Annotated in this window: 59 protein-coding genes and 1 pseudogene; 9 read left to right on the forward strand and 51 right to left on the reverse strand. The window is 42.4% G+C overall.

The window, feature by feature from the left end; translation table 11 throughout:
• Positions 1 to 563 precede the first annotated feature (563 nt).
• The 3 genes and pseudogenes from KFO40_RS25620 to KFO40_RS05810 form a co-directional block, all read right to left on the reverse strand.
• Positions 564 to 848: pseudogene (locus KFO40_RS25620) on the reverse strand (transposase); the annotation flags it as partial.
• A 296-nt stretch (positions 849 to 1,144) separates the two neighbouring features.
• Positions 1,145 to 2,344, reverse strand: coding sequence for a hypothetical protein (locus tag KFO40_RS05805; RefSeq protein ID WP_211146181.1), 1,200 nt, complete (start codon positions 2,342 to 2,344; stop codon positions 1,145 to 1,147).
• A 243-nt stretch (positions 2,345 to 2,587) separates the two neighbouring features.
• Positions 2,588 to 3,592 (reverse strand): aldo/keto reductase, encoded by a 1,005-nt coding sequence (locus tag KFO40_RS05810; RefSeq protein WP_211146182.1) that lies wholly within the window; start codon positions 3,590 to 3,592, stop codon positions 2,588 to 2,590.
• A 222-nt stretch (positions 3,593 to 3,814) separates the two neighbouring features.
• On the opposite strand from KFO40_RS05810, the gene KFO40_RS05815 reads away from it, so the two are divergent.
• The 8 genes from KFO40_RS05815 (at position 3,815) to KFO40_RS05850 (ending at position 17,492) form a co-directional block, all read left to right on the forward strand.
• A complete protein-coding gene (locus KFO40_RS05815) occupies positions 3,815 to 4,993 on the forward strand; it encodes a tyrosine-type recombinase/integrase (protein ID WP_004315331.1) in 1,179 nt (392 codons plus the stop codon).
• A gap of 438 nt (positions 4,994 to 5,431) precedes the next feature.
• The gene (locus tag KFO40_RS05820; protein ID WP_004313482.1) at positions 5,432 to 6,019 is read left to right on the forward strand and encodes a DUF3575 domain-containing protein; all 588 of its coding nucleotides are present in this window, start codon (positions 5,432 to 5,434) and stop codon (positions 6,017 to 6,019) included.
• 10 nt (positions 6,020 to 6,029) lie between these two features.
• On the forward strand, positions 6,030 to 7,577 hold the full coding sequence (locus KFO40_RS05825; RefSeq protein ID WP_211146183.1) for a DUF3868 domain-containing protein: 1,548 nt from the start codon (positions 6,030 to 6,032) through the stop codon (positions 7,575 to 7,577).
• 194 nt (positions 7,578 to 7,771) lie between these two features.
• Positions 7,772 to 9,115, forward strand: coding sequence for a membrane lipoprotein lipid attachment site-containing protein (locus KFO40_RS05830; protein WP_211146184.1), 1,344 nt, complete (start codon positions 7,772 to 7,774; stop codon positions 9,113 to 9,115).
• 167 nt (positions 9,116 to 9,282) lie between these two features.
• Positions 9,283 to 10,671, forward strand: a complete 1,389-nt coding sequence (locus tag KFO40_RS05835; RefSeq protein ID WP_211146185.1) for a hypothetical protein — start codon at positions 9,283 to 9,285, stop codon at positions 10,669 to 10,671.
• Positions 10,672 to 10,692: 21 nt separating this feature from the next.
• Positions 10,693 to 11,835, forward strand: coding sequence for a FimB/Mfa2 family fimbrial subunit (locus KFO40_RS05840; protein WP_211146186.1), 1,143 nt, complete (start codon positions 10,693 to 10,695; stop codon positions 11,833 to 11,835).
• A 9-nt stretch (positions 11,836 to 11,844) separates the two neighbouring features.
• Complete coding sequence (locus KFO40_RS05845; RefSeq protein ID WP_248005559.1) at positions 11,845 to 14,307, forward strand: DUF4906 domain-containing protein; 2,463 nt, start codon at positions 11,845 to 11,847, stop codon at positions 14,305 to 14,307.
• 5 nt (positions 14,308 to 14,312) lie between these two features.
• A complete protein-coding gene (locus KFO40_RS05850; RefSeq protein WP_120144851.1) occupies positions 14,313 to 17,492 on the forward strand; it encodes a DUF4906 domain-containing protein in 3,180 nt (1,059 codons plus the stop codon).
• Between the two features lie 233 nt (positions 17,493 to 17,725).
• On the opposite strand, the gene KFO40_RS05855 is transcribed toward KFO40_RS05850, so the two are convergent.
• The 14 genes from KFO40_RS05855 to KFO40_RS05920 all read right to left on the reverse strand — a co-directional run bounded on the left by KFO40_RS05855 (position 17,726) and on the right by KFO40_RS05920 (position 36,627).
• Positions 17,726 to 19,213 carry an MBOAT family O-acyltransferase gene (locus tag KFO40_RS05855; protein ID WP_117809747.1) on the reverse strand — a complete coding sequence of 496 codons (1,488 nt, stop codon included), beginning with the start codon at positions 19,211 to 19,213 and terminating at the stop codon, positions 17,726 to 17,728.
• Positions 19,200 to 20,150 carry an SGNH/GDSL hydrolase family protein gene (locus KFO40_RS05860; RefSeq protein WP_192918806.1) on the reverse strand — a complete coding sequence of 317 codons (951 nt, stop codon included), beginning with the start codon at positions 20,148 to 20,150 and terminating at the stop codon, positions 19,200 to 19,202. Before KFO40_RS05860 ends, KFO40_RS05855 begins: the two co-directional genes overlap by 14 nt.
• Positions 20,104 to 21,495 (reverse strand): SGNH/GDSL hydrolase family protein, encoded by a 1,392-nt coding sequence (locus KFO40_RS05865; protein WP_211146188.1) that lies wholly within the window; start codon positions 21,493 to 21,495, stop codon positions 20,104 to 20,106. The genes KFO40_RS05860 and KFO40_RS05865 overlap by 47 nt, the downstream gene beginning before the upstream one ends.
• 223 nt (positions 21,496 to 21,718) lie before the next feature.
• Complete coding sequence (locus KFO40_RS05870; RefSeq protein WP_008023018.1) at positions 21,719 to 22,012, reverse strand: PG0541 family transporter-associated protein; 294 nt, start codon at positions 22,010 to 22,012, stop codon at positions 21,719 to 21,721.
• A gap of 14 nt (positions 22,013 to 22,026) precedes the next feature.
• Positions 22,027 to 25,185: an efflux RND transporter permease subunit gene (locus tag KFO40_RS05875; RefSeq protein ID WP_015531715.1), complete on the reverse strand. Its 3,159-nt coding sequence runs from the start codon at positions 25,183 to 25,185 to the stop codon at positions 22,027 to 22,029.
• Between the two features lie 114 nt (positions 25,186 to 25,299).
• A complete protein-coding gene (locus KFO40_RS05880) occupies positions 25,300 to 26,337 on the reverse strand; it encodes an efflux RND transporter periplasmic adaptor subunit (protein WP_008645763.1) in 1,038 nt (345 codons plus the stop codon).
• A gap of 33 nt (positions 26,338 to 26,370) precedes the next feature.
• Complete coding sequence (locus KFO40_RS05885) at positions 26,371 to 27,717, reverse strand: TolC family protein (RefSeq protein WP_004313469.1); 1,347 nt, start codon at positions 27,715 to 27,717, stop codon at positions 26,371 to 26,373.
• Positions 27,718 to 27,772: 55 nt separating this feature from the next.
• Positions 27,773 to 28,423 (reverse strand): TetR/AcrR family transcriptional regulator, encoded by a 651-nt coding sequence (locus KFO40_RS05890; protein ID WP_008023025.1) that lies wholly within the window; start codon positions 28,421 to 28,423, stop codon positions 27,773 to 27,775.
• A gap of 347 nt (positions 28,424 to 28,770) precedes the next feature.
• Positions 28,771 to 30,270 carry a histidine ammonia-lyase gene (gene hutH / locus KFO40_RS05895; protein WP_004313467.1) on the reverse strand — a complete coding sequence of 500 codons (1,500 nt, stop codon included), beginning with the start codon at positions 30,268 to 30,270 and terminating at the stop codon, positions 28,771 to 28,773.
• Positions 30,267 to 30,896 (reverse strand): cyclodeaminase/cyclohydrolase family protein, encoded by a 630-nt coding sequence (locus tag KFO40_RS05900; RefSeq protein ID WP_009040606.1) that lies wholly within the window; start codon positions 30,894 to 30,896, stop codon positions 30,267 to 30,269. Before KFO40_RS05900 ends, hutH begins: the two co-directional genes overlap by 4 nt.
• A 42-nt stretch (positions 30,897 to 30,938) precedes the next feature.
• Positions 30,939 to 32,192: an imidazolonepropionase gene (gene hutI, locus KFO40_RS05905; protein ID WP_211146189.1), complete on the reverse strand. Its 1,254-nt coding sequence runs from the start codon at positions 32,190 to 32,192 to the stop codon at positions 30,939 to 30,941.
• 139 nt (positions 32,193 to 32,331) lie between these two features.
• Positions 32,332 to 33,234 carry a glutamate formimidoyltransferase gene (ftcD, locus tag KFO40_RS05910; protein ID WP_211146190.1) on the reverse strand — a complete coding sequence of 301 codons (903 nt, stop codon included), beginning with the start codon at positions 33,232 to 33,234 and terminating at the stop codon, positions 32,332 to 32,334.
• A 227-nt stretch (positions 33,235 to 33,461) separates the two neighbouring features.
• Positions 33,462 to 35,459 (reverse strand): urocanate hydratase, encoded by a 1,998-nt coding sequence (locus KFO40_RS05915; RefSeq protein WP_015531719.1) that lies wholly within the window; start codon positions 35,457 to 35,459, stop codon positions 33,462 to 33,464.
• Between the two features lie 523 nt (positions 35,460 to 35,982).
• Positions 35,983 to 36,627 carry a DUF6563 family protein gene (locus KFO40_RS05920; RefSeq protein WP_004313462.1) on the reverse strand — a complete coding sequence of 215 codons (645 nt, stop codon included), beginning with the start codon at positions 36,625 to 36,627 and terminating at the stop codon, positions 35,983 to 35,985.
• A gap of 254 nt (positions 36,628 to 36,881) precedes the next feature.
• On the opposite strand from KFO40_RS05920, the gene KFO40_RS05925 reads away from it, so the two are divergent.
• Positions 36,882 to 38,696, forward strand: coding sequence for a MutS family DNA mismatch repair protein (locus KFO40_RS05925; RefSeq protein ID WP_120069627.1), 1,815 nt, complete (start codon positions 36,882 to 36,884; stop codon positions 38,694 to 38,696).
• A gap of 152 nt (positions 38,697 to 38,848) precedes the next feature.
• Here the strand turns inward: KFO40_RS05925 and KFO40_RS05930 are convergent, their stop codons facing one another.
• The 34 genes from KFO40_RS05930 to rpsG form a co-directional block, all read right to left on the reverse strand.
• Positions 38,849 to 39,391 carry a hypothetical protein gene (locus tag KFO40_RS05930; protein WP_004313460.1) on the reverse strand — a complete coding sequence of 181 codons (543 nt, stop codon included), beginning with the start codon at positions 39,389 to 39,391 and terminating at the stop codon, positions 38,849 to 38,851.
• Positions 39,392 to 39,503: 112 nt separating this feature from the next.
• On the reverse strand, positions 39,504 to 39,899 hold the full coding sequence (locus KFO40_RS05935) for a hypothetical protein (RefSeq protein ID WP_004313459.1): 396 nt from the start codon (positions 39,897 to 39,899) through the stop codon (positions 39,504 to 39,506).
• Between the two features lie 147 nt (positions 39,900 to 40,046).
• On the reverse strand, positions 40,047 to 40,550 hold the full coding sequence (gene rplQ, locus KFO40_RS05940; protein ID WP_004313458.1) for a 50S ribosomal protein L17: 504 nt from the start codon (positions 40,548 to 40,550) through the stop codon (positions 40,047 to 40,049).
• Between the two features lie 3 nt (positions 40,551 to 40,553).
• Entirely contained in the window at positions 40,554 to 41,546 is a 993-nt protein-coding gene (locus KFO40_RS05945; protein ID WP_004296325.1) for a DNA-directed RNA polymerase subunit alpha, read from the reverse strand.
• An 11-nt stretch (positions 41,547 to 41,557) separates the two neighbouring features.
• Entirely contained in the window at positions 41,558 to 42,163 is a 606-nt protein-coding gene (rpsD, locus tag KFO40_RS05950; RefSeq protein WP_004296326.1) for a 30S ribosomal protein S4, read from the reverse strand.
• Between the two features lie 117 nt (positions 42,164 to 42,280).
• Entirely contained in the window at positions 42,281 to 42,670 is a 390-nt protein-coding gene (gene rpsK / locus KFO40_RS05955; protein WP_004296327.1) for a 30S ribosomal protein S11, read from the reverse strand.
• 11 nt (positions 42,671 to 42,681) lie between these two features.
• Complete coding sequence (gene rpsM, locus KFO40_RS05960) at positions 42,682 to 43,062, reverse strand: 30S ribosomal protein S13 (RefSeq protein WP_004296328.1); 381 nt, start codon at positions 43,060 to 43,062, stop codon at positions 42,682 to 42,684.
• 33 nt (positions 43,063 to 43,095) lie between these two features.
• Complete coding sequence (ykgO, locus tag KFO40_RS05965; RefSeq protein WP_002558051.1) at positions 43,096 to 43,212, reverse strand: type B 50S ribosomal protein L36; 117 nt, start codon at positions 43,210 to 43,212, stop codon at positions 43,096 to 43,098.
• An 8-nt stretch (positions 43,213 to 43,220) separates the two neighbouring features.
• Positions 43,221 to 43,439 (reverse strand): translation initiation factor IF-1, encoded by a 219-nt coding sequence (gene infA / locus KFO40_RS05970; RefSeq protein ID WP_002558052.1) that lies wholly within the window; start codon positions 43,437 to 43,439, stop codon positions 43,221 to 43,223.
• Between the two features lies 1 nt (position 43,440).
• Positions 43,441 to 44,238 (reverse strand): type I methionyl aminopeptidase, encoded by a 798-nt coding sequence (gene map, locus KFO40_RS05975; RefSeq protein ID WP_008023041.1) that lies wholly within the window; start codon positions 44,236 to 44,238, stop codon positions 43,441 to 43,443.
• Positions 44,239 to 44,253: 15 nt separating this feature from the next.
• The gene (gene secY, locus KFO40_RS05980; RefSeq protein WP_004310881.1) at positions 44,254 to 45,594 is read right to left on the reverse strand and encodes a preprotein translocase subunit SecY; all 1,341 of its coding nucleotides are present in this window, start codon (positions 45,592 to 45,594) and stop codon (positions 44,254 to 44,256) included.
• Positions 45,595 to 45,598: 4 nt separating this feature from the next.
• On the reverse strand, positions 45,599 to 46,045 hold the full coding sequence (gene rplO / locus KFO40_RS05985; RefSeq protein WP_008023042.1) for a 50S ribosomal protein L15: 447 nt from the start codon (positions 46,043 to 46,045) through the stop codon (positions 45,599 to 45,601).
• A 32-nt stretch (positions 46,046 to 46,077) separates the two neighbouring features.
• Entirely contained in the window at positions 46,078 to 46,254 is a 177-nt protein-coding gene (gene rpmD / locus KFO40_RS05990; RefSeq protein ID WP_004296332.1) for a 50S ribosomal protein L30, read from the reverse strand.
• 9 nt (positions 46,255 to 46,263) lie between these two features.
• Positions 46,264 to 46,782: a 30S ribosomal protein S5 gene (gene rpsE, locus KFO40_RS05995; protein WP_004296333.1), complete on the reverse strand. Its 519-nt coding sequence runs from the start codon at positions 46,780 to 46,782 to the stop codon at positions 46,264 to 46,266.
• A gap of 5 nt (positions 46,783 to 46,787) precedes the next feature.
• Positions 46,788 to 47,132 (reverse strand): 50S ribosomal protein L18, encoded by a 345-nt coding sequence (gene rplR / locus KFO40_RS06000; protein ID WP_004310883.1) that lies wholly within the window; start codon positions 47,130 to 47,132, stop codon positions 46,788 to 46,790.
• A gap of 21 nt (positions 47,133 to 47,153) precedes the next feature.
• The gene (gene rplF, locus KFO40_RS06005) at positions 47,154 to 47,723 is read right to left on the reverse strand and encodes a 50S ribosomal protein L6 (RefSeq protein WP_004310884.1); all 570 of its coding nucleotides are present in this window, start codon (positions 47,721 to 47,723) and stop codon (positions 47,154 to 47,156) included.
• 15 nt (positions 47,724 to 47,738) lie between these two features.
• The gene (rpsH, locus tag KFO40_RS06010) at positions 47,739 to 48,134 is read right to left on the reverse strand and encodes a 30S ribosomal protein S8 (RefSeq protein WP_004296336.1); all 396 of its coding nucleotides are present in this window, start codon (positions 48,132 to 48,134) and stop codon (positions 47,739 to 47,741) included.
• A gap of 52 nt (positions 48,135 to 48,186) precedes the next feature.
• The gene (rpsN, locus tag KFO40_RS06015) at positions 48,187 to 48,486 is read right to left on the reverse strand and encodes a 30S ribosomal protein S14 (protein ID WP_004310885.1); all 300 of its coding nucleotides are present in this window, start codon (positions 48,484 to 48,486) and stop codon (positions 48,187 to 48,189) included.
• Between the two features lie 5 nt (positions 48,487 to 48,491).
• Positions 48,492 to 49,049 (reverse strand): 50S ribosomal protein L5, encoded by a 558-nt coding sequence (rplE, locus tag KFO40_RS06020; protein ID WP_004310886.1) that lies wholly within the window; start codon positions 49,047 to 49,049, stop codon positions 48,492 to 48,494.
• Entirely contained in the window at positions 49,049 to 49,369 is a 321-nt protein-coding gene (rplX, locus tag KFO40_RS06025; protein ID WP_004296339.1) for a 50S ribosomal protein L24, read from the reverse strand. The genes rplE and rplX overlap by 1 nt, the downstream gene beginning before the upstream one ends.
• A gap of 19 nt (positions 49,370 to 49,388) precedes the next feature.
• Positions 49,389 to 49,754, reverse strand: coding sequence for a 50S ribosomal protein L14 (gene rplN, locus KFO40_RS06030; protein ID WP_004296340.1), 366 nt, complete (start codon positions 49,752 to 49,754; stop codon positions 49,389 to 49,391).
• A 2-nt stretch (positions 49,755 to 49,756) separates the two neighbouring features.
• Positions 49,757 to 50,026, reverse strand: coding sequence for a 30S ribosomal protein S17 (gene rpsQ, locus KFO40_RS06035; RefSeq protein WP_004296341.1), 270 nt, complete (start codon positions 50,024 to 50,026; stop codon positions 49,757 to 49,759).
• A complete protein-coding gene (gene rpmC / locus KFO40_RS06040; protein WP_004296342.1) occupies positions 50,023 to 50,220 on the reverse strand; it encodes a 50S ribosomal protein L29 in 198 nt (65 codons plus the stop codon). Before rpmC ends, rpsQ begins: the two co-directional genes overlap by 4 nt.
• A gap of 5 nt (positions 50,221 to 50,225) precedes the next feature.
• A complete protein-coding gene (gene rplP, locus KFO40_RS06045) occupies positions 50,226 to 50,660 on the reverse strand; it encodes a 50S ribosomal protein L16 (RefSeq protein WP_004291234.1) in 435 nt (144 codons plus the stop codon).
• A gap of 23 nt (positions 50,661 to 50,683) precedes the next feature.
• Entirely contained in the window at positions 50,684 to 51,415 is a 732-nt protein-coding gene (gene rpsC / locus KFO40_RS06050) for a 30S ribosomal protein S3 (RefSeq protein ID WP_004296343.1), read from the reverse strand.
• Between the two features lie 5 nt (positions 51,416 to 51,420).
• Entirely contained in the window at positions 51,421 to 51,831 is a 411-nt protein-coding gene (gene rplV, locus KFO40_RS06055) for a 50S ribosomal protein L22 (RefSeq protein ID WP_004296344.1), read from the reverse strand.
• 36 nt (positions 51,832 to 51,867) lie between these two features.
• The gene (gene rpsS, locus KFO40_RS06060) at positions 51,868 to 52,137 is read right to left on the reverse strand and encodes a 30S ribosomal protein S19 (protein WP_004296345.1); all 270 of its coding nucleotides are present in this window, start codon (positions 52,135 to 52,137) and stop codon (positions 51,868 to 51,870) included.
• Between the two features lie 20 nt (positions 52,138 to 52,157).
• Positions 52,158 to 52,982 (reverse strand): 50S ribosomal protein L2, encoded by an 825-nt coding sequence (gene rplB / locus KFO40_RS06065; protein ID WP_004296346.1) that lies wholly within the window; start codon positions 52,980 to 52,982, stop codon positions 52,158 to 52,160.
• A 5-nt stretch (positions 52,983 to 52,987) separates the two neighbouring features.
• Positions 52,988 to 53,278: a 50S ribosomal protein L23 gene (gene rplW, locus KFO40_RS06070; RefSeq protein WP_004296347.1), complete on the reverse strand. Its 291-nt coding sequence runs from the start codon at positions 53,276 to 53,278 to the stop codon at positions 52,988 to 52,990.
• 16 nt (positions 53,279 to 53,294) lie between these two features.
• Positions 53,295 to 53,921: a 50S ribosomal protein L4 gene (gene rplD, locus KFO40_RS06075; RefSeq protein ID WP_004313456.1), complete on the reverse strand. Its 627-nt coding sequence runs from the start codon at positions 53,919 to 53,921 to the stop codon at positions 53,295 to 53,297.
• Positions 53,921 to 54,538 carry a 50S ribosomal protein L3 gene (rplC, locus tag KFO40_RS06080; protein WP_004313455.1) on the reverse strand — a complete coding sequence of 206 codons (618 nt, stop codon included), beginning with the start codon at positions 54,536 to 54,538 and terminating at the stop codon, positions 53,921 to 53,923. The genes rplD and rplC overlap by 1 nt, the downstream gene beginning before the upstream one ends.
• An 18-nt stretch (positions 54,539 to 54,556) precedes the next feature.
• Positions 54,557 to 54,862 carry a 30S ribosomal protein S10 gene (gene rpsJ / locus KFO40_RS06085; protein WP_002558075.1) on the reverse strand — a complete coding sequence of 102 codons (306 nt, stop codon included), beginning with the start codon at positions 54,860 to 54,862 and terminating at the stop codon, positions 54,557 to 54,559.
• An 80-nt stretch (positions 54,863 to 54,942) separates the two neighbouring features.
• The gene (gene fusA, locus KFO40_RS06090) at positions 54,943 to 57,060 is read right to left on the reverse strand and encodes an elongation factor G (RefSeq protein WP_004310890.1); all 2,118 of its coding nucleotides are present in this window, start codon (positions 57,058 to 57,060) and stop codon (positions 54,943 to 54,945) included.
• Positions 57,061 to 57,105: 45 nt separating this feature from the next.
• On the reverse strand, positions 57,106 to 57,582 hold the full coding sequence (gene rpsG / locus KFO40_RS06095) for a 30S ribosomal protein S7 (RefSeq protein WP_004296352.1): 477 nt from the start codon (positions 57,580 to 57,582) through the stop codon (positions 57,106 to 57,108).
• Between the last annotated feature and the right edge of the window lie 89 nt (positions 57,583 to 57,671).

Raw genomic sequence — 57,671 nt, forward strand, 5'->3', positions numbered from 1 at the left:
CTAGAGTAGAAAGAACCGTCTACTCGAGTGCAACGATCTGTTCACTGGAGTGCAACGATACAGATAGTAGTAGGAAAAAATGGCAATGATTAAGGAAAAGCATAAGGATATAAGGTGCATGATACACAGGAAAGCAGTAAACAATAGGAAGTTGCTTAATAAACGACATAAGAAAAAGGAATAATCGTAAAGTTCGACGAGAGTCTGGGAAAAGATACAGCCATAATGCATGAGAAAGGAGTAAAATAGATAAAAGGAGTATGAGAATAAGATGAGAAACGATTTAAAACCTATGAGAAATGCATCATTTTTAAGGATAAATGATAGAAATAGTATGAGAAATACCATTTTATATTTTATTTCTCATACTATTATATTATTGATTTACATATAATTACCGTATTATTTATGAGAATATGAGAAATGAAAATGAAAAATCGTTTGCAGAAGAAAAGAACAAGAGGAATCATTCACCAGGCAGGGAGATGTGTAAATTAAACTATGTATGCTTTATTCTCATTCAATCTCATCGGTCGGTGAACGACCAGCGCCAAGGAGCAGGACTACCCGTCCCAACGGACGTAAAATTGCAACATTTTAAACCTATCTACAAATTTTATCGCCAGTTGTCGTGCACTAGCTCCCCAGTTAGCCAGTATGACATGGTCCATTTCTTACATATATTGCGATAAGCGAGGTAAAACAGTTTTTTAAGGGCGGTGTTGTTAGGGAACACGCCCTTGTTTTTTTGTCACTTTCCGTATCTGATGATGACAGTCCTCAACTGTATTTATGGTATAAATCATACGATGCATATCCGATGTGAACTGAAAGTATTCAGTAAGTTTTCCCTACGTTCATAATCCTCACATATGACATTCAGTTCTTTCAAAAGCAGAGAAATATTATTCATATCTTCTTTACCTCAAAAATCCATTTTTCGATTAAGACTACAAATAAGTTTTTCACAGTAAAATCAAACGAGAAACACTCCAGCAAAAGATCCTAAAAACAGACTTATCTCTATTATTATTGATATCCCATTTCTTGAATATTTATATTCAAATATCGGCCCAATTTGAGCCGATATTCTTAATTTAAAGGTATACGCAATATCCAACAACCTATCATCCCCAAGATAACTTTAATTGGAATTATATTCTAACCACTTCTTTATAGTTTTTTTGGTTGTTTGTTGTAATCCTTCAAGTTGGTGTGGATCATCGTTCGCATATCGTATTATCAGATTAGGATTATCTTGTAGATCTTCATACAATCTTATTGCAAAGAAATTATCCTCTTCTGTTACCATCTTCTCAATCAATAATGGAATGATTTCTTTTCCCATAGCCTTTAAATCGGCATATTGAGGTAAATTTCTTGTAGTAGCAGTGTTATTACTAAGCGAGTAATGCCATGCTTCCTTCCATTCATTAAACAGAGATTCAAACCTTGAACTATCTCTACATGTTTTTACTTTTCTAGCAATCATCATCAACTCATCCGGTGAGAAGATTATATTTTCGTGAATATCCTCACTTATTTCTTTCATTGCATTAGCATCTATTTCACTTAGACTACGGGTAGGAGAAACTGCCCCATAGGTTTCCACAGGAACTCCATACATTCCATTAGAAAACACACTTACAAGGTGCCACAATAGCCACATACGCCCCATCTTAGAATAAGGTGCCTCGCAATGGGGACTACCTCCAAGAGATGCATGCAGAGGGGTATTTCCCCAACCCCAAACTACAGGATAGTATCTTGATATTGAGGTTGCCCCTTTCATGTAATCATAAGCGGCATGATACACGGAACTCGCATTTTCATATCCATATCTTACTTGATCCCAAGTACTAAACTCTATCCACTTATTATTAAACCCCAACGAATAGGCAAAACAATTATATCCAGATGACGGATAATTCATAACAACTGTATTGGAATATTCAACTAAAGGAAACGATTTCTTTAAAGCATTCCTTTCAGCAGAAAAGAGAGGTCGTGGGAAAGAGTTCCTGATCAATTCGCGCTGTTCATCTGTTAATTGAGAATCCCAATTATCAGGAAGAATATACCCTCCCCCTGGTAGATTTGATCGTGTCTTAGCCATCGGTCCAATAATGCTATAAATATAATCCATAATTTCAAGGCTATCAAGCAAATTAACAGTTTGTATAGCCACTTCATTAGCCGGCTTTACAGATTCCTCAACGGTACTTACAATATCTTCGCTACTACAAGCAAAAATACACAACAGAGCGAATACTACAGTTAATTGCTTCATATCACAAGTATTTAAGGTGAATATTATACGAATGTATATATTTTTTTCGAGCATTCCTAACACTTTTCTGTTTTTTTACTCAATAATATTCCATTCTTTTGTTATTAAATGATATAGATGCTAGTGACTTTAAAAACCTTTTGAATATTTTAAAATAGCAGCAGCCAGAGGAGATGCAATCGCATGGTTAAATCTTGGAAATATGTATATGACTGGACAGGAGCATCCTTAAAATAGATGACTTCACCTTATCATTTTCAATAATAAGGTGAAATCAGCATACGATTCAGGCTGAAATTATTCAGGTAAAATCTGTTCGATCTCTTTCAACTCATCTGCCATGAATTCCAAATGTTCCAGTGCTTTCAAATTGTCGGCCAACTGGTTGACAGAGCTTGCGCCCACAATCACCGAAGTCATCCGTTCGTCTTTCAATACCCATGCCAGTGCCATTTCAGCAAGTGTTTGTCCACGTCGGAGGGCTATTTCATTCAACTGGCGGGCGGCTTCTACCTTTTCAGGCGTCACTTGCGAAAGCTGGAGAAAACCCGAAGAACGTGCGGCACGAGAACCTTCCGGAATACCATTCAAGTATTTATCTGTCAACAGTCCTTGCGCCAAAGGAGAAAAGGCGATGAAACCGGAACCATATTCTGCTGCCAGCGGAAGTGTTTCCGCCTCCACCTCACGGTCGAACATACTATACCGATACTGGCTGATGAGACAGGGAACACCGGCTTTTGCCATCATTTCATAGGCTATGCGTGCTTGTTCGGGGGGATATTTGGAGATTCCGATATACAGCGCTTTCCCTTGTTTCACGATATCAATCAATGTCTGAATGGTTTCTTCGACCGGAGTAACTCCATCATAACGATGGCTATAAAAGATGTCGAAATACTCCAACCCTGTCCGACGGAGACTTTGGTCAATGCTCGCCATCAGATTTTTACGGGAGCTATTTCCGCCATAAGGACCAGCCCACATGTCATGACCGGCTTTGGAAGAGATGATCATTTCATCCCGATAACCCTGAAAGTTCTCTCGCAAAATTCGTCCGAAATTAATTTCGGCACTTCCGGGAAGAGGGCCGTAATTGTTCGCCAGGTCGAAATGAGTGACACCATGATCGAATGCATACTTAATCATGTCGGTTGCCACATCGAAATTGTCCACACTACCGAAGTTGTGCCACAACCCCAAAGAGATTAAAGGTAACTGCAAGCCGCTCTTGCCACAATATTTATAGGGCATCCGTTCGTAGCGTCCGGCTGCCGGCTGATAACTGAAAGAGTTTTCCATAAAACAGAATGTTTATATTTTCCTTTCACAAAGAAAGGAAAATATATTTTAATAATACTTTTGAACCAGCCTAAATTTTACGGCAGCATTATTTAAATAAAATTTCCATAACAACCCTGACAGTCTCTTTACTTGAGACAATTAAACAAAAATATAAAACCGTTCTACCCCTTACAAAAAACAATAGCCGGTAGTCCACGTTACCTAAAAAAATAGAAAAATATGATAACTATCAAGGTTAAATTTAGAGAATCAACAATTAAGAAAAAGAAAGGAACCATCTATTATCTGTTGACAAGGAATAAAGAATACAGAGAGATAACAACTCCGTATAAGATTCATTCACACGAGTGGAATGACAAGCGTTCGCTAATTGCGATATCAAATGCCGAATACCAGCGCAGATATGAACTGCAGCTCATTGAAAACTCCATCATCCGGGATATTCGACACCTTCAGCACATTCTGACAAGTGAAAACAACATTGATACCATCATCAAACTTTTCAAAAAAATTCAAGGTGAAAGCCTATTATCCGTATTCAGCAAGAGTGTCACAAATGATTTGTATATCAAGAACCAACCCCGAACCGCAAAATCATATATAGCTTCAGTAAAAAGTTTCCTCCGGTTCAGAAACGGAGTTGACATTTCTTTCGAAGAACTGACTCCTAAACTTATTTCAGACTACGAAAGATATCTGAAAGAGCAGCAGATATGTAATAATACTATTTCATTCTATATGCGAAACCTAAGAGCCATTTATAATAGAGCTGTCGAAGAAAGCTATACAGAACAAAAGCATCCGTTTAAAAAAGTATTCGTAGGCAATGATAAAACCATCAAACGGGCAATAGACGAAGATGTCATATCAAGATTAAAAACATTGGATTTATCGTCAAAACCACGATTGGCTTTTTCACGCGATATGTTTATGTTCAGCTTTTATGCACGAGGGATGGCTTTTATTGATCTGGCGTACCTAACCAAAGAGAATATTCAAGGAGAATATATTATTTACCGACGCCATAAGACCGGACAAGAACTTAGCATAAAACTAGAAATATGCTTAAAAACTATTATTGATAGATACTCTCATTACAGTAACGGAACTTTCTTATTTCCTGTTTTATCAGAAAGTACACAGAATTATGATAGTGCCTTGAGACTTCATAATATTCATTTAAAGAAAATCTCCGGCTTCATGGGACTTCCCAAACCTTTGACTTCATACGTGGCGCGCCATAGTTGGGCTACACTAGCCAAGAAAAAAGGTATATCTACACAAATCATCAGTGAAAGTATGGGACATAATAGCGAAAAGACAACCCGAATATATCTCTCATCTCTTGACAGGTCCGTGATTGATGATGCTAATGCCAAACTGATTTCCGGTATATAAGAATATATGCAGGACTGCAAGATGGAATTAAAGTCTATGCATAATCAATTGATTTACAAATTATTGTTCACTGCAATTCTTTCTCTTCAAAAGAGACGGAATAAAATATTTATTTGCAAAATAAACAATTTAAATCTTTACTCGCAAGTATTTCTCAAACAATATTTAAGCTATATTCAAAATAATCAGATCACTATGAATTCAAGCTACCGCAAATATATTTACCCATATTTCACAAATAAAAGGAACTTTCCGTCAGCCAAGCGCACAACTACACATCTAATTATAAGACGATTACGCACATAATACAAGTTTTATTCCGTCTCTTTTGAAGAGAAAGAACAGATAGATATTACATTTTTTTCAATTAACGAAACAAACTGGCAAATAGTACAAACTTAAAAACACACATACAAAAATAATCAACAAGTAAATATAATGAAAATAAGAAGTATTTTCACCCTCCTCATCCTAACCCTCCTCGTTTCATACTCGAGAGCGCAGGATATAGCCATAAAAACAAATTTACTTTACGGAGGTTATACCTATACCCCGAATCTTAGTCTTGAAATAGGTTTGGGTAAAAGAAGCACACTCGATTTAGGCGGCGGCTATAATCCCTGGAATCTTGACGGAACGGCTGAAAACAACAAAAAACTAGTCCACTGGCTAGGCGAAATAGAATATCGTTACTGGCTATGCCAACGCTTCTCCGGACACTTTCTCGGAGTGCACGTTCTCGGTAGCCAATATAATATTGCGCAACAGGATTTGCCACTCATATTCGGGAAAGGTTCTAAAGAATACCGCTTCGAAGGCTATGGCTACGGAGGGGGAATTTCATACGGCTACAACTTCTTTCTAGGCATACGATGGAGTATTGAAGCCAATCTAGGAATCGGATATGCACGCTTGCACTATGACAAGTACAAATGCCAAAAGTGCGGCGAAAAAATCGGAACAGAAAGCAGAAATTATTTCGGTCCTACGAAAGCGGGAATATCACTGATATATTACCTTAAATAGACAAACAAACATGAAAAGACAATATATGCTATTCGTCATCGTGTTGTTGTTCTGCACGAACACATCAGCACAGCAAAAAGAGTATTCCGGGAAAATACACGTCACGGCGCTGTCCCTGCAACAGGAAGGGGATTCAGTGTACGTGAAACTCTCTTTCGACATTTCCGGGGTAAACGTAGATTCACGCCGTTCGATCAGCCTGATTCCCGCTCTGGTAGCGGCAGGCGACAGGCTGGACCTGCCCGAAGTAGTCGTCAAAGGACGTGAAAACTATAACGTGTACCGACGGGAAACCGCCTTGATGAGCAACCGGGAAAAAGCGACGTATGCCGCAGAAGCTCCGTATGCAGTCGTCCCCGGATTCAAATCGGGGAACGCAAAAACAATTGCATACAGCGTAGCAGTGAAATACAACCCGTGGATGGCGGACGCAAAGCTGGATATGTATGAAGACCTTTGCGGCTGCGGCAATCCTGCGCGGAGAATAGGCATCACCATGCTTGCCAACCGGATAACGCTAGAGAAAATAATAGAGCCGTACGAAATAACTCCCAGCATGGCATACGTGCAACCTGTCGTCGAACCGGTAAAGAGACGCGAAATCATCAGCGAGGCTTTTCTGGATTTCGTTGTAAACAAGACCGACATCCGCCCCGATTACATGAATAATCCGCAGGAACTGAAGAAAGTCACCGACCTCGTTGCCGGGATAAAAGACGACCCGGACGTCACAGTCCGCGCGATTAACGTAATCGGCTACGCTTCACCGGAAGGCTTGCTGTCCAACAACCAACGGTTGTCCGAAGGCCGGGCCAAAGCACTGACCGATTATTTGGCTTCACGATTCGATTATCCGCGGAGTTTATACCAAGTCGCTTTCGGAGGTGAGAACTGGGACGGACTCAAAGAATGTGTAGAGGCGTCCCAAATGCCGTATCGTAAAGAAGTATTGGAGTTCATCGGGTCTTTCCCGGCCGAATGTGGCTACGCTGACCAAGTGAGGCGCAAAAAAACATTGATGAATCTGAAAGGCGGCGAGCCATACAGATACATCATCCGGGAGTTCTGCCCCTTGCTTCGCAAAGCGATTTGTAAGATTGACTTTGACGTCAGAAATTTCAGCATCGAACAGGCTAAAGAGGTATTCAAAAGCCGTCCGCAAAACCTTAGCTTGAATGAGATGTTCCTTGTTGCCAACACCTACGAAAAGGGATCACAAGAATTTATCGACCTGTTCGAAACTGCCGTAAAACTATATCCCGACGACGTGACCGCCAATCTGAATGCAGCAGCAGCCGCGTTGTCACGCAAAGATACGGTCTACGCCAAGCGATATTTGAGCAAAATAGAAAAATCACTCGATATCCCCGAATACCACAACACAATGGGAGTACTGGAAACGCTTTGCGGCAACTATGACAAAGCAGCATCACACCTGAACAAAGCAACGGAAGCCGGACTGCCGGAAGCCAAACAAAATCTGGCAGAAATGACAAAGAAACAGGAGAATGCCATTCTTATCAGGCAACAACAGTCAAAGAAAAAACAGCAGAGATGAACAACAAAGATTAATAACAGAGATAAATAACTGATTTATAAACACTTTTAAAAAACAGGAAAGCATAACAAAAAACAACCTCCTACAGGTAAGCATTCACCTATAGTTTGTTTAGGGACCAAACTATCAAACGGGCAAAACAAAAGCTAAAGCAAAAGCTGACGCAATTATTAAACATTTTATTTATAAAAACAATGAAGAAAATTATTTTCATGGCTTTATTCGCCGCCACTCTCTCCGCTTGCTCCAATGAGAACAACGAGGTGACCCAAGAAACAACGAACCTGAAATCACTCGATTTTTCTTTTGATGTCGCTACTCCTAAAACGAGAATGAGCGATGACGAAGTGACCACAGCAATAACAGCGGTCAGAAGCAATATTCAAAACATTACCATCGAGTATTTCAACGCATCCGATGCTTCGCTTGGCACGTATGACTTTACACCCGAGCAGGTAGCTACGGCAAAAGGTGACGACCAGACTGCCGCTGCTGCAGGCCGCAAACCCGTTAATATTAGCAACATTCCCAGCGCTACGACTAAAGTGAACGTTTATATGAACGTTGATAAGAGCGCTGCCGACATCAATGACTTGCAGATAGGATACACGAAGATGGAATATCGTGGTACACCTGAAGATATCACATTGAAAACACCAGGAGGGGAAAGAACAGACGGCAGCACGAACGACCTTTACAGTGTCGAAGTTTCCGTGGCGCCTGTATTGTCACGTTTCGAGTTTCACGGCAAGGCATCAGACATTAAGGTGAATAGTTCAGCAAGCGGTACACTACCAAGCGGAGTTGAAAACGGAACAAAAGATCAGGCTAAAGACCATGTAAGCGATGCTACAATTACAGCGGCAGAAAAGGCCGCTCAAGAAGCGTGGAGAAAAGCAAATCCGGGCTCTCCCGATCCGACATGGAGCTTCACATACACTGTCACGTATGAATACGATGCTGCATACACGATTACAGGTATTGACGGATATTATATGAATAATATTCCTCTCACCAAAGGTGGAAATCTGGTCATAAATGCCAACAACGGTACAGGTGACTGGAACGATGCAGCTAAGGATAAATATAAAATAGATGGTGATATGGAAAAAATGTTCGATACCACTGTAGAAGCAGACAAAGTTATCGCATACAATTTATTCCCTCAAACAGCGACAAACGGCACAGGTGCCAGCACTACCGATGTAAAAACAAGTATGCCGCACTTCGTCCTGAAACTTGCCACTAACGCAAGCGGTACAGCCTCCACCCGATGGCTGACAATCCGTGCATTGAAAGCTGCGGATGCATTGGTTACCTCTTTCGATGCCGGCAAAGTATATGTACTGAATGCCACCGATATTAATATCAATCAATATTCCGCCAAGCTGAAAGTTACCGCTAACGGTACAGTTGGTCCTGAAATACCGGAACCCATAGACCCGACAGACCCGAATCCGGAACCGGTAGGCAAAGACCTCGACGTTCTTGTCAAGATCACCGAGTGGACCATTGTCAACGTGAAACCCGAGTGGTAATTACGACCATTACCGGACGTTAAACGACGCATAAAAAAAGGGGGGACGTGGCTGATTACCACTTCCCTTCACGAAGCCGTCTCCCTTCCCCCGGAAAGAATGACGGCAACGGGTGATAACTGCACCCTGTAACGGTTAGTATAAGATTCATTTTTTGATGCAGAATTATGAGAAAAGTCTTTTTCGTAGGGTTGATTGCCATGCTGACAGGTTGTAGCCAGGAGAGCCGCGTTGCTTCGCCGGAAGACTCCGGCATCGAGCTACAAATTAATTTATCGTTAGGCAGCATCTCCACCAGAGCCGTAGACGACCCCATCACCGGCAACGATGGCAAAGGATATGTATTGCCTTTCACAGAAGTAAAAACGCTGAAAGTCGATTTATATAAATCTCTTGAAGCCGCTCCTATATTCACCTATACAGCCACCGATGCAGAGATTGCAGGCATCAGGAATACCGCCATCGGAGAATTGGCAAGACTCTCCATACCCAAGATTCCGGTAACAACCCAATACGTGAAAGTGACGATAAACCGGTTTAAAGAGGAGAATCCGCTTATCAACCAGTTACAGGTGAGCAGCCAGGACGACCCGCCCGCCCCTACCATGAACCGGACAGAGATTCCTTACGAAGGAGTTACCAAAGAAATTATCGTCATCCCCGAGGAATCGGACCCTTTCTCCGTCAAGGTGAAAGCCATCGTGGAAGTGGCTCCCGTATTGAGCCGGTTTGAAATCATACCGGGCGAAATCGTGGTCACCAACCCTGCAACCACAGGCGCTTCATTCGACTGGACGGACGGAACCGCAGGCAGAGACAAAATCAAGAACTTCACCGAAGCCGATATCACCGTAGCCGAAGCAGGCGCGCGGGAGAATTTCAGGAAGAAATACGGAACGAACGCTACCGCTGCCGCTATCTATTCCTATCGTGTCCGGCTCATCCGGTCGCCCTTCCCCGACGGCTTCGATATCAACAGCACGCCAACCGGATTCTATTTTTATATGAATTATTTCAAGCCGAGCCTCAACGCCGCCACTATCATAAAGAATACAAACGATGGTATCTCCGACTGGAACATGACCACAGGTTTTGCTGAATACAAGAAAGGAGGACAGCAGTCCAATATGTATGACGCAAGAACATCAGAGACTACAAAGGTGAACGCTTTTCATCTTTTTCCCCAATCGGTGGCGGCAGACGCTACTTTGCAACAAATCAAAGACGGAATGCCTCATCTGATTATGGGCTTTAGTACCGATAAGATAAAACGCTGGCTGACGGTCAGGGCATTCAGCGACAAAAGTAATAATGAAATTATCAACGCATTCAAGCCGGGGTATTGCTATTCCCTCGATCTTGATGATGTCGTTATCACCCCATGGTCATTGGGTTTGGAGGTTCGCATTACCGATGGCGATAAAGTGACGGAGTCAGATCCCATCATCAAAGATTTCGATCAGACGTCTCACGTGCCCGAACCTGAAGGCGCAGATCTAGCACTCGGACTTCGTGTCTCCAAGTGGAGAGACAAAGACTTGGAAGTAGAACTTTAACCGGAGAAAATAAAAGAAAGAATGAATAGAACATATTTCATAGGAATACTCCTGATTACTGCATCTCTTTTCGCAGGATGCACCAAAGAGAACACGGAAGATTGCTTTTCGGGACTCAGACTCGATTTCTACTTCACCCATCATACCGGCAACGGCAATCTCTTCGGCGAAAAGGTGCGGCGGATTCACGTGTACCTGTTTGACACGGAGGGCATACTTCAACTCCACGCGACAGACAACGGAGACAAACTGGAATATAGTTACCTGCAAAACGGACAGGTACAGACGGTGTCAAAACCGAACCCGTGGGGAAAGCTCTCTGACGAGTATGTGATGAATCTGGATAAAGTGCCGCCGGGAAAATACAGAATTATATCATGGGCGGATAACGGGCAGAAAGACAACACTACTTATTTTCATGGAGAAATGAAAAATCCGGCAAGCCATAATTTAAGGAAAGACGTCACGCTGGGAGCGACAATGGCGGACGACCTCTATATGTTCTTAAAATGCCGGACGGCATCCGGACTGCCCGAAGAACTTGTTCCGGAAGCAGAGGAGATAAACGACCTGTGGTATGGCGCGGCAGGCTCCCGCCATACCCAAAGCGATATGTATACCTATGAAACCGTGGAAGTTAAAAACAGCGTGGTCACCGCACGCCGCATCGAACTGATCCGCAACACCAACCTACTGAAAGTCACTTTAAGCGGACTGGAACATCTCACGCCGGAAGTCCGGGACACGCCCGCCGCGAACCGGGATACGGACTTCAAACTGTGGGCGGTTGCTACCGACGAGAGGTATAAGTCCGACAACACATTTGACGGGTACACCCGCTCCGTCCGCTACTCTCCATTCAAGACATTGATGGACGCGAACACGCTCTCTGCCGACATCAAGGTATTGCGGCTGACAATGGACCGCCCGGTGCTTTTATATATCGAGACACCCGGCGGACGCAGGATTCCGGAACAGCCGATTGACATCGTCAGTATGCTGTTCAAAGCACGCAACCCCGACACGGGAGCGTATATCTACCAATCGCAGAGTGATTTCGACCGGATATACGAACATCCGGTGGAAGTACGCATCGGCGCTAACCTGAACATCAGAATCTTTATCGGAGAATGGGAAATTGTGAACGTGAAACCTGCTGAATAGGATATGAAAATGAGAATAAGATATAGAATACTGGCATTGGCCGCGGCCGCGCTCCTGTCGGGCTGCGCCAAAGAGTCCGCTGTGATGAACCTGCCTGAAACGGAGAAAGTGACCGTACAGATAAAGACCAAAGCCCTTACCGGCAGCGTGGTGGAGGGAGTGACCATAGAGAAAGTGCGTTTCATGCTCTTTCAGAATGAGACATTATTAAATAATTATACCACTTCCAACGGGACGCTGAACATTGACGACAGCGGGTTGTTCAATCTTGCTGTCAGCCCGGGAGTATATTATTTCGCCGCCATCATCAACGAGACGCCCGAACTGACGGAGAAACTGAATGCCGTGACGAAGCGTACGGATATCGACGGCGCCGGATTCGACTGGCAAAGCAGCGCGCTGACCTCCGGCAATATGCCGTTGGCCAATCTGGGAGAGATAAAGATTCAACCGGGAACGACGTCCGGACAAGGAATGGCGCAACTGCGCCCCGTATACAATTCGGAAGGCGGCAGATACAAAGGTGATTTCACGACAGCATCCACAACCGCAAGCATCGATATGCCCCGCGTGATGTCGCAAGTATCCGTGTTTTTGCGACAGGACGATGCGGTGACGGAAGAAATAAAAATCAGCAACGTGCAGGTTAGCAATATACCGCGTTACAGTTATCTGATAGACCAACAGGATACCGACAATACCAATCTGAATCTTTTCAACGGTCCCGAATTTACAATTTCCGCATCCGGGGGAGGCAAAGAGTACAACGGCAAACAGTACCACCCCTTTCCTACCGCCATTATTGCGGAAAAATCGTTCTATAAGGATGGAGCAGACGACGAGACAAAAGCCGCCGACCCAGATTATGCCGCTTATATATTTATCAACGCAACCTACGGGGGCATACCCACTACGTACAAGATACTGCTTCGTGAAGGAGATGCTAATTTCAGGCTCCTTCGTAATACCAATTACAATGTGTATGCTACAATTAAGCAAATAGGCAGCAAAGGCATCTATGTGGTGATTGAACCTGTCAAACTGTACAATATCGCGGTTAATTGGGCTCCGGTGGAAGGACTGGTCATCGTGAGTGACCGGGAGGCGGACTTCAACAAGAATGTCAATGTGTGGAGTGACTACACGGCTTATTCCGGCATACTTAAAGTATATAAAGGCGACGCCTACCACGATGCCCTGTTCAAATACGGCAGCCTGATAGCTACCGGTAATGATGCTACGGCTACTACAGAGCAGGAGTTCACTGCCCCGACGGCTGTTGAAACGACCAACGATGTAATTTGGTATCCCGGAAATTTCAATGTGACGGGTATCGGTAGCTGGAATGATGTCCCTTATATCACGGATGCGAGCAATATCCCGTCAGGGAATACGCTCGAACTGGTAGCACAGGGTAAGGGAGATCCCTGTCGTCTGGCAGCATTATCCCCTCATCAGATAGGTGTGGAAGGGAAGGTAGACAACCAACAGTGGCACATGGCCAATTCTACCGAATATGCCATATTGATGAAGGCAGCCAACGGGGCAGAAAGTAAAAATGATAATGGATACCGTTCTTTTCATGAACTGCTGATACCCAACGTCAAGTACCGCAATGAAAGCGGAGTGCTGGTTTCCTCCCATAATTACAGGGGAAACTATTGGAGCACGGAAAGCAACAAGGCATTCTCCTTCGACAGCCGGAATCCGACAGCAGCAGCACTCGACGCAGCCGCTCCCGGACAAGGATATACCGTTCGTTGCGTAAGAAACAGCATTCCTGAAGCTCGTATAACAATCAATCCTCCTACTTCCGTAGACTATAAGGGGGCAGCCGTCAACGGACTTCCTTTCTATATAGACAGCAACGTGCCATACTGGAAAATGGAACTTATCAAGAGCGGAGACCACGTAGGAACCTCCATCGATTTCGATGACTTCTCATTCAAGCCTTTAGCCATAGGAGTGACGCACGAAATCGAAGGTTCTTATACCCAGACTCCCAAAGCGTACATTGCGCGCAGAGAATCAAGAAACGAAGACCGTACTTTTGGAGTAAAATTCACTTCCATGCACTTCACTGGTGAAGAGAATACTTATTATTTCACTATAAAACAGAATGGATATAGCATCAGCGGAAAACTAAGTATCAATAATCTGGAAGATAATAATAGAATTAAAAAAGAGGGAGGCAAGTATACCATACATATTAAACTCACTCCTGATGACGTACCTATGCCTGTAGGGGCTGAACTTAAAGTTCGATATACCTATCTTGGTGCTTCCCGTGGTGAAGAAAGCACAATCGCCACCACTATAAATGACAACCAACGTGAATATGACGTGGAACTGAACATCCTCCCTAATAATACGCCGGATGTTATCGGACTGGTATTTCATGTATACATGAACGAAAAAGGCAGTTTGGGATATCGCGAGATAACATCAGATTCTTATTACCAAAATAATTAGTGACAATGAAAAACAGAATAACAAACATAATCATAGTAATGGCAATAATGGCTCTGACCTCATGTGTCAGAGAAGAACTTTTGTCATCCTCCCGCAATGGAGAAGAAGGCGAAAGCGTAAAAGTAGAACTTAGCTTTAAGATACCTCCGGCTTCGAGTCCGCAGGAACTACAATCGAGAAGTATGTCCACTGATAATGCTTTCTCTGTAGAATTCTTCAAAGAGGCGTCTCTGACAAAAACGCGGTCGGGTGAGGTGGCAGAGCTATATAATCTGTGGTTATTTCAGTTTCATAGTGACGGCTCCATACATGGTTCGCCCCAGCAAGTATCCGACCAGGTGACGATGGTAAACGAAATGGCTCTATTAAACGTCACGCTACGTGTAGGTACTGACCAGACACTCTACATTGTAGCACTTGGCAAAAAAGTAACCGTAGCGAGCAATCTGATGGAAGTACGGACTATCAAGGAACTTGAAAACCTGCAACTGGACTATGTCGACAACAGAAACGGACTCTATTATTCGCGGATAACCAATGAGAGCGAAATCCCATACGCCGGAGCCGCGAAAGGTATCAGCGTAAATAAAACAGGAAATAGCGACAACGGTGAGATTGTTTACGGCACACCTGATGGTTTCTCCGGTGGCATAGAAGTCAAACGTCTGGTATCACGCATCACACTGAAGCACAAATTCGATGTCACGGAAAACACGCTTGAAGGCATGAGACTGCTCAAAGTACCAACCAAACTGTGTATCAATCCCGCATCAGCAGATAAAGACGTAATAGACAATATCCCGATGGCAGACCTGGAAAGCGACAATGCTTTCGGGGATGCGGACAAGGACACGGATGGTTTCTTCACATCGCAATGGTATGTTGCGCAAAATAAACAAGGAACCATATCAGATATAGTATCAGAAAGAGACAGATATCGGAAAGTGACTGACGGATCGGGAAAAGCACCCGAAGCCGGCACAAATATCGAAGCGTGGTCATATTCTAAAAGTGACCGAAAGCTCTATACAGTTCACCAGATATACGTTGGAAATAACAACACAAACAATTTCGATGTGGAAATAAACAGCTACTATGATCTTCGAACAATCATCAATTCTGTAGATCTTAATGACGGACGTATCCGCTCCTACACAGCCGTCCAGAAAGTTTATCTTTCATCCTCTTCCTATCCCACAAGCAGCGGAAGCGGAACTGGAACAATAACCGGAAAAACCAATGTATATTTTGACGCTCACTACGGATGGCGGCCTGTTATCATCTATGCACAAGGGCGTAAGGTGACTGTCGGCATTTATAAGGATGCACAATGTACGCAATTAGCCAACATGAACTCTGCAACGGAAAACTGGCTTCAACTGTCAGCATACCCCAATTATACGGAGGTGGTACGTAATGGTGGCGCAAATGTGCTCACAAACCAGATAGAAACTAATATTTTCGTACCGACACGGTTCAAACTATACCTATATGCAGACGAGTATATCACTGACGAGAATGGAGTGATTACAGACCCCGAATTCGATAGAAACAAGGTTTATAATGCTGCTACAAACTACCTGCCGACCAATTTCGTATCTGAACGAACTCTCTATGTAAAAGTAACGACCGAAGATATTACCGCTGAAGGAACCTCCCAAAAACGAGAAGGGAAGTATACCATTAAGCAAAAACAAGGACATTATGTCGGTCTATTTGGCGGTGAAATAGAGAATGGACAATACACAGAGGGACTCATCATTGATGCATTTAATGAGAATAATTTCCAAATTGACGATGAAATAGCAACAGCATTCTACATGTACTCCGGATATTATAATGTCATGACCAATTATGTATGGAAGGAAGGAGAAGATCCCGAGACAAACTACCGCAGTTTTATGAACGGCAAGCAAGCAACATTCAATTTAGCAACAAACCCTAAGAACTATGTTGTTAATAATGGGCAAGAAAGCATCATTCCACCTATGCGGAAAATCAATGGTAATATAGATTTATATCAATATAATTACTATAATAGTTTCCAGGCAAGATTCTGTCATGATTTAAACAGAGATAAAAACGGAAACGGTGTGATAGATTATCTACCGGATGATCCTGAAAAGAATGAATTTGAATGGTATTTGCCATCCACATATCAGGCATTCGGGATACTGACCTCCGCAGGAACTATTATTTATGATGCCCCGAACGCATTAGCATTGGAACGTAATGCAACCCTAGCTACCGGTTGGATGATGGAGGGGGGAGGCTGGTATTCCAGCAACACAGGTAAAAACAGTTGGAAATGGGTTCGTTGTGTCAGAGACATACCTGTTCCTCCAGAAAGAAAAACAGGAACCAAAGTAACCACATATATAGACAATGGAGACACCTATGCCCTGATAGATTTATCAACTCTGCCTTACGGAATCACAGATAGAACCACTGCAGAAGGGAAAACCGAGCTATATGAGGAACTGGACCTATACAGTTATTCTACAAAAGGTACGGAATATGACCCGGAGAACCCTCAAAAAGATGCTTCCCAACCATTAGGTAAAAAAGTTTTCCGCGGAAGAAAAAATTATCCGCCGAGTAAGACTACTACTACCGTCACACTCCAAACTTTAGTGTCCTCTTTTTCTTCACCAAGATTTATCGTATCACCTACAGACGTATATAATGATGGCGACACGAAAAGTAACTCTGCAAGCAGTATACTTCAAGACACTGAAGGTACTCCACAATCCAATAGTATCACAATGACTTGGGCTGAAGCGAACGGAAGACTCAATACTGCCAATAGTCAAGGCTGGAATATCCCATCAAAAGCAATGAATACCGGATGTTATGCCTATAAAGGTAAGAGCGGGAAAGACGAGCCCGGAAGTTGGCGCGTGCCAAATAGTCGAGAATTATCCATGATTTTAGTATTCGCTCACGAATTAGAACGGTTTTCTTCAGAAACAGGTTTTCAGAAGTTATACGAGGCAAAAGCGGCGAATTATCTCAGTAATGGATATTGGAGTTCCACAGAACAAAGTTCTACTTTATACTCTCTAGACAAAGCCACGAGTGGTCTTATTGATGTAAATTATGGTCTTACTATATACGAAGGTGCTAATAAAACCTCTACAGATAAAAATCGGCTACGTTGCATCAAAGACATTCCGTTGAATTAGCAACAGCAAAGCCAATCGATATTCTATAATTTCTCTAATAAGTCTACCTTTGCCATACAACAGTGCAGGGGTAGATTTATTAGAGAAACTTATTGGAAACTTCATTTCCGCATTTTAACCAACAATTTGTTCCTCACCGAGAAACTGTAGTTTCCTCGGTGTGGAAACACTTGTTTCTCGGTGAGAAACGGATTCTTGGTTTTAAACCAATGTACAAAAGTAAATTCAACTAATTAGAATTGGAAATATATGAACGGCTGAATCTCCGAACTCTTCATCTGAATAACCAGATAAATCAAAGCTACCATCAAAACAGCTTTTCCTACGAAAGGCAAACGGATCACTCCTCGACAAACTGCATTTTCCCAACTATCGGGAGCAAAATGAAGCAGGAAGCCAAGCAACATCAACGCAAACACTTTCCAATATCCTTCTAGTAATTGCGGGAACAGTTGCGGACGGAAAGTGGTGAATATCTGTCCCAGCATATCCATTGAATTCTGGAAATCGGCATTGCGAAAGAATATCCAGCAGAAGCAGACAAAATGGAAAGTGATAATTACTCCAAACACACGGCGCCAACCGTGACTCTCCTCTCCTTTCTTACGTCCGGTGATTGTCATCCACATTTTATGCAATGCTAAAGCAACACCGTGGAAGGTTCCCCACAGTACGAAATTCCAAGATGCACCATGCCACAGACCGCCCAAGAACATGGTAATTATCAAGTTGAGATATTGCCGGAATTTACCTTTTCGGTTTCCTCCCAGAGAAATGTATAAATAATCTTTTAGCCAACTGGATAAAGAGATGTGCCAACGACGCCAAAATTCCGTAATAGAGGCAGACTTATAAGGTGAATTAAAGTTGAGATTGAAATGGAAGCCTAATAATAAGGCGATACCGATAGCCATGTCGCTATATCCGGAAAAGTCACAGTAAATTTGCAAAGCATAACCATAGACTCCCATCAGATTCTCAACACCGGAATAGAGAGTAGGATTGTCAAAAATACGTTCCACAAAGTTGATACTGATATAATCGGATATGATGGCTTTTTTGAAAAGACCGGAAACGATCAGAAAAATTCCGCGTCCGAACATTTCCTGCGAGACGAATAGGGGTTTCCGGATTTGCGGGATAAAGTCGCGGGCACGCACGATAGGTCCTGCCACCAATTGGGGGAAGAAAGATACGTAGAAGGCATAGTCCAAAAGATTGGTCAATGGCTTTATTTCCTTTCGGTAAACGTCGATGGTGTAGCTCAATGACTGGAAAGTGAAAAAGGAGATGCCGACCGGCAGGAATATATCGAGAGCGGTAAATTCTCCTCCCATCAATGACGCAATCACTCCACCCAGAAAATTGGTATATTTGAAATAGACAAGAAGTCCTAAATTAACTCCCAAACTCAAAGCGACCAATCCTTTACGTTTCCAATAACCCTCTGCACGATCCATAAGTTGCGCAAGGAAAAAGTCGGCAACGGTGACTATGGCAAGCAGGAAAAAATAGGTGCCGCTACTCTTATAGTAAAAATAATAGGAGAAGAGAGTAACAAACATGATACGGGCGGTGTATTTGCGTTGTAACAACACATACACCACCATGAAAGCAGCGAACAACCAAAGGAAAATACCGCTGCTGAATATCATTGGCGCTTGCGGATCGTAGGTAAGTACCTCTTTCAGTCTACTGAAATCTATATCAATGGGAAACATAGTCATTATATGCTTTGATAAGTGCTTGGTATAATAAATTTCCTTGCAGGATGTATCCTTCGGGTAAATAATGTACATGATCGGGGCGCATCAGTTTTGCGTCTGTCCAGTTCGTGCAGGCACGGCGCTTCCCTCCGACTACATCGTACATATCCCACACGAGCAGACGATGGTCTTTTGCATAACGACGAATGGTTTCCGCTGCTGTCGCTGTACGTGGATTGATGGCATACGTGCGTCTACGCCTTCGCTGCCGGAAACTTTCATAAGAACCGGGAGGGGTAGTCAGAAGAATGGGTACGTTAGGAAGACTGTCGCGCAACAGTTTCACCAGTTCATCCATCTGATTGTAGTGCACATTTATATTATAACGCCGGTTATGGCTTTCATTGGTTCCGAAAGAGAGAATCAGCAATTCGGGCTTCAGGGCGGCGATTTCGGCAATACGATCCGGATGGGTAAAGGTAAGGCAAGTAGCTCCGTTGACGCCTTTATCTATATAAGAAACAGCACCGAAAGTTTCTGTCAAACGGGCACCGGTGGTTTGAGGGTAGATATGCCCACGTACATGGCTGTCGCCAATATGAACGATGCGGACTGTATCTTCGGAGAGTCCGGCACGCACTTGGCGGAGATGTTCGAAGACGGGAGCCAGCAGAGCGATGCTGTCAATAACTTCGTTCCGACCAGTTTCGCGGAAAGCTGAAGGGAAGGATATTTGTACAGTGATCGTATCATTCGCCCAGTTCATTTCCCGTAAGGGCTTTATAAGTTTTGCGGTCTTTCCCAGTGGAGGACATACAGGTATACGATCTTGTGCGATTGCTTCCGCAAGGAAACAAGGAACACTCAACATACCGGCGAGAATAAGAATAAAGACAGACTGCAGATTATTCTTGCTCATAAGCACGCCTCCTGTCGTATTGTTCCTTACCATAAATCATCGTTTCATAAAGTAGTCCCGCCAAATGCTTGCCGCCACGGAAATTTATATGTGTATAATCGTAGTTTGCCATAGAGGGTTTGGCATGAACGAGTTTTGCCATGCTGCCCTCTCCGCCCATTGCTTCAAACATATTCCAGAATGCAATGCCGCTTTCAGCAGCAATGTTCTGCTGATAACGAATCAGATTCTTCACACCGGGCATGGTACGAAGTTCACCGTTCTCGTTTTTAGAATCACGGTCGCCGACGCTCAACAACAGGATTCCTGCTTGTGGGAAACATTCTTTCAAATGCTCGATAGCTGTGAGCAGTCCTTTTTGATAGTTATCATAATTACGTCCCCGTTCGGTAGCTACATTCAAACCATATTCGAGGATAATAAGGTCGTAAGGACGTTGACGGTTAAACTGTTTCAACATCTGTGGAGGAATGCCCCGCAGAGAAAGACCGGAACTGCCACGCAACGAGAAGTTGTCGAGAATGATTCCTTTCTTTCCATCCATTGCCAAACCATAGAACAATGTAGAGTCTGCACGGTCTACTGTCCAACGGATAGAGCCGATGCGCCCGTCCACCTGGATTTGCTGCAATCCGTCGGAAGGGCCTAATGAATAATTCTTGTTTTCTCCTTTGTTCACACGGGCAGAAAGGAGGACGGAGTCTCTGCTATGGAAGAAGATGGAGGCACGCTGGCAAGTATCGAGCAGGGAGGCATATTTATTTTGCCCGCGCAGTTCTACATAAGCTCCGTTGCGGGGAACGAAATAATGACCGGATATGCCTTGTTTCTTCTTATCGAAATAGACACTGTCTGTTACCGCATGACTGGACCATCCGCCAAACGTATGTCGCACCGTAGGACGGTAACCGCTTGTCATGGAAGTGATGGTAACAAAACCTACACCACAACCGCCGAATTGTTTCTGAAGCATTTCGCGTAAGTCAGCCGTAAAGATATCCGCTTCGATAAAGGAATCTCCGAATACGGCAATACGCACCTGTTTGTCATCGGAGTCATCGGAAGAGACACGGTCGAGTGCTTTATAAAAAGGAGTCATCCCCCGGAGAGTGGAATCACTGTAATCTTCAATGCAAGTCATACCTGTACGACAGGTATCTACAAAGGCAGGTTTTACAACAGGAGGCAAAGGGATGCTGTCCGAATCAGCTGCGGCAGTCTCTGATTCCGGATAACGAAGGTCGCTCAAAAGGTCTACACGCCTCATCGTGTGCCCGTCAATAGTCAGCGCCGGAAGCCAATGAAGCCCGAGTAAGACTGCAAACACAATCAGTACGAACCACAACGAATATTTCAAATAATTCTTTATTATCTCCATCTTTACAAGTAGATATAGGCACTATTTTAGTTCTTGTTTTTACCCGGTGCCGAGCTACCTCTTCCTCGGTGCCGAACCATCTCCTCATCGGTGCCGGAGGAGGCCTTCATCGGTGCCGGACATTTTCAGGCTGCAAAGATAGAGAAAAGCAATAAAAAAGAAGGGAGAATCTACATTATTTATGAGATTCTCCCTTTTTACTTATTTACATGCCGGACATCGGTCAGATCGTCCGTTCAATGTTCCACACAAATGCACGCAAACCTAATTGTTCGGTTTCCAAGTCCATTATATGCAAGGTGTCGAGCAACGGATCGACTTTGCTATCGTCTACTATCGTCAAGATAGCCGAGCACATACTTGGCCAGGCATGGCTTCCGAAATGCGGATCGCCTGTTTTCGAACCACGTCCCTGTACTTTCTCAAGGTACGTAAAACCACGACAACCCAAACGGTCGAGTAATGCCATGATTCGTTCGTAATAAGCCTGATCGAATGTTATCAATACTGATTTCATATTTCTTTTCTTTATTATTTCTTAATAATACTGTCTTTATTCGCCTGGAAGTAAACATCCAATTCACGTTGACGACGGAGCTTACGACGACGGTTCTTAATACCTGTTCCTGCAAATACACAATATAGAGTAGGAATCAAAATCAATGTCAAAACAGTAGAGATCGTCAAACCACCGATTACGGCAATCGCCATCGGACTCCACATTTCAGAACCCTGACCGCCACCGATAGCCATCGGAATCATACCAAGAACGGTAGTGGCAGTGGTCATCAATACCGGGCGGAGACGGCTCTTACCAGCGGTTACTACAGAGTTCAACACTGCCAGTCCACGTTCGCGACAAAGGGTGATGTAGTCGATAAGCACGATACCGTTCTTCACCACAATACCAATCAGCATGATACCTCCCAACAAACTCATGACACTCAATGTACTGTTCGTAAAGAATAGTGCCATCAAGACACCGCTAAAAGCAAACGGCAGGGAGAACATAATAATGAACGGATAGGTCAGTGACTCGAACTGTGCTGCCATCACGATAAATACGAGCACAACAATCAGGATGGCAAGTGTTCCCAAATCGCGGAACGAATCCTGCTGGTCTTCGTATGAACCGGAAATCTGAATGGTGACATCTCCCGGAAGATCCATTTTATCTATCACCTTATTACCGGCAGCTACTACGTCGCCCAACGGAGCACCGGAGATTACTGCGGAAACGGTTACAATACGTTCGCGGTCTTTACGTTCAATAGTAGGAGGCGCGAAACGTTCGACTACCTTTCCGACATCTTTCACACGAACGGATTGTCCTTGCGCATTGTAAATGAGAATATTTTCGAGACTTTCCAGACTTGTACGGAATTCAGGCGCATAACGCACTTTGATATCATACTCATCTCCGTCTTCACGATATTTAGACGCTACCGCACCATTGACACGGTTACGCAGGTAGTTACCGGCAGTTGAAAGATTCAAACCATGCATTGCCAGTTTTTCACGGTCAAAGTCTACCTGATATTCCGGCTGATAATCACTACGGCTGATATTTACCTCGGTCACACCTTTCACTTTCAGCAATTCACGTTTCAGACGAGCTGCCACGCTGTCGGTTACCGTCATATCATATCCGTAAACCTCAAAGTCGGCACTAGCCTGTGCGGACATACCTGTGTTGCTACCTCCGAGGATTACCTGTGCTTTACTGAATTCCGGATAGGCTTTCAAATCTTCACGCATCTCATCACAGACTGCTTCCAAAGTGATATCACGATCGCCCGGATCCACCAAACTGATGTTGAACGAAATAATATGCGACCCGTTGTCCTGCATAGATGCCCAGGTATTATCAGAGTCAGCTTGGCCGACTGTATAGTTACAGACTTTCATGATGTCTTTATACTTCGTCAGCCATTGGTTAGTCAACTTCTCTGAAAGTTCCTGCGCTATCTCTTTTCGTGTACCGATCGGCAGCTCCAACTTCACGGCAATACGGGCGTTATCCTGTGCCGGGAAGAACTCCGTACCGATACCCTTTGCACACATTAAACTGATAACGAAGAAAGCAATACATCCCACAATGACAATCGGACGATGACGTACAGCCCAGTTCAGCATCTTCGCATACCAGGTATCGAGCCCGTCGAGTGCTTTCTCTATCGGAGTAAAGAAGAGCTTGAACATCTTCGATGGTTTCTTCTGCAAACGAAGCAACTGGGAACAGAGCATCGGAGTCAAAGATAGTGCGGCGACCGTAGAAATAAACATGATGGCACACATCATCCAACCCAACTGTTTGAAAAGTACACCGGACATACCGCTTACCATTGTCAACGGGAAGAACACGGCAATCATGGTCAGCGTAGAAGCGACTACAGAAATTGCCACCTCATTTGTTCCGTGCACGGCTGCCTGTTTCGGATCGGAGCCACGCTCGATATGGGTCGTTACGTTTTCAAGTACCACAATCGCATCATCCACTACCATACCGATAGCGATAGAAAGTGATGAAAGCGAGATGATATTAATCGTATTTCCACTAATCGCCAGGTAAATGAACGAGGCAATCAACGAAAGCGGAATGGTGATACAGATAATCAATGTAGCACGCCAGCGTCCCAGGAAAAGGAACACGACGATGACAACGAAGAGCAAGGCATAAACAACGGTTTCCGTCAAACTGTCGATGGTGTTCAAAATGTTGTCGGAGGTATCAACAATGACACCGATCTTCACGTCACTCGGCAGGTTCTTCTGAAGCCTCGGCAATGCGTCGGCCACTTTCTTGGAGATTTCTACCGAATTGGCTCCCGACTGTTTCTGAACAACAATCATCGCACCTTGCACACCATTGTTATAGGTTTCCTGTGCACGTTCTTCCACAGTATCGACGATTCGGGCTACATCACGCAAAAAGACATTTGCCCCATTATGCGTACCTACCACTACGTCTGCCAACTGTCGGGAATCATCGAATTCACCTTCTACACGCAACGCGTATGTTTCACTACCGATATCGAAGTTACCACCGGGAATGTTCTTATTCTCGGCGCCGATAATGGAACTGATTGTTTCGATAGTCAGGTGATAGGCTTCCAGTTTATTGGGGTCGCAATAGACCTGAATCTCACGTTGCGGCGCACCACTGATAGACACGGTTCCGACTCCCGGAATACGCGCCAGCGGGTTTACCACACGGTCGTCCAATATCTTATAAAGGGCTGACTGACTTTCATTGGCCTGTACGGAAAGCAGCACGATAGGAATCATGTCCGTACTAAATTTGAAGATGATCGGATTCTCGACATCATCGGGAAGCTGCGAACTTACCATGTCGAGTTTATCACGCACATCATTGGTCAGAACGTCAATATCGTTACCAAACTCGAACTCCAATGTAATCAATGACATATTCTCGGAAGAACGGGAGGTAATATGTTTCAGGTTGCTCACCGCGTTCAACGTATTTTCGAGCGGGCGAGTCACATTATTTTCTATATCCGAAGCACTTGCTCCGGGATAAGCGGTCATTACCATGATTGTATTCGTGTCAATGTCCGGATACAAGTCGATAGGTAACTTGGACAAAGAGAAAAGACCAAAAATCACCACTGCCAGGAAGCAGAGGGAGGTCATAATCGGTTTCTTAACCGCGCCTTCGTATAAACTCATGTTATTTTATTTAAAAGCCTCTCCCTGCTCCTCTCCCCAAAAGAGGGAGCCGGAAGATCGTTTTGAAATCAGGTTAATTAATAAAAGCATCGGGCGAAAGGTACTGAACACCTCTTATTTGGAAGAAGACTGGGAAGAGGCTTCCACCTCTACTTCCATACCATTCACCAAACGTGACTGTCCGGCAACTACCACCTGTGAGTTATCCGGTACACCGGATTTCAACTCATACTCCGTACCCATGCGTCTACCCAGTTCGACCTTATTATAAGATACTTTACCGTCTTTATAAACGAATACATAACGGTCACCGGAACCTGCCTGCTTAACGATTGCCAAATCGGGAACAACGACGTTTTCTGCTGTACCGAAGTTCAATGTCGCACGGGCAAACATTCCCGGACGCACACGCTGGTCTTTATTATCCAGTCTGATCTCTACCTGGAATGTACGGGTAGTGGCATCTATGGTAGGGTAAATCAGATTGATGGTTCCTGTAAATACTTCATCGCCATATACATCGAGTTTCACGTCGACAGGAGTACCTTTTTTCACTTTCGTGAAGTAGGTTTCGGACACGTTAATCAGGAGTTTCACCGGAGTGATCTGTTCTACTACAAGTACGGGTTCTCCACCGCTGTACATATCGCCATTATCATAGTTGCGTGCAGTGACCACACCGTTGATAGGGCTTTGCAAAGAGGTATTCTCCAGCAGATTCTTATAAGCGGTTTTCTTCACATCGAGTTGCATCTTCGAAGCATCCCACTCTGATTTGGACGCACCGCCCACTTTATATAATTCGTCAATACGGTTGAATTCTATTTCCTGATTATCTAGTTGCAGCTTCGTCTGTTTCAGGTTGGCTGCATCCATCTGCACAAGTTTCTGGCCTTTGGATACGCGGTCGCCTACTTCCACAAAAATCTGGTCGATACGTACGGGAGACGAAGGGGCTATATTATTCTTTACTTCAGCTTCCACCGTCGCTGTGTAATCTTGTATTTGATCTACGGGACGGGCTTTTACGTCTGCCAGCTTCACAATGGGCTTCGCGTCCACATGTTCCGCAGCCGCTTTGTCTTTTCCACCTGTACATGAGCCCATAAACACAGTTAACAGCAGGGCTACCAATTGGATACTTCTTTTCATATTCCTTAATTGTAATTTTTTAGTTGTCTATCTTTATTCTTTTCCCAGAACCTGATCGAGGTCTGCCTTAGCAACCAGGTAATCGTATATGGACTGATTATAGGTGAGTTGTGCCTGTGTCAGCGACACTTGGGAGCTGTTCAGTTCGAGCACCGTCCCCTTACCTACATCATAACGTTTTTCGGCAATCACTACCGCTTTCTTTGCCTGCATCACATTTTCCTTGTTACTGACTACCTGCTCTGTGCTGGCACTCATGTTATTGCGACAACTGACAATCTGCATATTCAATTGTCTTTCCGTATCGATACGGTTCCAATCGAGCTGGCGCATCTGTATACGGGCGGATTTCACTTTCGTAAAGTTACTTGCCTTATATAAAGGTATACTAAGATTGAACATCAGGCTGGAACTGTTACTCCAGTTGTAATTGAAAAAATTGATATTCGGATTATACAGTGATTGATATTGGTAGGAGAAACTCATTGAAAGAGTCGGCATAAAGTTTGTCTTTAAAGACTTTACGTTCTTTTCAAGCAACTTCATGTTCAAGTCCAACTGCTTCATGGTGGTATTGTTGTCCAGATTTACATTTTCTTCTCTCAACTGGTTGGCAAACATGGCCGTCTCATAGTTGGTCAGACTATCGTTAATCTTTATCTCCACATCGGCTGTGATCCCCATCAGGACTTTCAACTGCAACTTAGCCAAAGTCACCGCATTAGCTGCCGAAATCAAGTTCGGTTTAATACTGCGCATCTGCACTTCCGCACTGATCTTGTCATATTCGCTCACAGTTCCCTGCTGATATTTGGCATTCACCACATTGTAGTTATCTTCTGCCAGTTTATAACTGCCTTGAAGCACTTCATAGCTGTCCTGCGCAAGCATCAACTGATAATAAGCCTTGCTCACCTGATTCACGAGATCCAGTTTGGAAGCGCGTGACTTCTCTACTGCCAGTTCAATATCCGTCTTTGTCATCGACATGGCACGATAAACGCCCGGCACAAAGAGTGGCAGATTAATACTCAACCCCGCATTAACGGTGTTCGAACCGTCTTGCCCCATCTTGAACACGTTATCGTTCAATTTCATTTCAGCCGCTTTAATGGTATGGTCTACTGAACCGGCAATACTAGCCTCCGGCAACAGACTTTGCCAGGCTTCTTTACTGGCAACTTTCTTTAATGCAACTTCTTCTTCTGCCACTTTTATTGTCGGATTCTCATCCAATGCAATTTCCAGGGCTTTGTCTAAGGTTAAGGTTAGTATATTCTTCTCCGCCTGTGTGTCCTGCGCCTTTGCAAAACCAAATGCACAGAGTGCCACAGCTACCAGAAGAATCTTCTTACCTGCCAATCTTTTCATCTTGTTCATAAACTGAATTTCTAATTTAATCTTACTTGTTTGTCAATAAAACCTCACTTTTGCTCTAATCTGCGATGCGGTTCTTACGATATTCTTGTATAAAGTCTTCCAGTACCTTTGCTCCTTTTTCGGTGGAGATGCCGCGTATATAAGTAAACATGATGGATTCGTACACTTCAATAAAAGGATATTCATTGCAGATATCCGTATTCAGAAGTACGTCAAACTGCTCTCGTACCAGCAAATTAACGATAGCGAAGTTCACATCCGGACGAAAGATGCCCTGCTCTACTCCCGTCTTGAAGAAGGACATCGTTTTCTGCGAATCGCTGTCCTGCCGGTTCTTCATCATCTCATATACCTTCGGATATTTCTTGATGTCTTCAAAAAAGCGTTTATTCGTCTGATGGAACACCTCAATACTTTTCTGAAAGACTGCAAGTATTACCTCTAACACATTATGCGACTGTTCAAAGATTTTCTGTAAGTACTTATCTCTGTCGGCCTGTGCCTTCAGTATACATTCTTTCAACAACGATTCTTTATCCGAAAAGACTTCATAGAGGGTACGTTTGGATATTCCTAATGCTGCTGCAATGTCGTCCATCGTAATACTCTTGATGCCTTTTGAAGTAAAAGCTTCTGTTGCTGCCGTTATGATCCGTTCTCTTAACTCTACCCGTTGGGAAGCGTCTTTTCCATGCTCTGCCATCATCCGTTTTTCTATTTTATTAAAATGCAGTTTTCGTTTTCTTTTCATTTCCAAAGGAAAAACGGAACAAAGATATATAGAAAACTCAATTAACAAATCAAGTTTCCTTCTATTTATAATGCATTTGGGAATTATTATCATTCAATAGAGTAAAATGAAAACAAGTGTTAATAGGAAATACGGAACAAACATAGGGCAAAGGTAGGAATGAGGGGAATACGAAGTAAAGTTTTATCGCCGGCAGAGGGATTATAATCGACCAATGCCGGATAAATGTCGATAGAATCAACACTTACCCGGCAACAACAGTCACCATTATTAACGAAAAGCGAAAAAGGGTTGGTTTATGGTCAATAGTCAATTTGTGTCCTCTTCAGGAAGGCGACTGTTTTATGTATCTCCTTGTACATCACGATATCATCTTTCACAAAAGGCACTTCTTTCCGATAGGCATGAAGGAAACGTTCAAGAACGGGAGAAGTTTTCAGCGGACGACGGAAGTCAATGCCTTGTGCAGCATTCATCAGTTCGATGGCAAGGATATGTTCCAGGTTGTCCATCACTTTATAAAGTTTGGTAGCGGCGTTGGCGCCCATGCTTACGTGGTCTTCCTGTCCGTTGGAGGAGACGATGGAGTCGCTCGAAGCCGCATAGCAGTACATTTTATTCTGGCTGACCATCGAAGCGGCGGCATATTGCGGAATCATGAAGCCGGAGTTCAGACCGGGGTTGGCAACCAGGAATTCAGGTAGTCCGCGGAGTCCCATAATCAGTTGGGAGACACGGCGTTCGGAGATATTTCCCAATTCGGCCAAAGCGATGGCAAGGAAGTCATAAGAGATGGCAAGCGGTTGCCCGTGGAAGTTTCCGCCGGAGATGATCCGGTCTTCATCGGGGAAGATGGTGGGGTTGTCCGTGACGGAATTGATTTCAGTCAGCAATACGGAGGCAACGTAGCGGATGGCGTCTTTCGTGGCACCGTGTACCTGCGGGATGCAGCGGAAGGAATAGGGATCTTGAACGTGTTCTTTGTGACGTTCGATAAGTTCGCTACCGGCCAGTAGTTTGCGGAAGGCTTCGCCTGTCTCGATTTGTCCCTGATGGGGGCGGATTTGCTGGATGCAGTCCATAAACGGGTCGATACGACCATCAAAGGCTTCGAGGGAAAGGGCGGCTATGAGGTCGGCTTTTTTTGAGAGGCGGAAGGCTTTGAGCATAGCGAATACACCGTTGGCGCTCATAAATTGGGTGCCGTTGAGCAGGGCCAGTCCTTCTTTACTCATTAGTTTGACGGGTTCCCAGCCGAATTCGTCAAGTACGCTGATGGCTTCGCACTTTTTCCCTTTATAGTAGACATCGCCGACACCAATCAGGGGGAGGAAAAGATTGGCGAGCGGAGCAAGGTCGCCGGAGGCTCCAAGGGAGCCACGGTCATAGACGATAGGCATGACGTCATTGTTGAAGAAGTCGAGGATGCGCTGCACGGTGATTACTTGTACGCCGCTATGTCCCAATGAGAGGGCGTGGGCTTTGAGAAGCATCATCAGTTTGATGATGACGGGGCGGATTTCTTCGCCTACGCTGCAAGCATGGCTTTTTATCAGGTTCTCCTGAAGCGTACCGAGTTCGTCGGGAGAAATATTTTTGGTACATAAAGAGCCGAAACCGGTTGTTATACCGTACAGCGGTTCTTCGGAAGAAGCTATTTTGTGGTCGAGATAGTCACGACATTTCTGGATGCGCAACTTGGCTTCGGGAGCTAGTTCCAGTTTTAGGTTTTCGTTGATAATTCGTTCGATGATTTCGAAGGTCAATGCTCCGGAACCGATATGATATACATTCTTACTCATACGCGCAAGTCTTGATTTACGGCATCCAACAATTCTTTTTCTCTCCAGCAGGCGGTTTGCTCGATTGTATCGGCTTCGGTTTGCAGTTGGAAGACAAAATCTCTGTCTTTGAGCGAACCGAGGTTGATACGGACGTTCAGCAAGGCTCCCAATACGGCAGAACGGGCGGCCATCATGGCTACACAGGCATCTGTGACGGCATTGCGGTTGCCCAAGCGGGCAACATCTGCTATGACGGACATCATATCCAGGGCTTTGCGGGCTACTTCCAACGGAACGAGGGCGGCTTGTTTGGTTGCTTCCTGAATGGCGGCACTTCGCGCGGCTTTCTCTTCGTCGGTTGTTTTAGGAAGTTTGAAGCAGGCAAAGACTTCGTTGTAGGCAGCGGAATCTTTATCGATAAGTGCAATAAATTCGTCCAGCAGACGGAGGGTGATAGTTTGTGCGTGCTGCATTACTTCTTCACTGGCTTCGTATCCCTTTTTTCCTACGGTGAGCCGTGCTACCATTGTGGAAAGGGCGGAAGCCAGTGCTCCATCCAAAGCGGCAATACTACCTCCACCGGGTACAGGATCGCTGCAAGCTACTTTATCTAAGAAATCTTTTACGGTTAAATCTGCTAACATGGTATTTTGTTTTAAGTGATTAATGAATGAGTTGGTCAACTATTAAGCGACGGGATATAACATGCCACCTTTAATAGTCATGATTACACAGTTCATGCCTATATAATAAGGTAGAATATGATAGTTGTTGGAATTGAGGACGATAAAATCGCCTTGTTTGCCTACTTCGATGCTTCCAATCCGGTTGGCTCGCTGAAGGGCGGCAGCTCCGTTCAGGGTCAGGGCGGTGATGGTTTCTTCGATGCTCATTTTCATATAGATGCAGGCCAGAGCAATGGTCAGCGGGATAGAACCGGAGAAACAACTGCCGGGATTCAGGTCGGTGGCAAGTGCTACCGCACAGCCGGAGTCAATCATTTCACGACCGCGTGCGTAGGGTTCTTTCAGAGCAAAAGCTGTCAAAGGTAACAGGGTGGCTACTACTCCGGCATCGGCCATTGCACGGATGCCGGCATCGGAAGCGTGCAGGAGGTGATCGGCAGACAGTGCTCCCAGTTCGGCTGCCAGTTCAGCTCCACCGAGGGAGACGATTTCGTCAGCGTGGAGTTTCAACAGAAAGCCGTGTTCCTTGGCTGCCTGAAGCAGGCGGCGGGACTGTTCGATAGAGAAAACGCCTTGTTCGCAAAAGACATCACAACATTCTGCCAGTTCGCCGTCACGAACAAGGGGAAGCATTTCACGAATCAGGAAGTCGATGTATTCGTCGCTTCTTCCTGCATATTCTTCGGGAAGGGCATGGGCACCGAGAAAGGTGGAGACTATATCGACACGTTTATGCTCGGTGTTGTTCAGGCTACGCATTACCTTTAGCTGTAATAGTTCGGTTTCCCGATCCAGTCCGTAGCCGCTTTTACCTTCTACGGTGGTTACGCCCATTGTGCTCATTCTTTTCAGAAAGCCTTCAGCTGCTGAACGAAGTTTCAGGAAGTTCATTTGCCGGGTGGCTTTTACGGTGCTTGCAATTCCGCCTCCCCGCTCCATAATCGACATATAGCTTTCGCCGTTCAGACGCCAGGAGAATTCTTCGGAACGTTCGCCGCCAAACACGAAATGGGTATGGGAATCAACGAAGCCGGGCAAAAGGCAGTGTCCGCGAGCGTTATAATGCCAGTAGTGTTGGTAGTAACCGTCGCGGTCTTCGCCACGGTTTTCACCAACGTAGGTGATGATTCCTTTGGTGACTTCCACGGTTCCGTTCTCTATGACTTGCAGTTGGGACATTTCTTCGCCTTTACGGGCGGAAAAGCCGATGGGAGTTACAATACGGGCATTGAATATGATTAGGTTTTCACTCATAAATTATCCGAATTATCTTGGTTTATTCTTGTTTCATTCATCCTGCTTCTTGATCTGTTGTTTTTTATCAGGGCAGGTTCCCCCTGTAAACATCCGTTCTGATTTGGATTGAATATTCGCTAACATATTTCTTTACCGGCTATTCCATGATACGAGCTTCCAGAACTTGTTGTATGGAAAAGTTTTCGAGTCCGAGATAATAGGAAGCTGTATCAATCAGGGCTTCCATCGGTACGAGACCGATGATTTCACTACCGACAATCGTAACACCATAGCGGCGGGCTTCGATACGTACCAGTTCGAAGGCGCGGTAAAGGGCAGTACGGGTATAGTCGGTCATGTTTATGGATACTTGGGTGATGTTTCTCTCCTTTAGCTCCACTCCCATTGCTTTCACATAACGGAGCCCTCCGTTAATATAACGGATATTCTTTGCTATCTTGGTAGCTATTTCCAGATTATCTGTACTAAGATTGATATTGTAGGCTACGAGCGGCATACGGGCTCCGATGGCGACTGTACCTGCGGTTGGATGACGTTCGGCAGGTCCGAAATCTGGTTGCCATTCGGGTAGTTTGATTTTTTCGGCCATGCCTTCAAATTCTCCTTTACGAACGGAAGCGAGATTTTCCCGATGCGACGCAGTTGCGGACTTCTCATACAGGAAGACAGGAAGATGATAGATCTCGGCTACTTTTGCGGCTACTTTCTTGGATAGTTCGACGGCTTCTTCCATGCTGGTATTCTTAATCGGGATGAAAGGGATGACATCGACTGCTCCCATACGGGGATGTTGCCCGGTATGCTGATTCAGGTCTATCAAACGGACAGCCACGCCGACGGCTTCAACAATTGCTTCGTACAGAGCTTCCGGCTCGCCGACAAGGGTTACAACCAAACGGTTATGGTCTTCATCATTACTGTAATCAAGCAGTTTTACTCCGGCCTTAATACGGAAAGGGGCTACTATCTGATCTATTTTCTCTAAATCACGTCCCTCGCTAAAATTGGGGACGCATTCAATAATTTTATTCCAACTCATATCAAATATCTACTATTATAGAGGTTATATTCAACTGGATAACTATATGTTTTACATTAAACAAGTGCTCTTGCCCAATAGTCCTTATATAATCAAGCACGGTTCACACGAGTTTCATACCGAATCACCGCATGGTTTATACTAAACAGCTATATGTTTAAACAGTCCATATATTATGGGAATTTATTCTCTCATATTAAGAGAATAAATTCCCATAATATGTGATACTATTTTCCCACAATATATGGGACTATCTTCTTTATAAGTTCTTCGTCTGCTACATACGGCATTGTTATCTGATAGTCTCTTGCATGGGAGTCATTAAATGCTTCGCTTGTCTCCATCGCATGCGGATTACGCGCCCATGAGCGACGGGCTACTCCGCCCATCACATCCCAGAGCATTGCCGAACGAAGTATTTCATCTACCCGTTCGCTACCGTCGCATACCATACCGAAGCCGCCATTGACTGCTTTGCCAATACCGACTCCCCCACCATTGTGCAAAGCTACCAGGCTCATTCCGCGGGCACAATTTCCGGCAAAACATTGCACAGCCATATCTGCCATCACATTGCTTCCGTCTTTGATATTCGATGTCTCCCGGAAAGGAGAATCCGTTCCGCTTACATCGTGATGGTCTCGTCCCAGCATGATAGGACCTACTTCGCCCCGGCGGACCATCTCATTGAAACGGAGGGCTATGTTCATTCTCCCAACTGCATCCTGATACAGAATACGTGCCTGTGTACCCACCACGAGCTGATTCTTTTCGGCATCCCGTATCCAGTTGTAATTGTCAAGATCCTGACCGCGCCGATTGACGTCGATACATTCCATAGCTGCGTGGTCTGTTTTTATCAGATCTTCGTGTTTGCCACTCAAGCAAACCCATCTGAACGGACCGTAGCCATAATCAAAGAGTTGGGGTCCCATAATATCTTCAACATAGCTTGGCCAGATAAATCCGTCCTTTTCATCAACACCATTACGGGAAATTTCTTTTACTCCGGCATCGTATATAGCTTTCATGAAGGAGTTTCCATAATCAAAGAAATAAGTTCCGCGGGCTACGAGTTTCTTAATAACTTCGAAATGACGATGCAAGGATATATCTACCAAGTGACGGAATTGTTCCGGAGATTCGTGAAGAAGGCGTGTGCGTTCTTCAAAAGTTAGTCCGACAGGGCAGTAACCGCCTTCGTAAACGGCATGACAGGAGGTTTGATCGGATAATAATTCAATAGGAATTCTTTCGCGTTCGGCATATTCGAGCAGATCTACGACATTGCCGTGATAGGCTATCGAGCAGGGTTCACGACGTTGCATTGCTTGAGATGCCATCCGGTATGCTTCGGCTATATCCGCAGTCACGTGTCCCACCCATCCCTGGCGGTGGCGGGTTTCAATACGCGAACTATCTACTTCGGCTATGATGGAGACTGCTCCTGCTATCTCCGCCGCTTTGGGTTGTGCGCCGCTCATTCCTCCCAAGCCGGAAGATACAAATAAATGTCCCCGCAGATCCTGATCTTGGGGAATCCCCAGTTTCAATCGCCCGGCATTGAGGAGGGTATTGAAAGTGCCATGCACAATTCCTTGAGGACCGATATACATCCAGCCGCCAGCGGTCATTTGCCCGTAATTGGCAACTCCCATCTGGGCAGCAATATGCCAATCATGTTGATTGTCGAATTGCCCGATCATCATCGAATTGGTTATTATAACGCGGGGAGCATCGGGACGGGAGCGGAAAAGCCCTAATGGATGTCCGGACTCAATAACCAGCGTCTGTTCTTGGGTAAGTTCTTCGAGGTATTGTTTTATCAGCCGATATTGCATCCAGTTTTGACAGACTTGTCCGGTTTCACCGTAAGTGACTAGTTCGTAGGGATATAATGCTATATCGAAGCAAAGGTTATTGTCAATCATTACCTGAAAAGCTTTGCCTTCAATGCATTGCCCCCGGTACTCATCAATCGGTTTGGCTTTCAGGTCGCCGGCAGGACGGAAACGGTATCCGTAAATCCGCCCGCGAGTGCGTAGCTCTTCCATCAATTCAGGAGCCAATTGTTCGTGCCACTCGGTAGGAATATAACGCAAAGCGTTTTTTAATGCAGTGATTGTCTGCGCCGGGGTAAGTGTATAACCACGGTCGGGAGCTCTCCGGATACCTTCTACAAAATCCGGATAAGGAGGTAGTGTGTTGCCAAGAGTTATTCTCATAATAAACAGAATTAAGGATTACAAACTGTAAGCAATACAGTCTTATAACTCTTCGCAAGATAGAAAAAAAGAAGATAAAAGACAAGAGATTTGACAGATTTATTATCAGAAAGGTATTATTACATTTACAGTTTGATAGAAGAACAAGACACAAGCGATGTCAAAACTCTCTTATACTTTTATACAGGCACGAATACAGGCCGTTTTGTCAAAACAGATAGATAGATCTTTCATTGAAGTAGATAGCAGGGTTGGCATTACGGTAAATAGCAAAGCTATCATTAAAACGAATGGCGGAGCTTCACTAAAACTTTTCATTAAAATGAATGGAAGGATCATTGGTAAGAACCCTTTCATTAAAATAAAAGAGAATCTTTAGTAAAGCAAATAGCAGCCCTTTTCAACACTATGGAATCGGTGGAATTTGTATAACTAGCGTAACCCGCATCTCAATAATATCATTATATAGATGATTGTATTATTGATAGGGCTTTTCATACGATACCAACCGAAACTAATGGAATTATTTCTTTTGTTTATTCTGCAACTCTAACAGATATTTAAAAGTATGCTTTGCCTCCTGACTATCATCTTTCAAATATGCTTGTTTCAGTTCCGGATAATTCTTCAATAATTGCAGCATTCTATCTTTCCCCAGAAAGTCGACTTTTCCCGTTTCACCATTCAATTCATAGCAAACACGTTTTGTAACCAGACTTGAAGCGGCAAGAGCATCGCCTATATTTCCTCCTAGTTTTACATCATCTTCTTCCACAAAGTTGCCTCCGATGACTGATCCTAAAGGCATCGCACAAAAATAGATGTTTTTGCCTAACTGAACAGCAGGAGCATACCATGCTCCAAAACGCAATTTCTTATAGCGCAACTTACGACAGTTCAAATATAAATTTCCTTTTTCGTCACGCACAGCAAAACAACGCTTCTTCAAACGCCGGCACATCGACTCGTCATCACCGGCCGTTATCCGGTAATCAGCCCCTCCTGTTAATACAATCTGATTTCTGGAACGTTTTTCTACACGCAACACAGCAGTGGTATCGCCATGTTGAGTCAGCAACTCTTTCAGGTTGGAATAAATAATATTCTGCGCAATTAACGGAAGGCTAATCACGCTTATCAGCAAACATAAGATACATCCTTTCTTCATAAGCATCCTCCTTTCCTGTCTAACGCCTTTTCGAGTGGAAAGTTATAAATTTTAGCGGATAAATGCAAGAATGAGAAAAGAAATATTGAAAATTTCTTCCAGCTAACAACAACATTATCAGAACGAGTTATAATCCAAGCCCACACATCTTCCTACTTCCGTTAATAAACAGTAAATCTACTCTTAACAAAAACAAGCTCCTATCCCGACCGTTATGAATTATATTACCTTTGCGCAAAAGATTTAAAGTTGTCATGGAAAAACTAGAACAGGTCATTACCACATATCAGCAAATCATTCAGAAAACAGAACTGGAGTTACAGAATGCACGAAAACGTATCTATTATATAAGTCTTCTTCGACTTATCTTATTCGTAGGAGCCGTAGCAAATGCCATTATTTTTTGGTCTGACGGTTGGCTATGCCTCTCTGCATTCGCTGTCCTACCCTTTATCTTATTCATTTGGTTAGTAAAACGCCATAATTTCTGGTTCTACCGGAAAGACTTTCTGAAAAAGAAAATAGAAATCAACGAGCAGGAACTACGTGCCATGCAATATGATTTTTCCGATTTTGACGATGGAAAAGAATTCATTAACCCGTCTCACCTCTACACTCTTGATCTGGATGTATTTGGCGAGCACTCTCTTTTCCAATATATCAACCGCACCGCAACCCCTATCGGCAAGCAACATCTCGCAAATTGGTTCAATGCACATCTGGAGAATAAAGAAGCTATTGACCACCGCCAGGAAGCCATCCGGGAACTCTCCACCGATTTGGAATATCGCCAACAAATCCGCTTACTCGGATTACTCTATAAAGGAAAACCTGCCGATACCACCGAAATCAAAGAATGGGCAGCCAGTCCGAGTTATTATCGAAAACGTACGCTCCTGCGTATCCTCCCAATAGCAGTTACCGTCATTAATTTCTTATGTATAAGTCTAGCCATTTTAGGCATTATCTCGGCTAACATCGCAGGAGGAGTATTTGTCAGCTTTGTATTATTCAGTACTATTTTCTCTAAAGGAATCACTAAACTGCAAACAACCTACGGAGAAAAGCTGCAGATTCTTTCGACATACGCTGACCAAATTCTGCTCACTGAACAAAAAGAAATGCACAGTCATATACTGCAAGAGTTAAAAACGGACCTTACAAGTCAAAATCAAACCGCTTCTCAAGCAGTCCGCCAGCTTTCTAAACTGATGAACGCACTCGACCAACGAAGCAATCTGCTCATGAGTACTATACTCAACGGACTGATATTTTGGGAGCTACGACAGGTGATGCGAATCGAGAAGTGGAAAGAGATTCATGCATCCGACCTACCCCGATGGATAGAAACAATCGGAGAAATAGATGCCTATTGTTCCCTGGCAACATTCGCATATAACCATCCGGATTATATTTACCCCACTATCGCTGCTCAATCTTTCCACCTACAAGCTGAAGCCTTGGGGCATCCCCTAATGGATCGCAACCAATGTGTGCGTAACGGAATAGACATTGAAAAACGTCCTTTCTTTATTATAATCACAGGCGCCAATATGGCAGGCAAGAGTACTTATTTACGTACTGTAGGAGTAAACTATCTACTGGCATGTATAGGAGCTCCCGTTTGGGCAAAGCAAATGAAAATATATCCGGCCCGTCTCGTTACCAGCCTTCGAACCAGTGATTCCCTAGCTGACAACGAATCTTATTTCTTTGCAGAACTCAAGCGACTTAAATTAATCATAGACAAACTTGAAGCCGGGGAAGAGCTTTTCATCATCCTTGATGAAATACTGAAAGGCACCAACTCCATGGACAAACAGAAAGGCTCTTTCGCCCTTATCAAACAATTCATGCACATGAACGCCAACGGTATCATCGCCACCCATGACTTGTTATTAGGGACTTTAATAGAGTCCTTCCCACAAAATATCCGAAATTACTGTTTCGAAGCCGACATTACCAACAATGAACTCACCTTCTCATATCAAATGAGAAACGGAGTTGCTCAAAACATGAACGCCTGCTTCTTAATGAAAAAAATGGGGATCGCCGTCATTAACGACTAATCCCCATCTTCGTATGAAAATCAAAGTTATCTTTTACAGTAACATCTAAAACCTGTTTTATTTAGTAGCAGCAAACTCAATATAAAGTTTCAAACTGCATAGTTTTAATGTGTCGGAAAAAACAAAGTCAAACAGGTGTTATAGATATATACTTATTGTATTTTACTTTTCGACAAAAAAGCGACTATCGCAGAAGCTTTTTCATTAGTGAAATACTGCACCGATGTTATTGGCTGATACGTGTAAGGTACAAATTGGAATAACTGTACAGCTGCAAACTTTTTATCAGCAGAAAGTATCACATCCATACGTATATTACCACTAGCCTCGCTTTTTATTTTCGAATCAGCGGAGAATGAACCCGAATTTACAAGATTTTTCAAAGCATCCATATGCTTCAAATCAAAGAATACACTATGCTCTTTAGCCACACTTTTTGTTGGTAAATAAACAACCTCCTTTGATTTCCAGAAAAGACGGAAAATTCCGATAAGGAATAAACCTGTCCCCAAAACCATCAAAGCCATACTGGTTGTAGAAGACTTGTCATCCAATTCGAATGTTGAAGCAAAAGCTAAAATACCAATCAATAACATAACAGAAGAGATTAAAACTCCTGAAACACTTATGCGTTTAGCGATATCGGGGTGTGTAGATGCGAATATAGTAGCATCAATCGTTTGAGTAGTTGCCATAATATTTAAAGTTTAATTTATTAGTAAAAATATAAAGATAAAAAGAAGTAGTATCACCAGTATACAGAAGATACCAGTAACCACAAAATAAACAATACCAATAAATATACTGCTAAATAATTATACGCCTCAAGGTGTATACATAGTATTCACTCGATGGCTGGCAATAATAGGAAGTTGTTGTATCATAAATCCGCCCCCAGTGTTGTGATAGTGAGCTCTCACGATCAGCACAACCTTGTAGCGCATTCTTTAAAGAAAAGAAATATTCTCCAAGCTGTACACGTTGAATACGTGTCACAGATATTTGATGGCTCTGCAAATTGGTCAATTCAGCCACAGGCTTACCCGGAAGATCGGGTGCACAGATTTCCCCACGCTGCCCCATAGCATATGTAATATCACACCCCTGCTTATCCACCATTCTTTCGGTAGAGACATTGCCTGCTATGCTATGAAAAGCAACTGTCAGCAACAGAAACAATATTACCTTTACAAATTTTGCCATATTCACCTGCAAATATAACAGATTCTCTCTATGAAAAGTTTAATTAGGATATATTTTAATGTATCTTAGTATTAATAAACGGCAGACAAACAAAAAAGGCTACCTTCGAAGGTAGCCTTTTTTATATCTATAAGAATAACTGTAAAATTATTCAGCCGATTCAGCTTTTGGTTCTTCAGCCTTAGGAGCTTCAGTTGCAGGAGCTTCAACAGCAGCAGGAGCAGCTTCAGCAGCTTTTTTCGAACGACGAGTACGAGTAGCTTTCTTAGCAACTTTTTCCTTAGCCATGTTTTCATTGTAGTCAACCAACTCAATAAAGCACATTTCTGCGTTGTCACCCAAACGGTTACCAGTCTTGATAATACGAGTATAACCACCCGGACGATCAGCAATCTTAACAGAGATTTCTTTGAACAACTCTGTTACTGCAATCTTATCTTGCAAGTTGCTAAATACAACACGACGAGAGTTCGTAGTATCTTCTTTAGACTTAGTAATCAAAGGCTCAACAAACTTCTTCAAAGCTTTCGCCTTTGCAACAGTCGTAGTGATTCTTTTGTGCTTGATCAAAGAGCAAGCCATGTTAGATAACATAGCGCTTCTATGAGAAGCAGTACGACCTAAATGATTGAATTTTTTATTATGTCTCATTTTTTATTCTTTATCTAATTTATATTTAGAAATGTCGGTTCCAAACGACAGATTCAGACTTTCCAGCAAATCATCAAGCTCGGTAAGCGATTTCTTTCCGAAGTTTCTGAATTTCAGCAGGTCAGTTTTGTTGAATTGTACCAAGTCGCCGAGAGTTTCTACGTCAGCAGCCTTCAAGCAATTGAGGGCACGAACTGACAAGTCCATATCAACGAGTTTAGTTTTCAACAGCTGACGCATGTGCAAAACTTCTTCATCAAACTCTTCATTGCCGTCAGTATCATTACTTTCAAGCGTGATCTTCTCGTCAGAGAACAACATGAAGTGATAAATCAGAATTTTTGCAGCTTCTTTCAGCGCTTCTTTCGGGTGTATAGAACCGTCGGTACTAATTTCAAGCACTAGCTTTTCGTAGTCAGTCTTCTGTTCTACACGGAAGTTTTCTACAGCATACTTGACATTACGTATCGGTGTATAAATAGAGTCGATTGGAATTACATTAACATCCGTGCAATACTCGCGATTTTCATCAGCAGGTACATAACCACGACCTTTGTTAATGGTAATATCAATCTGCATAGTTGACTTAGAATCTAAATGACAAATAACTAATTCCGGATTTAACACTTCAAATCCAGTCAAATACTTACCTATGTCACCTGCTTTAAATTCACTGGAATTCTCGACAGTGATGCTCACTTTTTCGCTCTCGAACTCTTCAACTACTTGCTTGAATCTCACTTGTTTCAGATTCAAGATAATGTTGGTAACATCCTCTTTTACTCCAGGTACACTAGAAAATTCATGCTCCACACCATCGATTCTGATAGTAGTGATAGCAAAACCCTCTAATGAAGAAAGAAGGATACGGCGTAATGCATTACCTACAGTAATACCAAAACCCGGTTCCAACGGACGGAATTCGAATTTACCGAATCTGGAGTCCGCCTCCAACATTAATACTTTATCAGGTTTTTGAAATGCTAATATCGCCATGAAATTAATTATTATTTAGAATACAATTCAACGATCAAATGTTCTTTAATGTTCTCAGGAATGTCTGCTCTTTCAGGTATGTGCAACATTTTACCAACCTTTGAAGCCTCGTCCCATTCCAACCAAGCATACTTGCTGTGATTGAAACCTGCAAGAGAATTAGCAATTACTTCCAAAGACTTAGATCTTTCACGAACACCAATCAATTGTCCTGGTTTTACTGCAAATGAAGGAATGTTTACTACTTCACCATCTACAGTGATGTGCTTGTGACTAACCAACTGACGAGCAGCAGCACGTGTAGGAGCAATACCCAAACGGAATACTACGTTGTCAAGACGGCCTTCCAGCAATTGAAGAAGTACCTCACCGGTAATACCTTTAGCAGTAGCTGCTTTTTCAAACAAATTGCGGAATTGTTTTTCCAAAACTCCATAGGTGTATTTAGCTTTCTGTTTTTCACGAAGTTGCACACCGTATTCAGAAGTTTTTCTTTTTCTTGAATTACCATGTTGTCCGGGAGGATAGTTCTTCTTTGACAAAACTTTGTCAGCTCCAAAGATTCCTTCACCGAATTTACGGGCGATTCTCGATTTTGGTCCAGTATATCTAGCCATTTCTTTTAAATATTTAATTGTTTATTCATGAACTCAATTTGTTGCAGCCGCGATTACAGAGAGAAATTAATGTAATCCAAAAACAAAATCAAGATCATTGTGTAAGTTAAAGGTAAATTAAACTCTACGTCTTTTCGGAGGACGACAACCATTATGTGGAAGCGGAGTCACGTCAATGATTTCAGTAACTTCGATACCAGCACCGTGGATAGTTCTAATAGCAGACTCACGTCCGTTACCTGGACCCTTCACATATGCTTTTACCTTTCTCAGGCCAAGATCGAATGCAATCTTTGCACAATCCTGGGCAGCCATCTGAGCTGCATAAGGAGTATTCTTTTTAGAACCTCTAAATCCCATTTTACCAGCAGATGACCAAGAGATAATCTGCCCTTCACTATTTGCAAGAGAAACAATAATATTGTTGAAAGATGAATGAACATGCAACTGTCCATTAGCGTCTACTTTCACATTTCTCTTTTTAGCTGCAACTGTTTTTTTTGCCATATCAACAATTATTATTTAGTAGCTTTTTTCTTATTAGCAACGGTTTTCTTTCTACCCTTACGAGTACGTGCATTGTTCTTAGTGCTCTGACCTCTAACAGGCAGACCAATACGGTGACGTACACCACGATAGCAACCAATATCCATTAATCGCTTAATGTTCAATTGGATTTCAGAACGAAGATCACCTTCTACTTTATACTCTGCACCGATAATCTCACGAATCTTAGCAGCTTGATCATCTGTCCAGTCTTTAACCTTCAGATCTTTATCTACACCAGCTTTATCTAAAATTTTTGCTGAACTACTGCGACCTATTCCATATACATAGGTCAACGCAATTTCACCTCTTTTGTTCTGAGGTAAATCTACACCAACTATTCTTATAGCCATATACTAAATTATTTTTTTTGCAAAAATAACAAATTATCCTTGACGTTGTTTATACTTAGGATTTTTCTTGTTAATAACATACAAACGGCCATTACGTCTAACGATCTTACATTCTGGCGTGCGTTTCTTTAATGATGCTCTTACTTTCATATCTTATTTTATTTATATCTAAACACAATTCTTCCTTTCGATAAGTCGTAAGGAGACATTTCGACTCTCACTTTATCTCCCGGCAGGATCTTGATGTAATGCATCCTCATCTTGCCTGAAATATGTGCGGTAATCTCATGTCCGTTTTCTAATTCAACACGAAACATTGCATTTGACAATGCTTCAACTATAACTCCATCTTGTTCTATTGCAGATTGCTTTGCCATATTATATTGCTTTATCTCCTAAAACTTCTTCTATGAATTTGAATGAAGACAAAATATCAGCTTCACCAGCTCCAACAGCTATCGTATGCTCAAAATGTGCAGCACATTTACGATCTCTGGTCCTCACAGTCCATCCGTCACTTTCCATTATCACTTGTCGGTCTCCCAATGTTATCATCGGCTCTATCGCTATGCAAAGGCCTCTTTTCATCAATGGTCCATATCCTCTTTTACCATAGTTAGGAACCTGAGGATCTTCGTGCATCTCTTTACCGATGCCATGGCCAACAAACTCACGCACTACACCATAAGAATGAGACTCACAATATTGCTGAATAGCATATCCGATATCACCAATTCTTTTACCTTGCACTGCGTTCTGGATGCCAATATATAACGCTTCTTTAGTTACCTTCAACAAGTTACGAATCTCTTCGTCTACCTCTCCTACACAAAAAGTATAAGCAGAATCACCACAGAAACCATTCATGTAAGTTCCGCAATCCACTGATACGATATCACCATCTTTCAGTACGATATCCCCTGGGATTCCATGTACCACCTGTTCGTTGACAGAAGTACAAAGAGATGCGGGAAATGGTTCTCCATATTGATTCGGAAATCCTTTGAAAGTTGGAGTTGCCCCATGATCTCTAATGAACTCTTCAGCAACTTTATCCAACTCACGTGTAGTTACACCAGGCTTCACCAGTTTGGCAACCTCTGCAAGAGTTTTACCAACAAGCAGGTTACTCTGACGGAGCAATTCTATTTCATCTTCTGTTTTAAGAAATATCATTTCTAATCTAAAGAATTAATATGCCGCTACACCAGCGCGTCCTTTAATACGACCAGATTTCAACAGACCATCATAGTGTCTCATCAACAAATGACTTTCAACCTGTTGCAGGGTATCAAGAACAACACCTACAAGAATTAACAAAGATGTACCGCCGAAGAATTGAGCGAATCCTGCTTGCACTCCGAATACACCGGCAAAAGCAGGCATAATAGCAACTAAAGCCAAGAAGAAAGAACCCGGCAAAGTGATACGAGACATTATATCATCAATATACTCTGCTGTTTTCTTTCCCGGTTTAATACCAGGGATGAAACCATTATTTCTCTTCATATCCTCAGCCATCTGAGTCGGATTAATTGTAATTGCAGTATAGAAATACGTAAATAATATAATCATTACCGCAAAGACAAAATTATACCAGAAACTTGTATGATCTGTAAACGCATGCAAGAAACCGCCTGCATCATTTACATTTGAAAAGCCGATAAATGTAATTGGAATAAACATGATTGCCTGAGCAAAAATGATAGGCATAACACCGGCAGCATTCACCTTTAAAGGGATATACTGTCTAGCACCACCATATTGCTTGTTACCAACAATTCTTTTTGCATACTGTACAGGAATCTTTCTTGTACCTTGCACCAAAAGAATAGCAGCGCCAATCACTAATAATAAGAATACGATTTCAATTATAAACATAATCAGACCACCGCTCTTATTTGCTACTCTGGACACAACTTCTTGCAACAAAGCATCAGGGAAACGAGCGATAATACCAATCAAGATGATAAATGAAATACCGTTACCAATACCTTTATCAGTAATTCTTTCACCAAGCCACAAAATAAACATACTACCTGCTGCCAAAATAATGGTAGAGGTAACCATAAACAGAGTCCAATCTAATGAAGCATTTAAGGAAGGGCCAGCCTGCATTTTAAGATTGAGCAAATAAGAAGGGGCCTGAACTAACAATATAGCAATCGTCAAGTAACGAGTATATTGATTCATTTTTCTTCTGCCGCTCTCACCTTCGCGTTGCAACTTCTGGAAATACGGTACAGCGATTCCCAATAACTGGATTACGATAGATGCAGAGATATAAGGCATGATTCCTAATGCAAAAATAGAGGCATTAGAAAATGCTCCTCCAGAGAACATATTTAACAAGGCTAAAAGGCCTTCACTTGTTTGTTCGTGCAATTTTGCCAGCATCGCCGGATTGATACCCGGTAATACGACATACGATCCGAAACGGTAAATTGCCACGAACAATATGGTGATGAGGATCCGCTGTCTCAGATCCTCAATCTTCCATATATTCTTTAATGTTTCAATAGCTTTTCTCATTGAATCAGAGTTTTACTACAGTTCCACCAGCAGCTTCAATAGCAGCAGTTGCAGTCTTAGAGAATGCATGAGCTTCTACTTCCAGCTTGTTAGTCAGAGTTCCGTTACCCAATACTTTTACCAACTGATTTGAAGAAATAAATCCTGCTTCGATAAAGTCGTTTACACCAACTTTTGCCAAGCTTTTAGCTTCAGCAAGTTTCTGGATAGTATCCAAGTTGATAGCTTTATATTCAACACGATTGATATTCTTGAAACCAAATTTAGGAACTCGACGTTGAAGAGGCATCTGACCACCTTCAAAACCGATTTTCTTAGAGTATCCAGATCTTGATTTAGCTCCTTTATGACCTCTTGTAGAAGTACCACCTAAGCCAGAACCAGCACCACGTCCAATTCTTTTTCTTGTCTTAGTAGATCCCTCAGCAGGTTTTAAATTACTTAAGTTCATATTGTAATTTCGTTTTATTATTCAACAAATAATTACTTAACAATGGCAACCAAGTGTTTTACTTTATCTACCATTCCAAGAATTGAAGGAGTGCTTTCGTGTTCAACCACACGGTTCAGTTTACGAAGTCCCAGTGCGTCAAGAGTTCTTTTCTGATCAGCTGGAGCACCAATTCTACTTTTAACTTGTTTAATCTTTATAGTTGACATATCTCCTCCTTATCCTCTAAATACTTTTTCAACACTAATACCTCTGTTCTGAGCAACCATTCTTGCATCACGCATTTCACTCAAAGCTTCAATTGTAGCTTTAACAAGGTTATGCGGATTCGAAGAACCTTTAGATTTAGCCAAAACGTCAGTAACACCAACACTTTCCAATACAGCACGCATAGCACCACCAGCTACAACACCGGTTCCGTGAGATGCAGGTTTGATGAATACTTCAGCACCACCAAATCTAGCTGATTGTTCATGAGGAACAGTACCTTTTAAAATAGGTACTTTCACCAGGTTCTTTTTAGCTGACTCAACACCTTTAGCGATAGCAGCTGTTACTTCACCTGCTTTACCAAGTCCCCAACCAATGATACCTTCTTCGTTACCTACAACAACGATTGCAGAGAAACTAAAAGTTCTACCACCTTTGGTAACTTTAGTAACACGATTAATAGCAACTAATCTATCTTTCAGTTCTATATCGTTAGTAATCTTAACTCTATTATTAACTCCTGCCATAATGATTAAAATTTAAGTCCACCGTTACGAGCAGCATCAGCTACTTCTTTTACTCTCCCATGATACAAGTAACCATTACGGTCGAAAACAACAGTAGTTATACCTGCTTCCTGAGCCTTTTTAGCAATCATTTCACCAACTTTAGCAGCTTGTTCTTTTTTAGCGACTTTCTCAGTCAAACCTAAAGAAGAAGCAGCAGCCAGTGTCTTACCAGAAAGATCATCGATAATCTGGACATAAATTTGCTTGTTACTTCTAAATACACTCATACGCGGACATTCAGTAGTACCTGAAATCTTGTTGCGTACTCTATATTTGATCTTAACTCGTCTTTCTATTTTTGTTGTCATAATAATCTAATTTTATATGAATTACTTAGCGCCGGCTGATTTACCAGACTTTCTACGAATTACTTCGCCAACAAACTTAATACCTTTACCCTTGTATGGTTCAGGCTTACGGAAAGAACGTATTTTAGAGCAAACTTGACCAAGCAATTGTTTGTCACACGATTCCAATATAATAAGAGGATTCTTATTTCTTTCAGACTTCGTTTCAACTTTTACCTCAGCAGGCAATTGAATGAAAATATTGTGTGTATAACCTAAAGCCAGCTCAATGATGTTACCTTGGTTTGAAGCACGATAACCTACACCTACAAGTTCCAGTTCTTTCTTGTAACCTTCAGATACGCCCACAACCATGTTGTGAACCAATGAACGATACAAACCGTGGAAAGCATGTTTCTGCTTCGGGTTATCAAGCATTTCTTTATCGTTTTCTGTTAAAGTTACGTGTCCGTCTTCAATAGTAACATTGATAGCAGGATTCACATATTGGCTCATTTCGCCTTTGGGTCCCTTTACGGTAACCACATTATCCTTCAGAGTGATTGTCACTCCAGCAGGGATACTAATGGGTAATTTTCCTATTCTTGACATTCTAATTCCTCCTAATTAATATACATAACACAAGACTTCACCACCGATTTTCAGTTCTGCAGCCTCTTTGTTAGTCATTACACCTTTGGAAGTAGATATTATAGCAATACCCAGCCCATTAATAACACGCGGCATATCTTTGTAACCAGTATACTTACGCATACCCGGAGAAGATATTCTTTCTAACTTTTTGATTGCGTTAACTTTGTTAACAGAATCATACTTCAAGGCAACCTTAATAGTTCCTTGAGGACCATCTTCTACAAACTTATAATTAAGGATGTAGCCTTTTTCAAAAAGAATCTTAGTGATTTCTTTTTTCAAATTCGAAGCGGGAACTTCAACAACTCTGTGCTTTGCACCAATCGCGTTCCGCAACCTCGTTAAATAATCTGCTATTGGATCAGTCATATAAAAATAAATTAAATTAATCAGGACTACCCTGACAATATTTAAACAATAATTACCAGCTTGCTTTTTTTACGCCTGGGATCAGTCCGTTAGATGCCATCTCACGGAATTGAATTCTCGAAATTCCGAACTGACGAATATAACCTTTAGGACGACCAGTCAGTTTGCAACGGTTGTGCATACGAATTGGATTAGAATTCTTTGGCAACTCTTGCAACTTCTGTGCAGCTTCGAAAGCATCAGCAGGATCACCTGTTCTTACGATTTGCTTCAAAGCAGCTCTTTTCTCGGCGTATTTGGCTACTAATTTAGCACGCTTTACTTCACGTGCTTTCATTGATTCCTTTGCCATATCTATTAGTCTTTTTTAGCGTTTTTAAAAGGTAAACCGAATTCCTTCAGCAAAGCATAACCTTCTTCATCTGTTTCCGCAGAGGTTACAAAGGTAATATTCATTCCGAGAATTCTTGTAATACTATCGATATTTATTTCAGGGAAAATGATTTGTTCCTGAATACCAAGGGTATAGTTACCTTTACCATCAAACTTACTTTCGATACCTTTGAAGTCACGAATACGAGGAAGAGCTACACGAACCAATTTTTCAAGGAATTCGTACATTCTTTCACGACGTAAAGTTACCATAACACCAATCGGCATTTTTTTACGCAACTTAAAGTTTGCGATATCTTTACGAGAAATGGTAGCTACAGCTTTTTGACCTGTAATAGCTGTCATTTCATTGATTGCTACTTCGATAATCTTCTTATCAGCAACAGCCATACCTAATCCCTGATTGATTACAATCTTCTTAAGTACGGGTATCTGCATTGTAGAAGAATACTGGAACTGTGATTTCAATGCAGGTGCTATACGCTCTGCATATTCTTTCTTAAGACTAGCAGTATTACTCATTACTTAATCTCCTCTCCTGATTTTTTAGAATAACGCACTAAAGTTCCTTCCGAACTCTTTTTTCTCCCAATACGCGTTGCTTTACCAGTTTTTGGATCAACCGGGTTCAAGTTTGAAATGTGGATAGAAGCTTCTTGCTTCACAATACCACCTTGTGGATTCTTTGCATTCGGCTTTGTGCTTTTAGATACCATATTGATACCTTCAACAAATGCACGTCCTTCTTTAACAAGAACCTTCAATACACGACCAGTTTTGCCCTTATCTTCACCAGCATTTACGTAAACTGTGTCGCCTTTTTTAATATGTAATTTACTCATTACTTAAATCTTTTACAAATTAAAGTACCTCAGGCGCAAGTGACACAACTTTCATGTTTGTAGCACGAAGTTCTCTTGCTACAGGACCGAAAATACGACTACCTCTAATTTCACCTGCATTATTCAACAACACGCAAGCATTATCATCAAAACGTATATAAGAACCATCAGGACGACGGATTTCTTTCTTTGTACGTACAATCAAAGCCTTTGATACTGCACCTTTTTTAACATCACTAGAAGGGATAACGCTCTTCACTGAAACTACAATGACATCCCCCACTGAAGCATAACGACGACCTGTACCACCCAAAACGCGGATACACAACGCCTCTTTCGCTCCACTGTTATCACATACTGTAAGTCTGGATTCTACTTGTATCATAATTACTTAGCTCTTTCAATTATTTCTACTAATCTCCATCTTTTAGTCTTGCTCAAAGGACGAGTTTCCATGATGCTTACAGTATCACCGATATTGCATTCATTCTTTTCATCGTGAGCATGGTACTTCTTCGTTTTGCTAACGAACTTACCATATATAGGGTGTTTTTCCTTAAATTTGGCAGCAACTGTGATGGTCTTGTCCATCTTATTGCTCAACACAACCCCTGTTCTTTCTTTTCTTAAATTTCTTGCTTCCATCAAGCTGATCATTTATTGTTAAGTTCTCTTTCGCGCAATTCTGTTTTCATACGCGCAATAGTCCTGCGTAATTGTTTGATTTGAGCAGGATTTTCCAAAGGAGAAATAGAATGATTAATAACCATTTGGTTATAATTAGCTGTTTCCGCCTCTACTCTTTCTACTAAATCATTAGTAGTCATTTCTTTAATTTCTGCAATTTTCATAACACTTACGCATTTTGATTTTGAATATCATAATCACGTCTTACGACAAACTTCGTTGTAATAGGAAGCTTTTGAGCAGCTAAGCGCAATGCTTCTTTCGCGATTTCGTAAGATACTCCTTCAGCTTCAATAATGATTCTACCTGGAGTTACAGGAGCCACAAATCCCTCTGGAGCACCTTTACCTTTACCCATACGTACATCGGCAGGTTTTCTAGTGATCGGTTTATCCGGGAATATACGGATCCAGATCTGTCCTTGACGTTGCATATATCTTGTTACTGCAATACGAGCAGCTTCGATCTGACGGCCTGTAATCCACTTAGTCTCCAAAGCCTTTATGCCAAAAGAACCAAAGGCCAGCTGGTTGCCTCTCTGGGCATTACCTTTCTGACGGCCTTTTTGTTGTCTTCTGAATTTTGTCTTTTTCGGTTGTAACATAGTTTCCTAAAATTCAAATTCGTTTAGCGATTATTTTTCTTTCTTTTGAAGTTCTTTCCGCCGTTGTTTCCACTATTGTTTCCACGACCACTTTCTTTGCTTTGTGTAAAGTTCGGAGCCAATTCTTTCTTACCAAACACTTCACCTCTACAAATCCAAACTTTGATACCAAGAAGACCTACTTTAGTCAATGCTTCTGCATGACAGTAGTCGATATCAGCTCTGAAAGTGTGCAACGGAGTTCTTCCTTCTTTATACATTTCAGAACGAGCCATTTCAGCTCCATTCAAACGTCCTGAAATCTGAATTTTGATACCTTCAGCACCCATACGCATTGTGTTTGCGATAGCCATCTTGATGGCACGGCGATAGGCAATTTTACCTTCAACCTGGCGAGCGATGTTGTTAGCAACAATCACAGCATCCAGTTCCGGTCTCTTCACTTCAAAGATATTGATTTGAATATCTTTGTCGGTAACCTTCTTCAACTCCTCTTTTAACTTATCAACTTCTTGGCCACCTTTACCGATAATAATACCCGGGCGAGCAGTGCAAACAGTAATAGTAACGAGCTTCAGCGTACGTTCAATTACGATTCTTGATACACTTGCTTTTGCAAGTCTTGCATTAAGATATTTACGGATTTTGCTATCTTCCAGCAAAGAATCACCGTAATCATTTCCACCATACCAGTTAGAATCCCATCCTCTGATAATTCCTAAACGGTTGCTTATTGGATTAACTTTTTGTCCCATCTACCTTAATTTTGATCTTCGTTATTACTTTTAGCACCAACGAACAATGTTACGTGATTTGAACGTTTGCGAATTCTATAACCTCTACCCTGTGGTGCCGGTCTCATCCTTTTGAGTGTAGCTCCACCATCAACAAAAATCTGTGTTACGAACAACTCACCGCTTTCTGCTTTACGTTCGTTTTTCTGTTCCCAGTTAGCAATTGCAGAGCGAAGCAATTTTTCCACTCTTGCAGCAGCTTCTTTTGAAGAAAATTTCAAAACACCAAGTGCTCTGTTCACTTCCATACCACGGATCATGTCTGCAACCAGACGCATCTTACGTGGAGAAGTAGGAACATTTTGCAATTTTGCAAAATACATGGTCTTAAGGGCTTCTTTTCTTTTTTCAGCCGATATTTTTTTTCTTGCTCCCATTATTATTTATTACTTTATTATTTCAAATAAATCCTGTTATCTTTTCTTGTTACCAGCGTGTCCTCTGAATGTACGAGTTGGAGCAAATTCGCCCAACTTGTGTCCTACCATATTCTCGGTAACATAAACAGGAATAAATTTATTTCCATTGTGAACTGCAACTGTATGGCCTACAAAATCAGGCGAAATCATTGAAGCTCTGGCCCAAGTCTTTACTACGACTTTCTTACCTGATTCATTCATGGCAAGAATTCTCTTTTCAAGCTTAACGTTAATATATGGACCTTTTTTTAATGAACGACTCATAGTTTACTCAATTAATCAGATTACTTTTTTCTTCTCTCAATAATGTACTTAGACGATTGTTTCTTAGGAGCTCTAGTCTTAAGTCCCTTAGCATACAATCCCTTACGTGATCTTGGGTGACCTCCGGAAGCACGTCCTTCACCACCACCCATCGGGTGATCTACCGGGTTCATTACAACACCACGGTTACGAGGACGACGTCCTTGCCAACGAGAACGTCCAGCTTTACCTGAACTTTCCAATCCATGATCAGAGTTACCTACACTACCGATAGTAGCTTTACAAGTGCTAAGAATCTGTCTAACCTCACCTGAAGGCAACTTAATTACACAATACTTACCCTCACGAGAAGTCAACTGAGCAAAGTTACCAGCTGAACGAACCAGAGCAGCACCCTGTCCCGGACGTAATTCGATATTGTGAATCACAGTACCCACCGGAATGTTTTGAAGAGGAAGAGCATTACCAATCTCTGGCGCTGCTGTTTCACCTGACATCAGAGTCGCACCAACTTGCAATCCATTGGGAGCAATAATATATCTTTTTTCTCCATCAGCATAAAATAACAGAGCGATACGAGCCGAACGATTCGGATCGTATTCGATTGTTTTAACTACTGCTGGAACACCGTCCTTATTTCTCTTGAAATCAACAATTCTAATCACCTTTCTATGACCGCCACCAATGTAGCGCATAGTCATCTTACCTTCGCTGTTACGACCACCAGATGATTTCTTACCATATACAAGAGACTTTTCTGGTACTGATGCAGTAATTTCTTCGAAAGTACCAATAATTTTATGTCTTTGCCCCGGTGTTGTGGGCTTAAATTTACGTACTGCCATTTTTATTAAATATTGCTATAAAAATCAATAGTATCTCCTTCTTTCAATGTCACGATTGCTTTTTTGAAAGCATTCGTACGACCATTGATGATACCTGCTTTGGTATAACGGCTCTTATTCTTGCCAGCATACTTCACAGTATTCACATCAACTACAGTAACATTATAAAGAGCTTCAATTTCCTTCTTAATTTCCAGTTTGTTAGCTTCAGGACGTACAACAAAGCCGAAACGATTCAGCTTATCTGTGATTGCAGTCATTTTCTCTGTTACCAACGGTTTAATAATAATTCCCATTATTTAAGCCTCCTTTTTAAATTAAGATATTGTCAATAGCCTTCAGAGAGTTTTCTGTAAGCACAATAACCCCAGCATTCAATACTCTGTAAGTATTTAATCCTGAGATAGTCTGTACATTAGCACCCTCGATGTTACGAGCTGACAAATATACGTTTTTATTTGCTTCCGGTAAAATTACAAGTAGCTTTTTATCGGAAACTTTAAGATTTTTTGTCATTGCAACGAAATCTTTTGTCTTAGGAGCTTCAAATGTGAAATCCTCAACGACAACGATTGCATCGTTTTGAGCTTTATAAGACAAAGCTGACTTACGAGCCAGTGTCTTAACTTTTTTATTCAACTTAAAGAAGTAGTCTCTTGGTTTCGGACCGAAAACACGAGCACCACCTACAAGAACAGGTGAGTTCATATCACCACGGCGCGCTCCACCGCCACCTTTCTGACGACCGATCTTACGAGTTGAACCACTGATTTCACTTCTTTCTTTTGACTTATGAGTACCCTGACGCTGATTAGCCATAAATTGTTTTACGTCCAAATAAATAGCGTGGTCGTTGGGCTCAATTCCGAAGATAGATTCGTTTAACGTAACCTTTCTCCCAGTGTCTTCACCTTTAATGTTATATACGTTAACTTCCATTATTTCTCAATTAATACGATTGAACCTTTGCAACCCGGGATAGAACCTTTAACCAAAAGAAGGTTATGATCCGCGATTACTTTTAATACCTGCAAGTTTTGTACAGTGACTCTGTCACCACCAAGTTGTCCACCCATGCGCATTCCTTTGAATACTTTTGCAGGGTAAGAACAAGCACCGATAGAACCCGGTTTACGAGCGCGATTATGCTGACCGTGAGTAGCTTGACCCACACCACCAAAACCATGTCTTTTTACTACACCCTGAAAACCCTTACCCTTAGAAGTACCAACAACGTCAACAAAGCTAGCGTCGTTAAACATTTCTACAGTAATGGTATCACCCAAATTCAACTCTGTTTCAAATTCTTTGAACTCAGCCAAGTGTCTCTTCGGTGTTACTCCTGCTCTTTTAAAATGTCCCATCAACGGTTTAGTTGTATGTTTTTCCTTTTTGTCCTGGAAACCCAACTGAACAGCTGCATAGCCATCTTTTTCTACAGTTTTAACTTGAGTAACAACACAAGGACCTGCTTCGATAACAGTGCATGGTACATTTTTACCATCGGCACTGAAAACGGATGTCATTCCGATTTTTTTTCCTAATAATCCTGGCATTTCACTAATTTTTAATTATCAAACTTTAATTTCTACTTCCACACCACTTGGCAATTCCAACTTCATCAAAGCATCTACTGTCTTAGCTGTTGAGCTATAGATGTCGATTAATCTCTTATAAGAAGAGAGTTCAAATTGCTCACGAGACTTTTTATTTACGAAAGTCGAACGGTTCACAGTAAAGATACGTTTGTGCGTAGGCAGAGGTATTGGACCGCTAACGATAGCACCTGTAGCTTTTACAGTTCTTACAATTTTCTCAGCTGACTTGTCAACCAAGTTGTGGTCGTAAGATTTCAATTTAATTCTAATTTTCTGACTCATTATTTTTTTTAATTAATACATTTATAATAAGATAAAGCGGCAGGCTAAGAGTCATTCGCTAGCCTGCTACTTTAGATATTTTAGAGTAAATCAGCGCGTCCTTTTACTTCTTCCAATACAGCCTTAGCAATAGAAGAAGAAAGCTGAGCGTGATGAGAGTAGGTCATTGACGAGGTTGCACGACCAGAAGTAATAGTACGTAAAGCTGTTACGTAACCAAACATTTCCGCCAGTGGAACCATCGCTTTCACGATACGAGCGCCAGAGCGGCTAGATTCCATACCTTCAACCTGTCCACGACGTTTGTTCAAGTCACCGATAACATCACCCATGTTTTCTTCCGGAGTTACAACTTCCAGTTTCATGATAGGTTCCATCAAAACAGGACCTGCCTTAGCACATGCATTTTTATAAGCCTGCATTGCACAGATTTCAAATGACAACTGGTCAGAGTCAACCGGGTGGAATGAACCATCAACCAAAGTCACTTTCAATGAATCCAATGGGTAGCCTGCCAAAACACCACTCTTCATAGCATTTGTAAAGCCTTTCTGAACTGCTGGGATAAATTCCTTAGGAATATTACCACCCTTCACTTCATCAACAAACTGCAAACCACCTAAAGTGAAATCCGCATCAGCCGGACCAATGTTCACAATGATATCAGCAAACTTACCACGTCCACCAGACTGCTTCTTGTACACTTCACGCAAGTTAACTGTCTTCGTGATAGCTTCCTTATAGTTAACCTGAGGCTTACCTTGATTACATTCTACCTTGAATTCACGTTTCAAACGGTCAATGATAATATCCAAGTGAAGCTCACCCATACCAGAAATAACTGTCTGACCTGTCTGTTCGTCTGTTTTCACAGTAAATGTCGGGTCTTCTTCAGCCAATTTAGCCAAACCGTTAGACAGTTTATCCATATCTTTCTGAGTCTTAGGTTCTACAGCGATACCAATAACCGGTTCCGGAAAGTCCATAGACTCAAGTACTATCGGAGCTGTTTCATCACACAAAGTATCCCCAGTACGAATATCTTTAAAGCCTACACCTGCACCAATATCACCAGCACCGATTACTTCAACCGGGTTCTGTTTGTTGGAGTGCATCTGGAACAGACGAGAAACGCGTTCTTTCTTACCAGAACGAGAGTTGTAGATATAAGAACCTGCTTCAATTTTACCAGAATAAACACGGAAGAAAGTCAAACGACCTACATATGGGTCAGTTGCGATCTTAAACGCCAAAGCAGATGTTTTTTCATCATCACTTGGTTTACGATCCTCTTCAGCTCCCGTATTAGGATTTGTACCTATTACGTTCTCTGTATCAAGTGGAGAAGGCAAGAAAGCACAAACATAATCAAGCAATGTCTGAACACCTTTGTTCTTAAAAGAAGATCCGCAAAGCATAGGAACTACAGCCATCTGAACTGTTGCATTACGAAGAGCTCTCAATACTTCTTCTTCAGTAATAGTAGAAGGATCATCGAAATATTTCTCCATCAAAGCATCATCAAATTCTGCTACTTTTTCAAGCATCTTATCTCTCCACTCGTTAGCTTCATCGATAAGTTCTGCAGGGATTTCCTCAATACTGTAGTCAGCCCCCATTGTTTCATCATGCCAATAGATAGCTTTCATTTTGATAAGGTCAACAAGACCTTTGAAAGATTCTTCAGCACCGATAGGAACAACAATCGGACACGGATTAGCTCCAAGAACATCCTTCATCTGACGAACTACTTCAAAGAAGTCAGCACCAGAACGGTCCATCTTATTAACATAAGCAATACGAGGAACGTTATATTTATCAGCCTGACGCCATACAGTTTCTGATTGAGGCTCAACACCACCAACAGCACAGTAAGCAGCTACAGCCCCATCAAGGATACGCAATGAACGTTCTACCTCTGCGGTAAAGTCAACGTGTCCCGGAGTGTCAATCAAGTTAATTTTATAAGTATCACCAGCATATTTCCACCTTGTTGTTGTAGCAGCGGATGTAATAGTGATACCACGTTCTTGCTCCTGTTCCATCCAGTCCATAGTAGCAGCACCATCATGAACTTCACCAATTTTGTGAGTCAATCCAGTGTAGAACAGGATACGTTCAGAAGTAGTTGTTTTTCCGGCATCAATGTGAGCCATGATACCGATATTACGAGTTAAATGTAAATCATGTTTAGCCATCTTCTAATTCCTTTACTTTAAGTTTATATTAGGTTTCTTACAGTATTAGAATCTAAAATGAGCAAATGCACGGTTAGCTTCTGCCATTCTGTGCATATCTTCTTTACGTTTGTATGCACCGCCTTGTTCATTGAAGGCATCCATAATTTCAGCAGCCAACTTGTCAGCCATTGATTTACCACCTCTTTTGCGAGCAAACAGAATCAAATTCTTCATAGAGATTGATTCTTTACGATCCGGACGGATTTCAGTAGGAACTTGGAAAGTAGCACCACCTACACGGCGAGACTTTACTTCCACTTGCGGAGTTACATTATCCAAAGCCTTTTTCCAGATTTCGAGAGCTGATTTTTCTTCGTTAGGAAGTTTTGCTTTCACTGTTTCCAAAGCGGCATAAAAGATTTCATAAGATGTATTTTTCTTTCCATCATACATCAAGTGGTTCACGAACTTGGAAACCTTTTGGTCATTAAACACAGGATCCGGAAGAATCAGGCGTTTTTTTGGTTTTGCTTTTCTCATTTGTTTGAAAAATAATGTTTTTGTTCTTGGTTGTCTACTTCTTGACTTCTTCAACTCTCCCTCCGGAGAATTTACTCAACCTTTAGCAT

The sequence above is a fragment of the Bacteroides sp. 1001302B_160321_D4 genome, assembly GCF_015667765.1.
GTDB lineage: Bacteria > Bacteroidota > Bacteroidia > Bacteroidales > Bacteroidaceae > Bacteroides > Bacteroides xylanisolvens.

Excerpts from the sequence above, each read along its gene's own strand:
- infA (WP_002558052.1), bottom strand. The coding sequence starts at position 43,439 with ATGGCAAAGCAATCTGCAATAGAACAAGATGGAGTTATAGTTGAAGCA.
- rplP (WP_004291234.1), bottom strand. The coding sequence starts at position 50,660 with ATGTTACAACCGAAAAAGACAAAATTCAGAAGACAACAAAAAGGCCGT.
- rplW (WP_004296347.1), bottom strand. The coding sequence starts at position 53,278 with ATGGGAATTATTATTAAACCGTTGGTAACAGAGAAAATGACTGCAATC.
- KFO40_RS05810 (WP_211146182.1), bottom strand. The coding sequence starts at position 3,592 with ATGGAAAACTCTTTCAGTTATCAGCCGGCAGCCGGACGCTACGAACGG.
- rplC (WP_004313455.1), bottom strand. The coding sequence starts at position 54,538 with ATGCCAGGATTATTAGGAAAAAAAATCGGAATGACATCCGTTTTCAGT.
- rplD (WP_004313456.1), bottom strand. The coding sequence starts at position 53,921 with ATGGAAGTTAACGTATATAACATTAAAGGTGAAGACACTGGGAGAAAG.
- map (WP_008023041.1), bottom strand. The coding sequence starts at position 44,238 with ATGATATTTCTTAAAACAGAAGATGAAATAGAATTGCTCCGTCAGAGT.
- hutI (WP_211146189.1), bottom strand. The coding sequence starts at position 32,192 with ATGAGTGAAAACCTAATCATATTCAATGCCCGTATTGTAACTCCCATC.
- KFO40_RS05875 (WP_015531715.1), bottom strand. The coding sequence starts at position 25,185 with ATGAGTTTATACGAAGGCGCGGTTAAGAAACCGATTATGACCTCCCTC.
- rpsD (WP_004296326.1), bottom strand. The coding sequence starts at position 42,163 with ATGGCTAGATATACTGGACCAAAATCGAGAATCGCCCGTAAATTCGGT.
- rplQ (WP_004313458.1), bottom strand. The coding sequence starts at position 40,550 with ATGAGACATAATAAAAAATTCAATCATTTAGGTCGTACTGCTTCTCAT.
- rplN (WP_004296340.1), bottom strand. The coding sequence starts at position 49,754 with ATGATACAAGTAGAATCCAGACTTACAGTATGTGATAACAGTGGAGCG.
- KFO40_RS05930 (WP_004313460.1), bottom strand. The coding sequence starts at position 39,391 with ATGGCAACTACTCAAACGATTGATGCTACTATATTCGCATCTACACAC.
- KFO40_RS05880 (WP_008645763.1), bottom strand. The coding sequence starts at position 26,337 with ATGAAAAGAAGTATCCAATTGGTAGCCCTGCTGTTAACTGTGTTTATG.
- KFO40_RS05805 (WP_211146181.1), bottom strand. The coding sequence starts at position 2,344 with ATGCTCGAAAAAAATATATACATTCGTATAATATTCACCTTAAATACT.
- rplX (WP_004296339.1), bottom strand. The coding sequence starts at position 49,369 with ATGAGTAAATTACATATTAAAAAAGGCGACACAGTTTACGTAAATGCT.
- KFO40_RS05850 (WP_120144851.1), top strand. The coding sequence starts at position 14,313 with ATGAAAAACAGAATAACAAACATAATCATAGTAATGGCAATAATGGCT.
- KFO40_RS05935 (WP_004313459.1), bottom strand. The coding sequence starts at position 39,899 with ATGGCAAAATTTGTAAAGGTAATATTGTTTCTGTTGCTGACAGTTGCT.
- KFO40_RS05885 (WP_004313469.1), bottom strand. The coding sequence starts at position 27,717 with ATGAACAAGATGAAAAGATTGGCAGGTAAGAAGATTCTTCTGGTAGCT.
- rpsM (WP_004296328.1), bottom strand. The coding sequence starts at position 43,062 with ATGGCTATAAGAATAGTTGGTGTAGATTTACCTCAGAACAAAAGAGGT.
- rpsG (WP_004296352.1), bottom strand. The coding sequence starts at position 57,582 with ATGAGAAAAGCAAAACCAAAAAAACGCCTGATTCTTCCGGATCCTGTG.
- KFO40_RS05820 (WP_004313482.1), top strand. The coding sequence starts at position 5,432 with ATGAAAATAAGAAGTATTTTCACCCTCCTCATCCTAACCCTCCTCGTT.
- rpsQ (WP_004296341.1), bottom strand. The coding sequence starts at position 50,026 with ATGATCAGCTTGATGGAAGCAAGAAATTTAAGAAAAGAAAGAACAGGG.
- KFO40_RS05890 (WP_008023025.1), bottom strand. The coding sequence starts at position 28,423 with ATGATGGCAGAGCATGGAAAAGACGCTTCCCAACGGGTAGAGTTAAGA.
- rpsJ (WP_002558075.1), bottom strand. The coding sequence starts at position 54,862 with ATGAGTCAGAAAATTAGAATTAAATTGAAATCTTACGACCACAACTTG.
- KFO40_RS05830 (WP_211146184.1), top strand. The coding sequence starts at position 7,772 with ATGAAGAAAATTATTTTCATGGCTTTATTCGCCGCCACTCTCTCCGCT.
- ykgO (WP_002558051.1), bottom strand. The coding sequence starts at position 43,212 with ATGAAAGTAAGAGCATCATTAAAGAAACGCACGCCAGAATGTAAGATC.
- KFO40_RS05855 (WP_117809747.1), bottom strand. The coding sequence starts at position 19,213 with ATGTTTCCCATTGATATAGATTTCAGTAGACTGAAAGAGGTACTTACC.
- KFO40_RS05815 (WP_004315331.1), top strand. The coding sequence starts at position 3,815 with ATGATAACTATCAAGGTTAAATTTAGAGAATCAACAATTAAGAAAAAG.
- ftcD (WP_211146190.1), bottom strand. The coding sequence starts at position 33,234 with ATGAGTTGGAATAAAATTATTGAATGCGTCCCCAATTTTAGCGAGGGA.
- KFO40_RS05945 (WP_004296325.1), bottom strand. The coding sequence starts at position 41,546 with ATGGCGATATTAGCATTTCAAAAACCTGATAAAGTATTAATGTTGGAG.
- rplV (WP_004296344.1), bottom strand. The coding sequence starts at position 51,831 with ATGGGAGCAAGAAAAAAAATATCGGCTGAAAAAAGAAAAGAAGCCCTT.
- KFO40_RS05920 (WP_004313462.1), bottom strand. The coding sequence starts at position 36,627 with ATGAAGAAAGGATGTATCTTATGTTTGCTGATAAGCGTGATTAGCCTT.
- rpsK (WP_004296327.1), bottom strand. The coding sequence starts at position 42,670 with ATGGCAAAAAAAACAGTTGCAGCTAAAAAGAGAAATGTGAAAGTAGAC.
- KFO40_RS05915 (WP_015531719.1), bottom strand. The coding sequence starts at position 35,459 with ATGAGAATAACTCTTGGCAACACACTACCTCCTTATCCGGATTTTGTA.
- rplE (WP_004310886.1), bottom strand. The coding sequence starts at position 49,049 with ATGAGTAATACTGCTAGTCTTAAGAAAGAATATGCAGAGCGTATAGCA.
- rpsS (WP_004296345.1), bottom strand. The coding sequence starts at position 52,137 with ATGAGTCGTTCATTAAAAAAAGGTCCATATATTAACGTTAAGCTTGAA.
- secY (WP_004310881.1), bottom strand. The coding sequence starts at position 45,594 with ATGAGAAAAGCTATTGAAACATTAAAGAATATATGGAAGATTGAGGAT.
- rpmC (WP_004296342.1), bottom strand. The coding sequence starts at position 50,220 with ATGAAAATTGCAGAAATTAAAGAAATGACTACTAATGATTTAGTAGAA.
- KFO40_RS05825 (WP_211146183.1), top strand. The coding sequence starts at position 6,030 with ATGAAAAGACAATATATGCTATTCGTCATCGTGTTGTTGTTCTGCACG.
- rpmD (WP_004296332.1), bottom strand. The coding sequence starts at position 46,254 with ATGTCAACTATAAAGATTAAACAAGTTAAAAGTAGAATTGGTGCTCCA.
- rplO (WP_008023042.1), bottom strand. The coding sequence starts at position 46,045 with ATGAACTTAAGTAATTTAAAACCTGCTGAGGGATCTACTAAGACAAGA.
- KFO40_RS05840 (WP_211146186.1), top strand. The coding sequence starts at position 10,693 with ATGAATAGAACATATTTCATAGGAATACTCCTGATTACTGCATCTCTT.
- KFO40_RS05860 (WP_192918806.1), bottom strand. The coding sequence starts at position 20,150 with ATGGTAAGGAACAATACGACAGGAGGCGTGCTTATGAGCAAGAATAAT.
- hutH (WP_004313467.1), bottom strand. The coding sequence starts at position 30,270 with ATGAGTAAGAATGTATATCATATCGGTTCCGGAGCATTGACCTTCGAA.
- KFO40_RS05900 (WP_009040606.1), bottom strand. The coding sequence starts at position 30,896 with ATGTTAGCAGATTTAACCGTAAAAGATTTCTTAGATAAAGTAGCTTGC.
- rpsC (WP_004296343.1), bottom strand. The coding sequence starts at position 51,415 with ATGGGACAAAAAGTTAATCCAATAAGCAACCGTTTAGGAATTATCAGA.
- KFO40_RS05925 (WP_120069627.1), top strand. The coding sequence starts at position 36,882 with ATGGAAAAACTAGAACAGGTCATTACCACATATCAGCAAATCATTCAG.
- fusA (WP_004310890.1), bottom strand. The coding sequence starts at position 57,060 with ATGGCTAAACATGATTTACATTTAACTCGTAATATCGGTATCATGGCT.
- rpsH (WP_004296336.1), bottom strand. The coding sequence starts at position 48,134 with ATGACTGATCCAATAGCAGATTATTTAACGAGGTTGCGGAACGCGATT.
- KFO40_RS05865 (WP_211146188.1), bottom strand. The coding sequence starts at position 21,495 with ATGGAGATAATAAAGAATTATTTGAAATATTCGTTGTGGTTCGTACTG.
- rplR (WP_004310883.1), bottom strand. The coding sequence starts at position 47,132 with ATGACAACAAAAATAGAAAGACGAGTTAAGATCAAATATAGAGTACGC.
- rplF (WP_004310884.1), bottom strand. The coding sequence starts at position 47,723 with ATGTCAAGAATAGGAAAATTACCCATTAGTATCCCTGCTGGAGTGACA.
- rpsN (WP_004310885.1), bottom strand. The coding sequence starts at position 48,486 with ATGGCAAAGGAATCAATGAAAGCACGTGAAGTAAAGCGTGCTAAATTA.
- rplB (WP_004296346.1), bottom strand. The coding sequence starts at position 52,982 with ATGGCAGTACGTAAATTTAAGCCCACAACACCGGGGCAAAGACATAAA.
- KFO40_RS05835 (WP_211146185.1), top strand. The coding sequence starts at position 9,283 with ATGAGAAAAGTCTTTTTCGTAGGGTTGATTGCCATGCTGACAGGTTGT.
- rpsE (WP_004296333.1), bottom strand. The coding sequence starts at position 46,782 with ATGGCAGGAGTTAATAATAGAGTTAAGATTACTAACGATATAGAACTG.
- KFO40_RS05845 (WP_248005559.1), top strand. The coding sequence starts at position 11,845 with ATGAGAATAAGATATAGAATACTGGCATTGGCCGCGGCCGCGCTCCTG.
- KFO40_RS05870 (WP_008023018.1), bottom strand. The coding sequence starts at position 22,012 with ATGAAATCAGTATTGATAACATTCGATCAGGCTTATTACGAACGAATC.